Annotated in this window: 44 protein-coding genes, 5 tRNA genes and 1 other RNA gene (1 of these 50 only partly in view); 15 read left to right on the plus strand and 35 right to left on the minus strand. The window is 35.2% G+C overall.

Annotated features, from left to right (window positions below):
• The 9 genes from epmA to ACKJXD_RS01520 form a co-directional block, all read left to right on the plus strand.
• Positions 1-798 carry the 3' portion of an elongation factor P--(R)-beta-lysine ligase gene (gene epmA / locus ACKJXD_RS01480; protein ID WP_430875322.1) on the plus strand. It extends 177 nt beyond the left edge of the window, so 798 of the gene's 975 nt are visible here — the last part of the coding sequence; its start codon lies beyond the left edge, outside the window; its stop codon occupies positions 796-798.
• Between the two features lie 2 nt (positions 799-800).
• Entirely contained in the window at positions 801-2159 is a 1359-nt protein-coding gene (gene rmuC, locus ACKJXD_RS01485) for a DNA recombination protein RmuC (protein WP_430875323.1), read from the plus strand.
• Positions 2160-2287: 128 nt separating this feature from the next.
• Entirely contained in the window at positions 2288-2533 is a 246-nt protein-coding gene (xseB, locus tag ACKJXD_RS01490) for an exodeoxyribonuclease VII small subunit (protein WP_220215460.1), read from the plus strand.
• Entirely contained in the window at positions 2523-3395 is an 873-nt protein-coding gene (gene ispA, locus ACKJXD_RS01495) for a (2E,6E)-farnesyl diphosphate synthase (RefSeq protein ID WP_430875394.1), read from the plus strand. The genes xseB and ispA overlap by 11 nt, the downstream gene beginning before the upstream one ends.
• A gap of 15 nt (positions 3396-3410) precedes the next feature.
• The gene (gene dxs / locus ACKJXD_RS01500) at positions 3411-5270 is read left to right on the plus strand and encodes a 1-deoxy-D-xylulose-5-phosphate synthase (protein WP_370632174.1); all 1860 of its coding nucleotides are present in this window, start codon (positions 3411-3413) and stop codon (positions 5268-5270) included.
• Positions 5271-5280: 10 nt separating this feature from the next.
• The gene (gene zapA, locus ACKJXD_RS01505) at positions 5281-5574 is read left to right on the plus strand and encodes a cell division protein ZapA (RefSeq protein ID WP_430875324.1); all 294 of its coding nucleotides are present in this window, start codon (positions 5281-5283) and stop codon (positions 5572-5574) included.
• Positions 5575-5630: 56 nt separating this feature from the next.
• Positions 5631-5811, plus strand: a non-coding RNA gene (ssrS, locus tag ACKJXD_RS01510) — 6S RNA.
• A 25-nt stretch (positions 5812-5836) separates the two neighbouring features.
• On the plus strand, positions 5837-6382 hold the full coding sequence (locus tag ACKJXD_RS01515; protein WP_220215464.1) for a 5-formyltetrahydrofolate cyclo-ligase: 546 nt from the start codon (positions 5837-5839) through the stop codon (positions 6380-6382).
• Between the two features lie 293 nt (positions 6383-6675).
• The gene (locus ACKJXD_RS01520) at positions 6676-8136 is read left to right on the plus strand and encodes a catalase (RefSeq protein ID WP_430875325.1); all 1461 of its coding nucleotides are present in this window, start codon (positions 6676-6678) and stop codon (positions 8134-8136) included.
• A gap of 278 nt (positions 8137-8414) precedes the next feature.
• Here ACKJXD_RS01520 and rlmB read toward each other — a convergent pair whose 3' ends face one another.
• The 12 genes from rlmB to ACKJXD_RS01580 all read right to left on the minus strand — a co-directional run bounded on the left by rlmB (position 8415) and on the right by ACKJXD_RS01580 (position 24541).
• On the minus strand, positions 8415-9167 hold the full coding sequence (rlmB, locus tag ACKJXD_RS01525; RefSeq protein ID WP_430875326.1) for a 23S rRNA (guanosine(2251)-2'-O)-methyltransferase RlmB: 753 nt from the start codon (positions 9165-9167) through the stop codon (positions 8415-8417).
• On the minus strand, positions 9168-11597 hold the full coding sequence (gene rnr, locus ACKJXD_RS01530) for a ribonuclease R (RefSeq protein ID WP_430875327.1): 2430 nt from the start codon (positions 11595-11597) through the stop codon (positions 9168-9170).
• A gap of 199 nt (positions 11598-11796) precedes the next feature.
• Positions 11797-13089: a phosphoribosylamine--glycine ligase gene (purD, locus tag ACKJXD_RS01535; protein WP_430875328.1), complete on the minus strand. Its 1293-nt coding sequence runs from the start codon at positions 13087-13089 to the stop codon at positions 11797-11799.
• 46 nt (positions 13090-13135) lie between these two features.
• Positions 13136-14728 (minus strand): bifunctional phosphoribosylaminoimidazolecarboxamide formyltransferase/IMP cyclohydrolase, encoded by a 1593-nt coding sequence (gene purH, locus ACKJXD_RS01540; RefSeq protein WP_430875329.1) that lies wholly within the window; start codon positions 14726-14728, stop codon positions 13136-13138.
• A gap of 372 nt (positions 14729-15100) precedes the next feature.
• Complete coding sequence (era, locus tag ACKJXD_RS01545; protein ID WP_220215470.1) at positions 15101-16006, minus strand: GTPase Era; 906 nt, start codon at positions 16004-16006, stop codon at positions 15101-15103.
• Positions 16003-16683: a ribonuclease III gene (gene rnc, locus ACKJXD_RS01550; RefSeq protein ID WP_220215471.1), complete on the minus strand. Its 681-nt coding sequence runs from the start codon at positions 16681-16683 to the stop codon at positions 16003-16005. Before rnc ends, era begins: the two co-directional genes overlap by 4 nt.
• A gap of 5 nt (positions 16684-16688) precedes the next feature.
• Positions 16689-17690: a signal peptidase I gene (lepB, locus tag ACKJXD_RS01555; protein ID WP_294825872.1), complete on the minus strand. Its 1002-nt coding sequence runs from the start codon at positions 17688-17690 to the stop codon at positions 16689-16691.
• A 20-nt stretch (positions 17691-17710) separates the two neighbouring features.
• Positions 17711-19507 carry a translation elongation factor 4 gene (lepA, locus tag ACKJXD_RS01560; protein ID WP_220215473.1) on the minus strand — a complete coding sequence of 599 codons (1797 nt, stop codon included), beginning with the start codon at positions 19505-19507 and terminating at the stop codon, positions 17711-17713.
• A gap of 135 nt (positions 19508-19642) precedes the next feature.
• Complete coding sequence (locus ACKJXD_RS01565; RefSeq protein ID WP_220215474.1) at positions 19643-20647, minus strand: MucB/RseB C-terminal domain-containing protein; 1005 nt, start codon at positions 20645-20647, stop codon at positions 19643-19645.
• Positions 20648-20653: 6 nt separating this feature from the next.
• Positions 20654-21214 (minus strand): RseA family anti-sigma factor, encoded by a 561-nt coding sequence (locus ACKJXD_RS01570; protein ID WP_220215475.1) that lies wholly within the window; start codon positions 21212-21214, stop codon positions 20654-20656.
• A gap of 51 nt (positions 21215-21265) precedes the next feature.
• Positions 21266-21838 (minus strand): RNA polymerase sigma factor RpoE, encoded by a 573-nt coding sequence (gene rpoE / locus ACKJXD_RS01575; protein WP_220215476.1) that lies wholly within the window; start codon positions 21836-21838, stop codon positions 21266-21268.
• 210 nt (positions 21839-22048) lie between these two features.
• Positions 22049-24541, minus strand: coding sequence for a class I adenylate cyclase (locus tag ACKJXD_RS01580; RefSeq protein WP_430875330.1), 2493 nt, complete (start codon positions 24539-24541; stop codon positions 22049-22051).
• An 88-nt stretch (positions 24542-24629) separates the two neighbouring features.
• Between ACKJXD_RS01580 and ACKJXD_RS01585 the strand changes: the two genes are divergently transcribed.
• From ACKJXD_RS01585 to ACKJXD_RS01595, 3 genes are all read left to right on the plus strand, one after another.
• Complete coding sequence (locus ACKJXD_RS01585) at positions 24630-25238, plus strand: NUDIX hydrolase (protein WP_430875331.1); 609 nt, start codon at positions 24630-24632, stop codon at positions 25236-25238.
• 322 nt (positions 25239-25560) lie between these two features.
• Positions 25561-26361, plus strand: a complete 801-nt coding sequence (locus tag ACKJXD_RS01590; protein WP_220215479.1) for a YdgH/BhsA/McbA-like domain containing protein — start codon at positions 25561-25563, stop codon at positions 26359-26361.
• A 307-nt stretch (positions 26362-26668) separates the two neighbouring features.
• Positions 26669-28084: a hypothetical protein gene (locus ACKJXD_RS01595; RefSeq protein WP_294825881.1), complete on the plus strand. Its 1416-nt coding sequence runs from the start codon at positions 26669-26671 to the stop codon at positions 28082-28084.
• Between the two features lie 203 nt (positions 28085-28287).
• Here the strand turns inward: ACKJXD_RS01595 and ACKJXD_RS01600 are convergent.
• The 7 genes from ACKJXD_RS01600 to ACKJXD_RS01630 all read right to left on the minus strand — a co-directional run bounded on the left by ACKJXD_RS01600 (position 28288) and on the right by ACKJXD_RS01630 (position 30679).
• Positions 28288-28362 (minus strand) — tRNA-Gln (locus ACKJXD_RS01600).
• 26 nt (positions 28363-28388) lie between these two features.
• A tRNA-Leu gene (locus ACKJXD_RS01605) sits at positions 28389-28474 on the minus strand.
• Between the two features lie 75 nt (positions 28475-28549).
• Positions 28550-28624, minus strand: a tRNA-Gln gene (locus ACKJXD_RS01610).
• Between the two features lie 25 nt (positions 28625-28649).
• A tRNA-Leu gene (locus tag ACKJXD_RS01615) sits at positions 28650-28734 on the minus strand.
• A 37-nt stretch (positions 28735-28771) separates the two neighbouring features.
• Positions 28772-28848 (minus strand) — tRNA-Met (locus ACKJXD_RS01620).
• Between the two features lie 117 nt (positions 28849-28965).
• The gene (locus ACKJXD_RS01625; RefSeq protein WP_430875332.1) at positions 28966-30063 is read right to left on the minus strand and encodes a multifunctional CCA tRNA nucleotidyl transferase/2'3'-cyclic phosphodiesterase/2'nucleotidase/phosphatase; all 1098 of its coding nucleotides are present in this window, start codon (positions 30061-30063) and stop codon (positions 28966-28968) included.
• 1 nt (position 30064) lies between these two features.
• Positions 30065-30679, minus strand: coding sequence for a TIGR04211 family SH3 domain-containing protein (locus tag ACKJXD_RS01630; protein ID WP_220215482.1), 615 nt, complete (start codon positions 30677-30679; stop codon positions 30065-30067).
• A gap of 229 nt (positions 30680-30908) precedes the next feature.
• Between ACKJXD_RS01630 and ACKJXD_RS01635 the strand changes: the two genes are divergently transcribed.
• Positions 30909-33026, plus strand: a complete 2118-nt coding sequence (locus tag ACKJXD_RS01635) for an alpha-galactosidase (RefSeq protein WP_430875333.1) — start codon at positions 30909-30911, stop codon at positions 33024-33026.
• A gap of 390 nt (positions 33027-33416) precedes the next feature.
• Positions 33417-34421 carry a substrate-binding domain-containing protein gene (locus tag ACKJXD_RS01640; protein WP_294829365.1) on the plus strand — a complete coding sequence of 335 codons (1005 nt, stop codon included), beginning with the start codon at positions 33417-33419 and terminating at the stop codon, positions 34419-34421.
• 277 nt (positions 34422-34698) lie between these two features.
• Here ACKJXD_RS01640 and ACKJXD_RS01645 read toward each other — a convergent pair whose 3' ends face one another.
• Entirely contained in the window at positions 34699-36411 is a 1713-nt protein-coding gene (locus tag ACKJXD_RS01645) for a carbohydrate porin (RefSeq protein ID WP_220215485.1), read from the minus strand.
• Between the two features lie 432 nt (positions 36412-36843).
• On the opposite strand from ACKJXD_RS01645, the gene ACKJXD_RS01650 reads away from it, so the two are divergent.
• Complete coding sequence (locus ACKJXD_RS01650) at positions 36844-39933, plus strand: beta-galactosidase (protein ID WP_430875334.1); 3090 nt, start codon at positions 36844-36846, stop codon at positions 39931-39933.
• A 140-nt stretch (positions 39934-40073) separates the two neighbouring features.
• Here ACKJXD_RS01650 and recB read toward each other — a convergent pair whose 3' ends face one another.
• From recB to ACKJXD_RS01725, 15 genes are all read right to left on the minus strand, one after another.
• On the minus strand, positions 40074-43535 hold the full coding sequence (gene recB, locus ACKJXD_RS01655) for an exodeoxyribonuclease V subunit beta (protein WP_430875335.1): 3462 nt from the start codon (positions 43533-43535) through the stop codon (positions 40074-40076).
• Positions 43514-43969, minus strand: coding sequence for a phosphohistidine phosphatase SixA (gene sixA, locus ACKJXD_RS01660; protein WP_430875336.1), 456 nt, complete (start codon positions 43967-43969; stop codon positions 43514-43516). The genes recB and sixA overlap by 22 nt, the downstream gene beginning before the upstream one ends.
• Before the next feature lie 10 nt (positions 43970-43979).
• On the minus strand, positions 43980-44276 hold the full coding sequence (locus ACKJXD_RS01665) for a YfcZ/YiiS family protein (RefSeq protein WP_220215489.1): 297 nt from the start codon (positions 44274-44276) through the stop codon (positions 43980-43982).
• Between the two features lie 450 nt (positions 44277-44726).
• The gene (locus ACKJXD_RS01670; RefSeq protein ID WP_430875337.1) at positions 44727-46493 is read right to left on the minus strand and encodes a DEAD/DEAH family ATP-dependent RNA helicase; all 1767 of its coding nucleotides are present in this window, start codon (positions 46491-46493) and stop codon (positions 44727-44729) included.
• A gap of 379 nt (positions 46494-46872) precedes the next feature.
• Positions 46873-47691 (minus strand): lipoprotein NlpI, encoded by an 819-nt coding sequence (gene nlpI, locus ACKJXD_RS01675; RefSeq protein WP_430875338.1) that lies wholly within the window; start codon positions 47689-47691, stop codon positions 46873-46875.
• A gap of 58 nt (positions 47692-47749) precedes the next feature.
• On the minus strand, positions 47750-49864 hold the full coding sequence (pnp, locus tag ACKJXD_RS01680) for a polyribonucleotide nucleotidyltransferase (protein WP_430875339.1): 2115 nt from the start codon (positions 49862-49864) through the stop codon (positions 47750-47752).
• Between the two features lie 309 nt (positions 49865-50173).
• The gene (gene rpsO, locus ACKJXD_RS01685; RefSeq protein ID WP_065559597.1) at positions 50174-50443 is read right to left on the minus strand and encodes a 30S ribosomal protein S15; all 270 of its coding nucleotides are present in this window, start codon (positions 50441-50443) and stop codon (positions 50174-50176) included.
• A 135-nt stretch (positions 50444-50578) separates the two neighbouring features.
• Positions 50579-51508 (minus strand): LysR family transcriptional regulator, encoded by a 930-nt coding sequence (locus tag ACKJXD_RS01690; protein WP_430875340.1) that lies wholly within the window; start codon positions 51506-51508, stop codon positions 50579-50581.
• 406 nt (positions 51509-51914) lie between these two features.
• On the minus strand, positions 51915-52670 hold the full coding sequence (locus ACKJXD_RS01695) for a TSUP family transporter (RefSeq protein WP_430875341.1): 756 nt from the start codon (positions 52668-52670) through the stop codon (positions 51915-51917).
• Positions 52671-52683: 13 nt separating this feature from the next.
• Positions 52684-53754, minus strand: a complete 1071-nt coding sequence (aroC, locus tag ACKJXD_RS01700) for a chorismate synthase (protein ID WP_430875342.1) — start codon at positions 53752-53754, stop codon at positions 52684-52686.
• A 29-nt stretch (positions 53755-53783) separates the two neighbouring features.
• The gene (prmB, locus tag ACKJXD_RS01705; protein WP_220215495.1) at positions 53784-54677 is read right to left on the minus strand and encodes a 50S ribosomal protein L3 N(5)-glutamine methyltransferase; all 894 of its coding nucleotides are present in this window, start codon (positions 54675-54677) and stop codon (positions 53784-53786) included.
• A gap of 726 nt (positions 54678-55403) precedes the next feature.
• Positions 55404-55880 (minus strand): lysis system i-spanin subunit Rz, encoded by a 477-nt coding sequence (locus ACKJXD_RS01710; protein WP_430875343.1) that lies wholly within the window; start codon positions 55878-55880, stop codon positions 55404-55406.
• Positions 55880-56320, minus strand: a complete 441-nt coding sequence (locus ACKJXD_RS01715) for a D-Ala-D-Ala carboxypeptidase family metallohydrolase (protein ID WP_430875344.1) — start codon at positions 56318-56320, stop codon at positions 55880-55882. Before ACKJXD_RS01715 ends, ACKJXD_RS01710 begins: the two co-directional genes overlap by 1 nt.
• A 16-nt stretch (positions 56321-56336) precedes the next feature.
• Positions 56337-56663, minus strand: coding sequence for a phage holin family protein (locus tag ACKJXD_RS01720; RefSeq protein ID WP_294829008.1), 327 nt, complete (start codon positions 56661-56663; stop codon positions 56337-56339).
• A 346-nt stretch (positions 56664-57009) separates the two neighbouring features.
• The gene (locus tag ACKJXD_RS01725) at positions 57010-57546 is read right to left on the minus strand and encodes an antiterminator Q family protein (protein ID WP_220215512.1); all 537 of its coding nucleotides are present in this window, start codon (positions 57544-57546) and stop codon (positions 57010-57012) included.
• Between the last annotated feature and the right edge of the window lie 125 nt (positions 57547-57671).

Raw genomic sequence — 57671 nt, forward strand, 5'->3', positions numbered from 1 at the left:
GGAGAATTTGAGCCATCTGAAGGGCAAAAAATGACCCTGATCACCAGTCCCGAATACCATATGAAACGCTTACTTGCGGCGGGCAGTGGTCCAATCTATCAAATCTGTAAATCCTTTCGTAATCATGAAGAAGTGAGCCGAATTCACAACCCGGAATTTACCATGCTTGAATGGTATCGAATACAATTTGATATGATGCAAATGATTAACGAAGTCGATGATCTTTTACAATTTATCTTAGATTGTGAACCCGCAGAAAGGATCTCATACCAAAAAGCCTTTCAACGACATTTGAATATTGATCCTCTTGAGGCAGATCACCAAACTTTAATTAATGCAGCAAACCAGCTGGATATGGGTATTAAGACCGATGATTATGATCGAGATTCATTATTACAGTGCTTGTTTACTTTAGGTGTTGAACCTCATATTGGGCAAGATAAACCTATTGCTGTATTTAATTTCCCCGCTTCACAAGCTGCCCTAGCCGTTATTAGCCAAGAAGATCATCGTGTTGCTAGTCGCTTTGAGTTTTATTATAAAGGCGTTGAGCTAGCGAATGGATTTAAAGAACTGACAAATGCGCAAGAACAAAAGCTACGATTTGAACAAAATAATCAAGACCGTATTAAACTGAACTTACCACAACAAAACATTGATATTGAATTATTAGCGGCGATGGAGGCTGGTTTACCTGATTGTGCCGGAGTCGCTATAGGGTTAGATCGTTTAATTATGCTAGCGCTTGATGCTCAGAGCCTAGCGGATGTTGTATCATTTACTTTTGATAGGGCTTAATTATGTTGAATGCATTAAGCCTAACTGATTGGATAGCAATTTTATTTAGCTTGGTATCATTGATTTTATTGATTATCCTTTTTAAATGCCAATTAACAAATACCAATTTGAAACAACTATTTGAAATTCAATTGTCTCAAAAAAAAGAGGAATTACAAACTTTAGCCAAGCAAGTGATGCAATTAGAAAACGAGTTGAATCAATATCGCCAACAACATGTTGCCCAAAATATGAAAATTAGCGAGCTGAAAACTCGCTTAGAAGAAACACTTAATTCAGCGCATGAACGACAAACGATACTTGAGCAAAGCGAGCAACGTCTCACTACGCAATTTGAAAACCTTGCTAACCGTATTTTTGAGCACAGTGGCAAAAAAATTGAACAACAAAATAAACAAAGTTTAGATTTTTTATTGTCACCACTTAAAGACCAGCTAGAAAGCTTTAAAAAACAAGTCCAAGATAGTTTTGGTCAAGAAGCGAAAGAGCGTCATACACTGACACACGAAATTCGTAATTTGCAGCAACTCAATGAGCTTATGACTAAAGAAGCGATTAATCTTACCAATGCCTTAAAAGGAAATAATAAAACTCAAGGAAATTGGGGTGAATTTATCCTCAGCCAAATTTTGGATAATTCTGGATTACGTTTAGGTTATGAATATGAAACACAAGTAAATCTAACCAATGACGATAATCAACGATTACAGCCTGATGTCATTGTACATTTACCTCAAGGTGGTGATGTTGTGATTGATTCAAAAGTCACCCTTGTTGCTTATGAACGCTATTTTAATAGTGAAGATGACGTCATCAAAGCTAAAGCTATGTCAGACCACTTGATAGCTGTCCGTAATCATCTTAAACAACTTAGCCAAAAAGACTACCATAAACTGATTGGGATTAATTCTTTAGACTATATTTTAATGTTTATTCCAGTCGAACCTGCTTTTTTATGTGCTATAGATCAGGATCCGTCATTAATCAATGACGCACTAAAAAATAATATTATGATAGTCAGTCCAACCACACTTTTAGTGGCATTGCGAACTATTCATAATTTATGGCGATTTGAGTATCAAAACCGCAACGCTGAGTTGATCGCCGATAGAGCAAGTAAACTCTATGATAAAGTCCGTGGTTTTGTTGAAGATATGGAAAATCTAGGCAACTGTATAGACAAAGCTCAACAAACCTTTCAAAGTTCAATGAATAAACTGTCTAAAGGTCGGGGTAATGTAATTGGACAAATCGAAAAATTCCGTGAACTTGGAGTTGAAGTAAAAAAACCGATCAATCCAGACCTAGCACTGCTCTCAATGGATGAGTTAGAGCGTACAGATGATAAAATTTCAAATTAGTCATCCTAAATCAAGGATTAACAATGCTATAAGTTAAAAATTGCTAAATACCAGAATATACAGAAAAAGTGTCATTCACCATTAATAAAATAACGTGTATACTCACTGAGTAAAAAGAGGAATACCTGATGCCTAAAAAAACGATTAAAGAACCCAGTTTTGAAGAAACGCTTAAACAACTTGAGACCATCGTTACACAATTAGAAAATGGCGATTTACCCTTAGATGAAGCATTGAATGAGTTTGAGAAAGGAGTAAAACTTGCCAGAGCAGGTCAAAAACAGTTAAAACAAGCAGAACAACGAATACAAATTTTACTATCTGAAAATAGTGATGCTGAACTTTCAGATTTTTTAGTTGAGAATAATGAATAGTTTAAAATCTTTACAAGATCGGATCGATGCTTTTTTAGTATCATATTTATCTAAACAACCTGTATCCAAATTACAACAGGCTATGAACTATAGTTTGCTTGCTGGAGGTAAACGAATTCGCCCTATTTTAGTTTATTTAACAGGTCAAATGTTTGGATGCCCTCTTGCTAATCTTGATGAACCAGCAGCGGCTATTGAATCAATACATACTTATTCGCTTATTCATGATGACTTACCTGCTATGGATAATGATGATTTACGCAGAGGTAAACCAACTTGTCATATCAAATTTGATGAAGCTCAAGCAATCTTAGCGGGTGATGCATTACAAGCACTAGCATTTACACTATTAGCTGAAAGTCAATTGATTGATGCACAATCTAAAATTAATATGATTGCAGAACTTGCTCAAGCAAGTGGTTTAAATGGTATGTGTTTAGGACAATCCCTTGACTTACAAGCCGAACACCAATCGGTCACATTAGAACATTTACAAAAAATTCATTGTTATAAAACTGGCGCATTAATTAAATGCGCAATTCGCCTAGGAGCTTATGCTAGTGGTAACGGTGCTAAACCTTATTATGAACATTTAGATCATTATGCCGAAGCGATTGGACTTGCTTTTCAGATTCAAGATGACATTTTAGATATCATCGGCGAACAAGCGATCATGGGTAAGCCACAAGGTTCGGATGTTGCTCATGAAAAAAGCACTTTTCCAGCATTAATTGGCTTACAAAAGGCTCAACAAATGACTCAACAACTTTATCAACAAGCTATCGATAGTATTAAGCAAATACCTTATAATAGTAAGCCATTACAAGATCTTGCTAGCTTTATTATTAATCGTAATAGTTAATATACTAACTAAATGATAAAAATGAATTTAGATAATTATCCTCTTTTAAGACAGATTAATTCACCAGTCGATCTTAGACGTTATCCGCTTTCGCAATTGCCAGCAATTTGCCAAGAGCTTAGGCAATTTTTATTAACTTGTGTTAGCCAATCTAGTGGCCATTTAGCATCAGGGCTTGGCGTAGTTGAATTAACTACTGCTTTACATTATGTCTATCAAACCCCATTTGATAAAATTATTTGGGATGTCGGACACCAAGCTTATCCACATAAAATCTTAACGGGTCGTCGTGATCAGATGCTCTCTATTCGCCAAAAAGACGGTATACATTCTTTTCCATATCGAGAAGAAAGCGAATACGATGTATTAACAACTGGACATTCCTCAACATCAATCAGTGCAGCTCTGGGTATTGCTATTAGTGAACAAGCAAAACAATCAGGTCAAAAAGTTGCTGCCATTATTGGAGATGGTGCATTAACAGCAGGTATGGCATTTGAAGCAATGAATCATGCTGGTCATATCAAACCCGATATGTTAGTGATTGTAAATGATAATGATATGTCCATTTCTGAAAATACCGGAGCATTAAATCAGCATTTGACACAAATTTTATCAAGTAAAGCTTACGCATCTTTTCGAGAAAGTGGTAAACGAGTGCTTTCCAATATTCCGCCTTTAAAGGAACTATTCAAAAAAACTGAAGAACATTTAAAAGGTTTAGTCACCCCTGCCATTTTATTTGAAGAACTAGGTTTTAATTACATTGGTCCCATTGACGGACATGATGTCGAAAATTTAGTCGCAACGTTACAAAGAGTTAGGCAATTAAAAGGACCGCAATTATTGCATGTCATTACACAAAAAGGTAAAGGCTATGAGCCTGCTGAAAAGAATCCTACACTCTGGCATGGTGTACCAAAGTTTGATCCCATTGATGGAACATTTCCTTTAGATAAAAAAATAGCCCCCACCTATTCACAAGTTTTTGGTGAATGGCTGTGTGAAATGGCGGAAAAAGACAAACGATTGATAGCTATTACACCGGCAATGAGTGAAGGTTCTGGCATGACAGAATTTGCTAAACGCTATCCGAATCAATTTTATGATGTAGCTATTGCAGAACAACATGCGGTAACGTTAGCGGCAGGTTTTGCTATTAGTGACTTTAAACCGATTGTGGCAATCTATTCTACTTTTTTACAACGTGCTTATGATCAGGTTATTCATGATATTGCAATACAAAATCTACCAGTTCTATTGGCTATTGATCGGGCCGGCATCGTTGGTGCAGATGGCGAAACCCATCAAGGAGCCTTTGATTTAAGCTTTTTAAGATGTGTACCCAATTTTGTTATTATGACGCCGAGTGATGAGAATGAATGCCGACAAATGCTCTATACGGGTTACCTTCATCATGGACCAGTAGCTGTACGATATCCTAGAGGTGAAGGAACGGGTGTGAATTTAGAACCATTAAAAACAATACCGCTTGGACAATCTAAGCTATGTCGAGAAGGTGAAAAGATAGCTTTACTTAATTTTGGCACATTACTCCCCGAAGTTTTACAAGCAGCAGATCAAATTAATGCTACAGTTATAGATATGCGTTTTGTAAAACCATTAGATGAGAAAGTACTTTTGCAGATCAGCCAAACACATAATATACTAGTGACTATAGAAGAAAATAGTATCAAAGGCGGTGCGGGAAGTGGCGTCGGTGAATTTTTGTTATCGAAAAAAATAAAATGTGATATTTTAAATATTGGATTACCTGACAGATTTATTCCGCAAGGATCACAAAGTGAAATTCGTGCTGAAATGGGATTAAACTGTGAACATATTATCGATAAAATCAATAAATTTATAAATTAATAGGTAAAATATGGAAACTCAAGCTGTCACTATTCAAATTTTTGGACGAACATTAAAATTTAATTGTCCAATTGATGAAGTTGACGCACTAAATAATGCCGCAAAAGATCTTGAATCACGTTTAACAAAATTACGTGAAAAATCACCTCAAGTTGGTAGTGATCAATTGATCATGACTGCGGCACTAAATATTTCTTATGAACTCACAAAAGAAAAAGAAAAAAGTGATCAATTTAGTGGTCGATTAAAATTATTACAACAATTGCTTGATTCAGCTTTAACAACGAACAGTGAATCATTTTAATTGTAAATTTAATAAAAATACAGTTGTGTGATTTTTTAAATTTTGTATTATGTTATTCATCTCTGGGATGTTCGCGATTAAGGGTTAGTCCCCTGAGCCGATATTCTTTATTTTAGAATGACGTGACTTTTAATTGGTGTGTATGCCTTTATATAAGGAAACCTAAAAATTAAAACGCGTTGTTCACCTTGAGCCTTGGGTTCAAGGGTTACGACCCTAACGACATCTTGGAGTGTTATTCTTTCTTATAAGTGATAACGTCATGAATATCCGTCAGATTATTCGTCAAAAGAGGCGCCAATTATCTCATCATGAACGTGCAATGGCACAGCAATTAGTCTATCAAAAAATAGCTAATCATTCTGCGATTCATCAAGCAAGTAATATAGCCATATTTTTATCTTTTGATGGCGAAATCGAAACAAAACCTATTATTGAATACTTGTGGCAACAAAATAAATCTGTCTATTTACCGATTATCCATCCTTTTGTGTCCACTCATTTACTTTTTATTCAATACACTCCTAACAGTCAATTAATCAAAAATAAGTACGGTATACTTGAACCTGTTTTAAATGTATTAGATGTCATTCCCTATCAAAAATTGGATATTGTTTTCACCCCTTTAGTTGCATTCGATAATCGAGGTTATCGTCTGGGAATGGGGGGAGGATTTTATGATCGCTTGCTAGCTAATTATAAAGCAGACCAAATTTTACCTATTGGTTTAGGTTTTGCCTGCCAAAAAGTTCAGCGGCTTCAAAATCAGCCATGGGATATACAATTACCCGAAATTATTTATGCCTAAATCGCATTTACAATTTAATTTGGAAAAATGGTTAAAATTTGTATCATTTAATATTAATAAGCGGTATACTTGTCCTTGCTTCATTTCTTAACATTGTTTTTCAAACAATGGCAATTCAAAAGTAATATTTGTAAATTACAATCTTTTTTTACAGTATGTTATTCATCCTTTTAGTTCTTTTTTTGTTATGTATTATTGTTTCATATTTAAGTCTTAAAGAATAAACATTCTAACTCATGGTGGAATTTTATTCCTTTAAGACTTTTTTTTATATAATAAAAAGGAGTGCTGCAATGTCAGAAAAAAAAGCCTTAACCACCAACAATGGAGCACCAATAGCCGATAATCAAAATTCCCGTACCGCTGGTCCTCGTGGCCCTGTGTTAATTGATGACTATCAGCTTATTGAGAAACTTGCACAATTTAATCGTGAAAACATTCCTGAAAGACGTGTACATGCCAAGGGTTCAGGTGCGCACGGTACGTTTACCGTGACTAATGATATAACTCAATATACATATGCCAGTATTTTTGCCAAAGTGGGGAAACAAACTCCCGTATTTGCCCGATTTTCTACTGTTGGTGGGGAACGTGGTTCATCCGATACTGCTCGTGATCCAAGAGGATTTTCCGTAAAATTTTATACCGATCAAGGTAACTGGGATATTGTAGGTAATAATACACCAGTATTTTTTATACGTGATGCCCTCAAATTTCCAGATTTTATTCATACCCAAAAACGTGATCCCAAAACCAACTTAAAAGATCCACAAATGATGTGGGATTTTTGGTCTTTATCACCAGAATCACTCCACCAAGTCACCATCCTCTTCTCTGACCGTGGTATTCCTGACGGTTTCAGGCATATGCATGGTTTTGGTAGTCATACTTACAGTATTATTAATAAAGATAATGTTCGGACGTGGGTTAAATGGCATTTTAGAACTGAACAAGGCATTAAAAATATCCATCCTAAAAAAGCAGCCGAATTAGATGGGAGTAATCCAGATTCAGCCCAAGAAGACTTATTTAATGCGATTGAACGCGGTGACTATCCTAAATGGCGCCTTTACATGCAAGTAATGACTGAAGAACAAGCCAATCATCATCCCGAAAACCCTTTTGATGTCACAAAAGTGTGGTCACAAAAACAGTATCCATTAATTGAAGTGGGCGTAATGGAACTTAATCGTAATCCAGAAAACTATTTTGCTGAAGTTGAACAAGCCGCATTTGAACCAAGTAATGTCGTGCCTGGAACGGGGTTATCGCCAGATAAGATGTTACAAGGGCGAATTTTTGCGTATGCCGATGCACATCGTTATCGTATAGGCACAAACTACCAACAATTACCGATCAATGCACCGAAATGTACGGTACACAATTATCAACGTGACGGAGCAATGCGCTTTTATACACCAGATAATGCGCCTAATTACGAGCCAAATAGTGTTGACAGCGCACCAAAACAACAACCACAATATGCTGAGCCACCGATGCATGTGCCTGCGGGTACAATGGATAGGCATGATCATCGTGTTGACGATGATTATTATTCACAACCACGCGCATTATTCAATTTGATGAATCCCGATCAAAAACAGCTACTGATTGATAATATTGTCGGTTCAATGAAAAATGTTGATCGTGATATCCAAATTAGGCAGCTTAAGCATTTTTATAAAGTCCACCCTGATTATGGTTCAGGGGTTGCCAATGGGTTAGGAATTGAAATCGATCTTATTAAAAGTTAGTCCACCTCATAACCAATGTGCCGACTTTGCTTAATCGGCACGATTTAATTAATGGTTGTAATAGATCTGGCGTCAAGTTAAATAGACATGCTATTTATATGCATTTATTCTTATTTTGGCTGGCGAACAGGACTTAACTCTATTGTTGAATTTTTAAAGATAAATTTAACACGGTTTTGATGGCTATTTGGAAGAATTGCTTGAGAAAAGAATAGAATATTGTTTAATTTACAGCTTGGTTATTGCTTTAACTAAACCAAGCTTTTTATCCTACTTAATTATTTATTTTTTTGTCTGACTATCTCAAATAAGCAAACGCCCGTTGCTACCGAGACATTAAGCGAAGACACAATTCCCGCCATTGGAATACTGACCAATTCATCACAATGTTCTTTGGTTAATCGTCGCATTCCTTCCCCTTCTGCGCCCATAACCAAAGCCAATGGAATACTCGTTGATGATTTGTAAAAGTCAGTTTGATAAAGTGTACGTTCTGCTTCTCCAGCCGTGCCCACAATCCACACGTGATACTCATCTTGTAACATTCGCATGGTACGCGCTAAATTGGTAACCCGAACAACAGGGATACTTTCAGCGGCTCCACAAGCTACTTTTTGTGCCGTCGAATTAAGCGGAGCCGAACGATCTTTCGGGACTATAATAAAATTAACCCCTGCTGCGTCTGCTGTTCTGATGCAGGCACCAAGATTATGCGGATCTGTCACGCCATCTAAAATCAAAATAACGGGATTGGGTTGCTGTTCCATCAATAATGGAATATCATTTTCCTGATAACCACGACAAGGTTTTACTATAGCTAAAATACCTTGATGTACACCATTTTTAGATTTGTCATCTAACCACTGGCGGTGGGTTATTTTAACGATTAAACCAAGTTGCTCTATTTCATGCACAAGACTATTAAGACGTTTATCTTCTCGCCCTTTAGCAATGTAAACCTCAATAATTCTTTCAGGAGCACGTGTTAATAGTGCTTCGATAGCATGAATACCGTAAACTGTTTCACTCATCTATTTTTTACTCTTTACTTTCTTACTTTTAGCCGTTTTACTTGTTGATGTCGAGGCGATTTTAGTCGCATTTTTATCTACCTTCTTACGCTTTCCTTTATTTTTATTTGTCGCTTTGACCTTTTTTTTAACGCTGCCACTCACTACCGATTTTTTATTTTTACGCTTTTTAGTCGGCGTAACATCCTTATCATTTTTATCATTTAGCTGTTTAGCCTTAGTTTTTGCGGTTTTGCCTTGCCGTTTAGGCTTATTATTACTACTGACCAAGGCAAAATCAATTTTTCTTTCTTCAGGATTAACATTTTCTACTTTAACGCTAACTTTATCACCTAAACGGTAACTGTAATGGGTATTTTCACCAATTAAACGATTTCGTGAAGCGTCATAAATATAATAATCATTTTCAAGCGATGAAACATGTACCAGACCGTCTATAAACAGATCATCTAATCTGACAAAAAACCCGAAGTTCACAACACTTGATATGGTACCATTAAAGACTTCACCCACATGATCTTGCATATAATCACACTTGAGCCAATCAACCACATCACGCACAGCCTCATCGGCTCGACGCTCAGTCAGTGAACAATGTTCGCCAAAATAGAGCATTTCGTTAACGGTATAACGATGCCCTCCTGTCTTACTGGTTTTATGCTGTTCATTGGCTAATATCCACTTAATGGTTCGATGTAACAGTAAATCCGGATAACGTCGAATTGGCGAGGTAAAATGACCATACTCTTCAAGTGCAAGCCCAAAATGACCCCGATTTTCTGGATCATAAATCGCTTGTTTCATCGATCGTAAAATAACTGTCTGTAACATATCACTATCAATACGATCTTCAATCGCAAGCATCAATTCGGCAATATCTTTTGATTTTGGGTTAACACCGCCACCTAACGATAATCCTAGTTCTTGTAAGATGCTACGTAAGTTATTCATTCGCTCTTCATCTGGACGATCATGAACACGAAACAAAGCAGGTACATCGGCCTCAATCACCAATTTTGCCGCTGCAACATTAGCTAAAATCATACACTCTTCAATAATCTTATGTGCATCATTACGTTGCGCTAACTCAATACTTTCGATCCGTTTATCAGCATTAAAAATAAATTTCGGTTCTTCCGATTCAAAACCAATCGCTCCACGAGCAATTCTCGACTTATCCAATACTTTGTATAAACCATATAAGTTTTCTAAATGTGGCACTAAATCATGGTAATGTTGACGGAGTTCTTCATCACCATCTAAAATTTTTGCAACTTTGGTGTAAGTCAATCTTGCATGTGAGTTCATCACAGCGTCGTAAAATTGATAACCGGTCAAACGACCTTTGTTTGATATGGTCATCTCACAAACTAAACATAGTCTATCTACCTGTGGATTAAGCGAACAAAGACCATTTGATAACGCTTCTGGCAACATCGGCACGACACGAGAAGGAAAATAGACTGATGTACCACGTAAGCAAGCTTCTTTATCAAGTGCTTTATCGGGTCTGACGTAATAGCTAACATCAGCTATTGCCACCCATAATCTATAACCTCCACCACGATTTTTTTGGCAATACACGGCATCATCAAAATCACGTGCATCTTCACCATCAATGGTGACTAAAGGTAGATCCCGTAGATCTTTACGTCCTTTTTTAGCTTTTTCAGGCACTTCATCACCGAATTTACTCACCTCTTTTTCAACAGCTTTAGGAAATTCATATGGGATTTCATGATTACGAAGTGCAATATCAATGGCTAAGTTTGTGCCCATGATTTCGCCAAGGACTTCTTTAATGATACCGACCGCTTTTTGGCGACGTTCAGGGCGTTGTTGTAACTCAACAACGACGACCGCTCCCATGCGTACAGTACGTTTCGGTTTACCAGTGATTAAAATATCGAAATTTAAGCGACTATCATCAGGCACCACAAATCCAACGCCTTGTTCAATAAAGTAGCGACCAACAATTAAATTACTGCGAGGCTCTAAAATACGCACAACACGTGCTTCTGTTTTTCCGCGATATTGGTTACTCAGTGGTTGGGCTAAAATCACATCACCTTGTAAGACTTTTTTCATCTGTTCTGGCGATAAAAAATAATCTTCAGGTTTTCCTTCAACACGTAAAAAGCCAAAACCATCACGATGTGCAATCACCTTCCCCTTAACCATATCTAACTTTTCAGGAAGTGCATAACATTTACGGCGTGTGAACACAACTTGACCATCGCGTTCCATTGCACGCAAGCGACGATGTAATGCTTCTTTTTGTTCTTCATTTTTGATAGAAACGGCTTGAGCAATTTTTTCTAAGCTAGCAGGTTTCGCCTCTTTGGTAAGGTAATCTAAAATTAACTCACGACTGGCTATCGGAGAATCATATTTCTGCGCTTCTCGTTCATAAAATGGATCGTTTATCATAAGGAATATCCAGAGATCATATTTAATCGGTAGCATAACATAGAGTTATGTAACTTAAAATAAACATTCCTTTTTACTACTAATCTTTATCGATATAATTTACATAGCTAAACAAAACTAAATTATTAAAATTAAAACCGAATATCATTCGGCTCTTTTAAGTCTATAACTGACATAAATTCAATCATGTTTTAGTTATCTATTGAGTGTTTTTTTCACGTTCAATGGCGCGATAACCGATATCATGACGATAAAAACAGCCATGCCAATGGATTTTATCAACGTGCTGATAAGCACGTTGCTGAGCTTCCAGTACTGTATTTCCTAAAGCGGTAACACAAAGCACGCGTCCACCATTAGTATAAACCCGACCTTTTTCCAAACACGTGCCTGCATGAAAAATTTTACAATCATCAGTTGATTCAACTGGTAAGCCTGTTATAACGTCTTGAGTATTATAATCAGCAGGATATCCGCCTGCAGCCATCACCACGCCAAGGGCAGGTCTTGGATCCCATTTAGATTTCAGCGTATCTAATTTGCCATTTACAGCAGCTAGACACAATTCAACTAAATCTGATTGCATACGCATCATAATCGGCTGTGTTTCAGGATCGCCAAAGCGACAATTAAATTCAATTACTTTGGGGTTACCCTGTTTATCAATCATTAATCCTGCATACAAAAAGCCAACATAAACATTGCCTTCTTGTGCCATGCCATTTACAGTTGGATAGATGATTTGTTCCATGACTTTGGTAAAGACTTCGTCTGTCACAACAGGGGCTGGAGAGTAAGCGCCCATTCCCCCCGTATTGAGACCCGTATCACCGTCTCCGACTCGCTTATGATCTTGACTTGTTGCCATTGGCTCGACATGCTTACCGTCAACCATAACAATAAAACTGGCTTCTTCTCCCGCTAAAAACTCTTCAATAACCACACGATGACCAGCATCACCAAATGCATTACCGGCTAGCATGTCACGAACGGCATCTTCTGCTTCTTTTTGGGTCATGGCAACAATCACCCCTTTACCGGCTGCAAGTCCATCAGCTTTAACGACAATTGGAGCGCCTTTTTTTCTGAGATAAGCAAGTGCAGGCTCAATATCAGTAAAATTTTGATATTCAGCAGTAGGAATATGATGTCGTGCTAAAAAGTCTTTAGTAAATGCTTTTGAACCCTCGAGTTGCGCTGCTGATTTAGTAGGACCAAAGATTTTTAATCCTGCCTTTTGAAAGCTATCAACCACGCCTAAAACTAACGGATTTTCGGGACCAACAACGGTTAAGTCTATTTGCTGGAGCTGAGCAAAATTGAGTAAACCATCAAGATCATTCGCTTTGATATCAATGTTTTCTATATTAGGTTCCAGTGCAGTACCTGCATTACCTGGTGCAACAAACACTTTTGTAACGAGTGGTGATTGTGCCACTTTCCAAGCTAAAGCATGTTCACGTCCACCACTACCGATAATTAATACTTTCATCCCCATTCCTTTAACCTGTTATTGAATCACTTTTAATTTGTTAGAATTAATGTCTAAAATGACGCATATTAGTAAAAATCATTGCAATATTATGTTCATTAGCTGCTTGAATAACTTCATCATCACGAATAGAGCCGCCGGGTTGAATCACGCAAGTTACCCCTACTTTAGCCGCCGCATCAATGCCGTCTCTAAATGGAAAAAATGCATCAGATGCGACCACACAGCCTGCTACTTCTAAATTTTCATCTTGCGCTTTAATACCGGCTATTTTAGCCGAATAAACACGACTCATTTGTCCTGCTCCAATTCCAATGGTCATGTTGTCTTTGGCATAAACAATGGCATTGGATTTAACAAACTTTGCCACTTTCCAGCAAAACAGTGCATCGGATAGTTCTTTGTCAGTGGGTTGTCGTTTGGTCACCACCGTTAATTGATTTTCGATGACCATATCCACATCATGTTCCTGAACTAACAGTCCACCATTTACTCGTTTGAAATCTAAACGGCAATTGGGTGTTTGCGACCATTGACCACACGCTAAGATGCGTACATTTTGTTTAGTTTGAGTAATGGCAAGCGCATCTTGATTGATTGACGGAGCTATAATCACTTCGACAAATTGGTTTTCTACAATCATGGTTGCCGTTTTTGCATCTAATGGACGATTAAAGGCAATAATCCCACCAAAGGCAGACGTTGGATCGGTTTTAAATGCATTTAAGTAAGCATTAAAAATGGTATCACTCACAGCTACTCCACAAGGATTAGCGTGTTTAACAATCACACACGCAGGTTCATCAAACGATTTAACGCATTCAAGTGCGGCATCTGCATCAGCAATATTGTTATAAGAGAGCGCTTTACCTTGTAGCTGTTTAGCGGTCGCAATCGATACTTCTTTTATATCTTCATCAATATAAAAAGCCGCTTTTTGGTGCGCATTTTCACCATAGCGCATATCCTGTTTTTTGATAAATTGAAGATTTAATGTTCGTGGAAATTGCCCAGATGGTTTATCTGTTTCGCCATAATAGGATGGCACTAATTGCCCAAAATAATTGGCAATCATTCCATCATATTTAGCTGTGTGTTCAAAAGCTTTAATTGCTAAATTAAAACGATATGGGTAGCTAAGGGAATTGTGTTGTTGATCCATCAATTCAATGATGGGCTCATAGTCATTGTAATCAACAACAATAGCAACATCTTGATGATTTTTAGCCGCTGCACGCACCATGGTAGGTCCACCGATATCAATATTTTCAACGGCATCTTCTAAACGGCAATCTGATTTAGCGACTGTGTCAGCAAAGGGATACAAGTTAACCACGACCATATCAATAGGTGCAATTTGATGTTGATGCATCACATCATCATCTAAACCTCGCCGCCCTAAAATTCCGCCATGAATTTTAGGATGAAGCGTTTTGACTCTTCCCTCCATCATCTCAGGAAATCCGGTATAGTCTGAAACCTCAATGACGGGAATATTGTGTTTCATAAGCAATTTAGCGGTACCACCCGTTGAAAGAAGTTCAACGTTTCGTTGATGAAGAGCTTGGGCAAATTCGATAATACCGGTTTTGTCAGAGACGCTTAGTAAAGCACGATGAATAGGACGAAACTGCTGCATGATGGGGCTCCGAAGTTAAGACTTTAAATCCAAATCAATTGAATCGGTATTATATAGAAAACCATCATCGATGTTTAGTGATTAGTTTATATTCTGATAAATTTAATTATCTCGAGCAAGGTTAATATATTATCTCAAACGTATATTTAAAAATTTTTGTTGAAAAGATATAAAAAGCTTTTTAATTTTTAGGAAATCTTTTTTCAAAGTGAAAAATGAAGAGTATTGTTTTATTGATAAAAAAGGATAAATTGATAATTATAGTAATGAATTCGTATCATAATAAAATTTCAGTTGAAACAAAATTAGTTATCAATAAGCGAGATAATCAAAACTTAATTGATAACTAATCCAATATCTAAGTAATGAGATTTAATCGTCACTATAGCCAAGACTGCGTAATGCTCGCTCGTCATCAGCCCAACCAGCTTTGACTTTTACCCACAACTCTAAGTGAACTTTGGTATCAAAAAAAGATTGCATATCTTTTCGAGCTTCAATACCTATTTTTTTGATCTTTTCACCTTTATTACCAATAACCATTTTCTTTTGACCATCACGTTCGACTAATATCAAACCATTGATACGATACATGCCCGTACGTTCATCAACTTTAAATTGTTCAATTTCAACGGTTACCGAATAAGGCAACTCATCCCCTAAAAAACGCATTAATTTTTCACGAATGATTTCGGATGCCATGAAACGTTGCGATCGGTCAGTAATATAATCTTCTGGAAAATGGTGTTCCCCAACCGGTAAATGTTTTTTCACAATATCTTTGATGATATCAATGCCCTCACCCTTTTCAGCGCTAATTGGTACGACATCAAGAAAATTGATTTTTTGGCTGATTTCTTGAATATGAGGTAACAATTGGGTTTTATCAGTAACATTATCAATTTTATTGATCACTAATAAGACTGGCGACTTACAATCTTTCAATTTGTTAGCAACCATTTCGTCATCATCTGTCCAGTGTGTCCCCTCAACGACAAAAATCACCAATTCTACATCACCAATAGAACTACTCGCCGCTCGATTCATAAGGCGATTAATGGCTCTTTTTTCTTCGATGTGAAGACCCGGTGTGTCAATATAAATTATTTGGTCATTATCTTGAGTATCAATTCCAACAATACGATGGCGTGTTGTTTGTGCTTTACGCGAGGTAATTGAAACTTTTTGACCTAATAATTGATTTAATAATGTTGATTTGCCGACATTTGGTCGACCTACAATGGCAACGAATCCACAATGTTGTGTTGTTTCTGTCATTTTATACCTAATTGATTGAGTGCTTGTTGAGCAGCAGCTTGTTCGGCTTTACGGCGACTGAGTCCTCGCCCTAAATATTGATGGTCATCATTTTCAAGTTTGCATTGAATCAAAAATTCTTGCTCATGTTTATCACCAGTGACTTCAAGGATCAGATAACATGGTCGTTCTTGATGTATACCTTGTAAGTATTCTTGAAGTCTTGTTTTTGAATCTTTTTGTTTCACGCCCGGTTTAATTTCAACTAACCGGCTCTCATACCAAGACAGTATTAATCGCCTTACATTTTCAATATCGCTATCTAAATAGATGGCACCAATAATGGCTTCAACCGCATCAGCAATAATTGATTCCCGACGAAAACCACCGCTTTTTAATTCACCTTGTCCTAAAATCAGATAGTTACCTAAATTAAATGCTTTGCCTATTTCAGCCAATGTTGTACCGCAAACTAAACTTGCTCGCATCTGACTTAAATCACCTTCATCTTGCTGTCTAAATCGATGAAAAAGATCATCTGCAATTACAAAGCTCAAAATAGAATCGCCTAGAAACTCTAGGCGTTCATTGTGTCGTTTATTCGCACTTCGATGAGTCAGCGCTAATTCAAGTAAAGAAAGTTTTTGAAATTGATAGCCTATCGACTGTTGCAATGATTTTAAATTTTTAATACTCATAGCGACTAGTGGATGCCTCCAATACGACTAAAGCGAATACCTGTTGGCCATTCATTTGGTTGTTTTTCAAAGCTAATCCATATTGCTGTCGCTTTACCAACGAAGTTTGATTCAGGCACAAATCCAAAATAACGGCTGTCGCCACTATTATCACGATTATCACCCATCATGAAATAATTGCCTTCTGGTACAACCCAAGTCGCAATCGGTTGCCCTTTTTGGTGAAAGAAATATTCTGGTTTTTCCATGATTCCTTTTGTTGTTAAGATATCGTGAGTATTATCACCAATAGTTTCTTGCTGTACTTGCATATCAAAAGATCTCAAAGAATTGGAATCGACAATTCCCCTTTCTTTATAATCTTCTAAAGTATAAAAATCGGGATTTGATTTACTTTGTCGATTAACTTGTTTCCAATCGCTTAATTTCGGTTCGCTATAGTTCATATTTAATGGTTTTGACTCTTGTCCTATACAATTTTTATCAGTGCTCTTACAAGCTGGATAGATAAAAATTTTCTTTTGTTCCACAGAGTAAACAATCTTGTCGCCAGGTAATCCAATAACCCTTTTAATCAAATCTAATTTTGAACCATCAGGATGTTTAAAAACAGCGATATCACCTCGTTTAGGATGTCCAGTTGATATAATGACGGTATTGGTGATGGGATCTCGTAATCCATAAGAATATTTCTGAACAGCAATAAAATCACCCACTAATAGTGTTTTCATCATTGATCCTGAAGGAATCTGAAATGGTTCATATAAAAACGATCGAATAACGAGCACGACAAAAAGGACAGGGAAAAAAGATGCTAAACTTTCGACCCAACCTTTTGGCTTACCAACTTCTGCTAGCACTTTACCATCGATGTCACCGTTACACTGTTTACGGACTTCTTCAACTTTACGTTGCCTTGCAGGCTTCCAACGGTATTTTTCTAAAAACCAAAAGATTCCTGTTATCAATGTTGCTATTGTTAATATGATGGCGAATGTATTAGCCATTTTTTTCCCTCTTTTGCTGGTTAATCTTTACCGACATGTAAAATAGCTAAAAACGCTTCTTGTGGTAATTCAACATTACCGACTTGTTTCATGCGTTTTTTACCTTCTTTTTGTTTCTGTAAAAGTTTTTTCTTACGACTAACGTCACCACCATAACATTTAGCTAAAACGTTTTTACGTAGTTGCTTAACGGTTGAACGAGCAATAACATGATTGCCAATTGCAGCCTGAATAGCGATGTCAAATTGTTGTCTTGGTATGAGATCTTTCATTTTTTCGACTAATTCACGACCACGATAAGGTGCATTATCCTTGTGGGTAATTAATGCCAAAGCATCAACACGCTCTCCATTAATAAGAACATCTAACCTGACCATATCTGCAACTTGGAAACGTTTAAAACTATAATCCAAAGACGCATAACCTCGAGAAGTTGATTTTAGTTTATCAAAAAAGTCTAAAACAACTTCGGTCATAGGTATTTCATAAGTTAGAGCGACTTGATTGCCATGATATACCATATTTGTTTGTACACCGCGCTTTTCGACACATAAGGTTATCACATTACCTAAATAAGTTTGTGGAACTAAAATGTTACATTCAGCAATCGGTTCACGTAATTCATTTATGTTATTCACTGCTGGTAATTTTGCTGGACTATCGACGTAAATAATTTCATTAGATGTGGTTAATACTTCATACACAACTGTCGGTGCTGTTGTAATCAAATCTAAATTGTATTCACGTTCTAACCGCTCTTGAATGATTTCCATATGTAATAAACCAAGGAAACCACAACGGAAACCAAAACCTAAAGCACCAGAATTTTCAGGCTCATAAAATAAAGAAGCATCATTCAAACTTAATTTACCTAATGCATCTCGGAAAGCTTCATAATCATCAGAACTCGTTGGAAATAACCCAGCGTATACTTGTGGTTTTACTTTTTTGAAACCAGGTAAAGGTTTATCTGCTGGTGATTTAGCAGATGTTAACGTATCACCAACCGGAGCACCTAAAATATCTTTGATTGCACAAACAACCCAACCCACTTCACCACAATGAAGACAAGTTTTATCAACTTGTTTAGGCGTGAATATTCCAAGACGATCAACATTGTAAGTCATGCCTGTACTCATGACTTTTATTTTGTCACCTTTATTTAATTCACCATTTTTAATACGAATTAACGATACCACACCTAAATAGTTATCAAACCATGAATCAATAATCAAAGCTTGCAAAGGTGCGTTTGGATCGCCTTCTGGTGCGGGAATATCGTTAACAAGTTGTTCCAAAACATCAATAACGCCAACCCCAGTTTTAGCTGAACATCGAACCGCATTGGATGCATCAATACCAACAATGTCTTCTATCTCTTCTGCAACGCGTTCAGGCTCAGCTGCGGGCAAATCAATTTTGTTCAAAACAGGAACAACTTCTAGATCCATATCTAAAGCAGTATAACAGTTAGCAAGTGTCTGTGCTTCAACACCTTGTCCTGCATCAACGACTAACAATGCGCCTTCACATGCAGCAAGTGAACGTGAAACCTCATAAGAAAAATCAACATGTCCTGGTGTATCGATGAAATTAAGTTGATAGGTTTCGCCATTTTTTGCATGGTAATCTAGGGTAACACTCTGTGCTTTAATAGTTATACCACGTTCACGTTCAAGATCCATTGAATCTAACACCTGTGCTTCCATTTCACGATCTGAAAGTCCACCACAAATTTGTATAATGCGGTCGGAAAGTGTGGATTTACCATGGTCAATATGAGCAATAATTGAAAAATTGCGGATATTTTTATTCATATCAATAAATTATAATTTGTATTTAGTTATAAACTATTAATTATTTAAATACTTCTTAATAATAAGCGGTATTAATAATAATTATTCAGCAAGAAAGATTAGCATTTTACACATTTATCACTACTAAGCATAGTGTTATCGAGAGGTTTGCGGTGATTTCTCGACAATATTTTGTGCAATGCGCTCTATAGTGGTACGAGGTAAATTACCTATGATAATAATATTTTTATGAGCAATATTCGTTGAAAAAATAGTACGACCACCTTGTTGTATTAATTGATTAGATAAATTAGCTTGCTCTGATGATACATTAACAGTGAATGAAAATACACCATCTGAATAGAGTTTTGTTGCTATATCAGAGTTATAAAAATTTACGTTATAAGCAGCAATTTCTTTAAACCCTTTGGGAAGCCATGCTAAACGCCAAGCTTCTAATACGTTTTCTTGTTTTTCAATTGATAATAAAATAGGATAAGTTCGAGTATCAAGGTACTCTTTAACTTTTTGTTTATCGAAATTTTCATCAAGATCAATGACTTTAAATTGACTAATGACTTCACTATGTTGATCTAATAAATCGATACGAATAGGTAAATGAATCTCTTCATCAATCCATATCACATAACTGTAGCGATCTCTATCTTTTGCAATCATTTTTACTAGTTGAACACTTCGGTTTGCAGTTCTTGTTTTTCCTAATAAAGTAAAATCATAGATATCTGCCAGTTCACTAAAATTATTATAAATCACATCAGGAAAAGCTTCGACAATGCGAGGGCTAGTGATCGAGAAGGACTCACTATCTGGTTGAAAATAGCTAGTAACTCCATCATGTAAAATAATTTCTTTCGCCGCTCCCTCTAAAAATAGTAATAGAGCTTTGGTATCCTTTTTTTCTTTTGCACCTAAATGCGTATATTCATAGGTAGTAACATATTGGTTTTTATCCTGAGAAAGAAAGTGTATTTGGTAATCAAGATTTTGAACCGCATTACGCATTTTATTGAGTAATGAAATAGGGGCATCGTTATCTAGAGCACAGGCAGGTAAAGAAAGAAAAACGAAAGAAAGAGCAGCAATAAATTGGCTACTCTTCTTTTTAATGATATCAATACTAAAATTAAATAAAGATTTCATTGTAGGTTAATGAGCATTTAATCTTTTTTGTAATTCGTAGTCTTGTACAAGTAATCTGATTTTATCATACTGCCTTTTATCAAGCAGTTGCTGATCATTTTGCTGTTGAAAGCCTCCAACAGGCGCAACATTAACACCAACAGGCACAGTATTGAACATCGGAGCACCATCTTTATTTTCAGTTTGGCTTTGTTGATACTGAACACCGGCAATAATAGCTAAAGTAACACACGCAGCAAGCCCAACCTGACTCACTTTTGCAAGCGCATCTTTAAAACGAATCCAAATTAGATTTTCTTTTTTAGGAATAGCGACGTTATGGATATTTGGTTGCTCAGTCAATTCATTATAAAGATTATCACTAGCAATGACTTGTGCAACTTGTTTAGAAATATCCATAGTTAATGAACAACTATGCAATTCACTTCGCATGGCTTCTCTTACAAGATGGTAGCGATGCCAACAAGATTGCAAACATTCATCTTTTGAAACTTCATCAATAAAACGATTATCTATAGACTCGCCATCCATGAGTAATGAAAGTTGCTCTTTTTGTTCTATTTGCATAGTAGATACCTTAAATTTATGACTATTCATTATCAATTTAACTATTGTTTTCTAACCAATTAATGGTTTTATTTTTTCATCAATCGCATCTCTTGCTCTAAAAATGCGTGATCTAACTGTTCCAACTGGCGTGTCCATAATTTCTGCAATCTCCTCATAACTTAAACCTTCAATTTCACGCAATGTTATTGCGATTCGTAAATCATCAGGTAGTGAATCAATTGCTTCAAAAACCGCCTTTTTAACTTCTTCTGAAAGTGCTAAATTTTCAGGATTTTCTAAATCCCTGAGCGATTCAGCACCTTCGTAAGTCTCCGCCTCACTTGCATCAATATCAGATGAAGGCGGTCTACGTCCTTGAGATGTTAAATAATTTTTTGCTGTGTTAACAGCTATCCTATATAACCAAGTGTAAAAAACACTTTCACCTTTAAACAAGCTTAAAGATCGATAAGCTTTAATAAAGGTTTCTTGTACAACATCTGGGACTTCCGATGCTAATACATAACGAGAAACCAAATGAGCTAACTTATTTTGATAACGAATCACAAGTAAATTGAACGCATTTTTATCGCCGTTTAATACACGATCAACTAAAACTTGGTCTGTTACTTGCTCCCCCATTAAAGGCCATTCCTCATTATGTTAATAACTGTTAATCGGCCCACATTAGTCCACTTAAACAGTTAGAGTCTAAAATTTCAAAAAAGTTCCATTATTTTAATAGAAATATTATTTTTTTTCCAATTGATAAGCTTTGCAAATTGGTTACTATATAATAATTATAGATTTTTTATTAATTTCGCTATTGAGATTTATTGCAAAAAATTTGATCTAATTTAATAAAAAGATCTCACGCTTACCTTTATCATTATAAGTGATTTGATAAAATTGAGGGAGATTAAAATTTACCGAACTACTCGTTTTAAAGGTAAAACGATCATCAGATAATACATAAAAATCATTAATATCTTTGACCATATTTTCTTTCGTTCCATTGCAATTACGATAAATTTCTACTTGGTTGTTTTCGTTTAGAATATAAAGATCAAAACCAGAATCAGTATCTTCAAAGAAAAATTGAATGATCCCTTCATAAGCAACACTATCAATTTCTTTAGGTAATTCATTGGTCTGATCTAACATATTTAAAGGTCGACCTTGTACTTTATTATTCGATACGGCACCATAAAAATCGATCGCATTTTCGAATTGATGAACTGATACGCCCAGTCGTTCGAAAAACAGATACCAAGAAGATCCATCGATCCGCAATGGTTTAACTTGCGTCGAATTATTCTGGGTTGTGGTTAAACGTAATTCAATACATTCATCCATTAATTTCTTCATTTGTTGTTTTATTTCATTACCGAGGTATTTACTGTAGCAAAAGATCTCCATTAAATCTGGTAGATCTGCATCTTTATGCATTCGATTAAGGAGCGTTTTGATGGCTTCTAATACACATAGCGAACCACTAAAATGCAATACCCGAATCTCATTCCAGGAATTTCGGTATAGTAAATCAACTGACCCCACTAAACTAAGTTCTTTTTTACCATAGTTCAAAACATTCTTACTTATCTCAAATTCAATATCTAAATTTGTACTAGGATCATCTTCAAGATTTAAAATAATAGCTAAATGGCGAATTTCGCATGGACCATAAAGTTGTTCTTCAGTTGCAGCAGGGACTTCAATAGGAAAATATTCTTTCAAGTTTTCAATAAATTTATTAATTTTTGTATTACCTTGCTCATCACCATCTCGATAATGAAATTCGGTTGTGTCCGCTATCAAACCATTGAAATAACACCATCCAACTAATTTAACAAGATATTTACTGTACTCAAGATATTGATGACCTGAAATAGATTCTAATTCAGGTTTTTGGTTATAAACATACCAACCCGCTCGATTTATTCGATCTTCTTTTACGTGAATAAACGTTAACGCTTCTTCTTGCAAATTATTAGAAATATTAAGTTTTAAGGTAGTTATTTTACCCGGCAATACTTCGTAGGATGCATAAAGTTTACGGGTTAAAACAGCCATATCTTGCGGGCTTATAATAGAATCTAAATTATTGCGACGACCAAAATTTAATAAATTACGATATCCCGTCATCATCGTTTGTAATAGTATTTCATGCATTTCACGAACTTGTTCAATTTTCCACGTATGGCTTGAATCAAGTTTTGCTATACGTTCGAAGCTCCACCCCCACTCTTTAACGATATTTTCTAATACTTCACGTCGCCATGAAGATATGTATTGAGTTTGAGATAATTTTTCATTCACTTTAAGATAGAAACACATTCTTATCAGCTCGAGCCGTTCGAAATCCTTAATTTCGACAAGATAAGCGGTTATTCTTTCTAAAAGCATATAATAAGAATCTAGGTTGATTCCTTTCTGAGAGTTAAATTCTTGAATAGATTTCCTCATTTCGTAGGCAATAGGTCTATTTTCGGGGTATATCCAAGAATAAGCTTCTAGCAATAATGTTTTTAACACAGCTTTAAATGGTGAATCAATACTTTTATAAAGTTGCCATAAACTGGCTCCAAAATACTCTTCTGCTGATAACCCTGTTAATGGTCCGAAATCTAACCATTCATCTCTGTTTATCAAATCCAACTCAATTAAAGCTTTCACGCATTGTTTATAGGTAGGATATTTTATATTGTTAATCGTAAAATTATGTGGAACAACAAACCACAATAGATATTTTCCAGCTAATAGTGTTGCAGTTCGATAAAACTCTTCAAGTAATAAAATATGTTGTGCCGAACCACAGTTTTCACCCATCAAACATTCATGATGATTATTAATAAAACGATCAACATCTACCACAAATAGTGTTAACTTAACATTTTGTTGCTTTGCCCATTGTTCAACCTGTCGACATTTTTCATTTAAAGCTTGCTTTCTTGTTTCAGATAAATTACTTTCTACACAGACCCAAATATCAAGATCTGACTCTATTGATTGACCGATAGAACATGTACTTCCCATCGAATATAATGCAGATATTGATGGAATGGAATTTTCTTCAGTACAAACAAAATCAAAATCATTTTTAAGCTGAGCACAAATTGAATCTGGTATTTGATAAAAAGCAATACCGCATGGAGTATCTAATTGGTGAAAGCCAGGTAATTTTGGATCATTAAAATGAAAAATAGCAGGTAGCAACGAAAATACACGTTTAAATTCAACTGACATTCCAGCCAAAGCACGTTCATGTTTAAGATGAACAAGATGTTTAAGTTCTTTTTTTACGTTACTAATATTATATTGCATAGCATTATCTAGATTAGACACATGAACTCCTTACGGACTTTCTAAATCTAACATTTTATGAGTAGAAGGTAAATAGAATAAAAATTTTAAACACAACAATGAAACGGCCATGATTACCCTAGAAAACATTACCCAACGAATAAAAAAGCGAAATAACAGCAAATATACGAAAGATAAAGCTGCTGTTTTACTTCCCATTGTCAATATTGAAGGAAAATTAGCGCTATTATTTCAAGTTAGGTCAAAAAAGCTAAGATGGCAGCCGGGTGATATTTGTTTTCCAGGCGGACGCATGGATGACTCAGATTTAACTCCAGAACAGACTGCCAAACGAGAAACTTGCGAAGAATTAGGTATCCCATTGAGTGAAATATTTATTTTAGGTGAATTACCTAAATTTATTGCTTCATTCGGATTGATGATTTACCCATTTGTAGGTCAAATAACCACATTAGCCAACCTTAAACTGAATACCAATGAAGTTGAAGAGGTTTTTACCGTGCCGATAGAATGGTTTATAAATAATTCACCTCAACATTCCATAATAAATCTGGGTCATAAAGGTGCGGATAACTTTCCTTTTCACCTATTACCTAATATCACCTCAGAATGGCAAAAAAGATCTGATCATAACATCTTGTATTATGCCTACAATAACCATATTATTTGGGGATTAACAGCTCAAGTTTTATATGATTTTATTAACACAATTCGTTGATAAAAATAATAAATAAACATCGTGTTATTTGTCAGAATAAAAAAACTATTACTGATTGCAATTTTAGCAAATAATGCTAAACAACATATCAATATAACAAAAATCCTTGAGAATCACTCCGTAAATATTTTTAATAGATAACGTTGTTCAATTATCTCTCGTTAGCAACTTTAAGTCTGAATACTTTTAAAAGTAAAAAAAGACAATATCTGAGAGCAACTTAAGATTTCAACACTCTCTTTTATAGATTTCATCTCTACCCAATGAATAACGGTTAAACATTGATTATCAATTTCAATCATTTAAAAATAAGGGTATTATCATGAAACGTTTCAATAAATCATCAATTGCATTTGCTGTATTATTATCTTTACCTTTTGTAAATGTTTATGCTGCATTACCATTAACTGACGAAGAAAGTAGTCATTTAATTCCGATGAAAGAAATTTCGGTAACGGGTAATTATTTGCAGGCCCAAAATGCAGCAGATGATATTTCAAAAGCTGCCGATGAAGCTGGAGCTAAGTATTATCATATTACTGCACTTGAAGCAGCAGAAACATCAAATTCAGCTGATTCTGCTATTGTTTATGCTGATATTTATCAATCAAATGCACCGATAACATTAAATGAAGAAGAAACGACATACAACGGTATTGTCGCTTATGAACGTAACAAAGCGCTTTATTATTTACCATTTGAAATTGTTAAATTTAAAGGAAGTTTTAACAATACTTCCGAAATAACTACTGAAGCTAGCAAAATAGCAGCAGAAAAAGATGCTTATGCATTTTACATCAGCTCAATCGAGCCTTCTAATTTAAAAAATCAATCACAAGATATTGAAGTTGCTTTATACAAAAAAGATGCACCTGTAAGAGATTATATTGTCACAAAAGCAATTGCAGGTGAAAATGCTTATGAAATCAGTAGTGATGCATTTAAAACAATGAAACCTTATGCAACAATTGTTTTCCATGGTGTATTTAACAATACAACAGAAGTAAGTGCCGCCGCACAAAAACATGCAATTGCTAACGGTGCTCAATTTTATTATGTTAAAGAGGTTTCAACCAATCCAGCCAATACTGCACAAACAATCTATGTTAATTTATACAAATAAAATATTTTAATTGCATTTTCCACGTGTTAGAGGATTACTTTAACCCGTGGAAAACATAAAATCTTAATATATTCAACTAATGAATAATATTGATTTAAAAGCCAACCTTTAGCTGTTTAATAATTTATTTGTTAATACAATATATTTCTAAATTTATTAAAAAATATAATTCAAAAAAGATTCGTTATTTCTAATTTTCAATCATTGCATTAAAACGGTTGGGAAACGTATGTTATTAAAAAATGTTAGGATTAAACGATATTTCCATATTACGAAAAAAATATTAAATCACTATTGTTTTATCATTATGTTAATTAGCTCAACAACCTATGCTTTAGATGCTAAAACAGCTCAAGTTATTCAAGGTACTGCGCCTTATTTTACTCAACCTGACTTAGTGGGTTATGAAGGTGCTCGTGAATACGATAAAGCAAATTTTATTTATTTTGGCGTAAAATTTAATGGTACGACCTATTCGGGAATGAATGATTTAAACATAGCAATAAAACAATCTGGATTTCCTGCTGTCGACCCAAACAAAACGACACCAAATCAACTGTTAGCGCTGCTAAAATCCAATTATGGATTAGCAGGGACATTATTACCTTTTAACCCTATGTTAGTTGACAGTGATAGAAAGAATGTTGCTGATGATGAAGGTGATCTACCAATTAAAATAAATCCACCAGAGGCAGGATTAAATATCGAATGGTTTTACCGCTCCATCAATCAATCTTTTTTATTACTTGAACCTGATAGAAATAGAACCTTTTGTGAACTAGCACGATTAGGTTGGAATCCTTATATCCGAATATCAGGACCTGTTGTGCTAGTTACTGAATTTGGTGTGCCCAACTTTAGAGTTTATGCAAATCCTAAACACGACTTCTTTATTTATAATGCGATAAAACCCACAGTGTGCGCTGCTAAACCGTCTATAGCTTACTCATTTGTTTTCGAAGGTCGAGATTATACGGGAGACTGGGCTAAACTGACTTGGGGTGAAGATAACGAATACACCTATGATTCAGGTCTCGTGAATAAGGTACGATCAGGCGGTTTTCCAACAACTGGATTTGATCATGCCCAATTCACCATGTCTTTTGCAGGTGTTCCATTTGATTTATCAACCATTTCAACATCAACAAACTCTAATGGTGTAAATCTGACAACAAATCTTCTTAAAGATAATGATATTGATGACTACTTAGTTAATACAGCGCTTCAATTTCATTTAACTGGTAAAGCGACTAACAAACCGACTTTTTCAATTAAGTCCAATGATAATGAAATATACTCTTTTACAATTAATAAATGGTTTGTCACATCTAATTTGAGTGCAACAACTTATGACCAAAGTTCACAGGCTTGCCAAGGTAATTATGTTGTTCCAACAATTGAAGACTTTACCAATAGTGATCAAACACTCATCACTTCAGGAGCGTGTAAATCAGATAACAATTCTAATAATTGTTTGGCAGTCAACAGTAATCATTATTATCGAAAAGTTGGAAATAGTCTTTTTGCTGAATGGGGTGATATCACCAATGAACAAAATCAATATTATCATGCTTATCCGGGTAATAACTTTCCTAAAAATATTTTATATTGGACATCTGAACAAAGGGATATGAATAATCAATATGCCGTAGGACCATCTATAGGTGCGATTGAATGGATAGCAAAAGATGAACCAATTAATTTTGTTTGTGTGTTGAAATAAGTAATTCTACGTCTAATATTTATTGTTAAAACACATTTTTTATATGTGGAAAAAACAAAAAAGCTAAATGTTTTTCAAGAAATAGAAGGATTAAAGATTATTGAATGAAAGTCAATTTTAGACACCATTTGTTAAGACTTAGGTTTAATCTTATGAGAAATATAGGAATTATTAATTGTTTATGTTTAGAAAAGCAGAATAAATGGCTGGGGTACCAGGATTCGAACCTGGGCATGGCGGGATCAAAACCCGCTGCCTTACCGCTTGGCTATACCCCAATATTATTCAGGAAAAAGATATCTAGTGGTACGGGTAGTGAGATTTGAACTCGCACACCTTTTCGGAACTAGAACCTGAATCTAGCGCGTCTACCAATTCCGCCATACCCGTATTGGAATACTCAAGAAAGTAACAAACAGAGATAAAACAGATTAACTAATAGATACCAAAAAACGCAGATTGGAATGGCTGGGGTACCAGGATTCGAACCTGGGCGTGGCGGGATCAAAACCCGCTGCCTTACCGCTTGGCTATACCCCAATAAAGGATAACATTAAGATTAAAATGGTGCGGGTGAAGGGACTTGAACCCCCACGCCTCGCGGCGCCAGAACCTAAATCTGGTGCGTCTACCAATTTCGCCACACCCGCATGATATACTTCCGGTAAAAGTATAACTTAATCTTAATGGTGGCTACGACGGGATTCGAACCTGTGACCCCATCATTATGAGTGATGTGCTCTAACCAGCTGAGCTACGTAGCCATTTCATTCGCAACGTCATAACCAACACTGCGAGGCGCATTATGCTTGTGTTACGGCAAATCGTCAACCCTTTTTTTAAGATATTTTAAAAAAAAGTGATGAGTGATTAAGTTACAATCAGATCCAGTTTAATAACGCTTCATTTCGTTTTTTTTGTAACTCAATACCAATTGATTTACCCGTATATCCTTCGGCAATAATATTCTTTACATCGACATCATTAGCGATGTGATAAGCTTTTTCAAGATATTCGGCTTGCGGAAAGGTATTCTGTTTACTCAACGCTTCACTCGCTATAACTAACTGTCTAAGGTGTTGGGGATTACGCCAGACATCAATACCATTAAACAAATTCAATATTTCTTCAGTCGTAAGTTTCTCAGCATTAGCAACTTTCTTCCAATATTGTTGAACCATGAGCGCCATTTTAGAATAATGGTTAGGGACCTTAATTTGATTACATAATAGTTCAACCGATTTTTTATCAGCTAAATTGCCACATAAAACACTAAAACGAATAGTAAGCTCTTTGGTTAGTTGTACCGATTTTTTTAAAGCATCGATTAAATCATCAGATAAATTTAATGTTGGAAATAAAATTGAAAGCGCACCACACTGCTCTAGAACTTGAAAATAAATTTGAGGATCTTCCGTCGATAGAGCTTTTTCAGTTTCTTTCCAAACGCGTTCAGCAGTAAGAAAGCTAACTTCGCCTATTGAAACCATCTCTTTCATTAAATCCATGGTCTGATGCGCAATGACAAAACCTAATTTATGGTAGCGAGCAGCAAATCGCGCGACTCGCAAAATACGTAAAGGATCTTCTCTAAACGCAACAGACACATGTCGTAATAATTTATGATTAAGGTCATCAACACCATGATAAGGATCCACAATATTGCCCTTATCATCCATAGCAATGGCATTGATAGTTAAATCTCGACGGATTAAATCTTGTTCTAAGGTGATATCTTTACCGAAATCACAAATGAATCCATTATATCCTTTACCAGATTTACGCTCTGTACGAGCCAAAGCGTATTCTTCTTTAGTTATAGGATGTAAAAAAACGGGAAAATCTCTACCAACTTGTTCAAATCCTAATGATATAAGTTCATCAGGGGTCGCCCCTACCACTACCCAATCATTATCGATTACAGGTAATCCAAGAAGTTTATCTCGAACGGAGCCACCAACAAGGTAGATTTCACTCATTTTAACGCATCCAACGGTCTTTTTTACGGCGACGAGGAAGAATGATCGGTAAAATGAGACCCAACAAGAATCCGCCACCAGCAACAAGCCCACCATATGTAAACCAAGTAATGATAAGGTCACGGCGTTTATCATCAACTTGATTTAGCATTGATTCCAATTGCGCTCCCTGTGTTTTTACTTGCGATTCTAATTCACTATTTTTACGTTTTAATGTTTGAACCAATTCTTCAGATGTGCGTAATTTCTGAACATAATCACTGACCATTTTTTGTTGATACTGCTCGGCATTATCAACTTTATCTTTATATTCAGCTATTTTTGCTTCTAAATCAGGAATACGTGTTTTTAGACTAGGCTGATCGCTCAGCTTGGCTGTTTCAATCCAAGCAGCATTACCATTTTTAAGCTGGATTCTTGTGTATTTACCGTCTGCGCTTCTTTCAAACGCATTGACTTTAGAACCACTTTTAATGGTACCAGAAAAAGCATGTTGCTGACTTGGACCACGTCGTAAATAAACTTCAACTTCATCGACAACATATTTTTCAACAGCACTAGCATTGAAAGCTAATGCAATAAAAGAAATAAGAGTAATAATATTCTGTTTTTTCATAAAAATTCAACTAATCATCCATAAATATTTACATAATAACATAAAAAATTATCTTTTCGCATAATCATTTTACTATTTATGCTTTTAAATTAATCATTACGAATTCATTCCGATGAATGGAAACGATTACATTTTTATGCGATCTGAATCACACATTAAAAAAAATGTTATTCCCCTATTAAAAAATAATCGATATCTTATTTCAAAAGACATAAACTTTGGAGTATTTATGAACTATCGCCTTAATAACAACCGTATAGATATCCTTTTACGCACTACCCCCTATGCTGAACTTTGCTACTTTGGAAAACGATTACATCACTTTCAACCAGAAAATGTTGAAATGTGTATGTCTGCTGTTCCCAATTCACGTATTGATGTCAATGTACCATTTACGCTTTGCCCTGAAGAAGGATTAGGTAATTTTAGTACACCAGGTCTTGAAGGGCATAGAAATGGTAAAGATTGGTCTCCCGTTTTTAAAACAAAAGAAGTTATTGAAAATGATAATAATATTACTATTATCAGTGAAGATGAAATAGTCAATTTACGTTTAACCTGTCAGTTTATTCTTGATAATAGTGGTGTTTTACAATGTAAAAATAGTTTAACAAATTTAGGTGAGCAACCTTATCAAGTAAACCGACTTTCAATCACCATCCCCATTCCCGAAAGAGCACAAGAATTAATGGCTTTCCACGGTCGTTGGATAAAAGAATTTTACCCACATAGAACAAAAATAGAACACTGCGGATATTTACAAGAAAATCGCCGAGGAAGAACTTCACATGAATACTTTCCAGGAATGATTGTTGGTACAAATGGATTTAAAGAACAAACTGGCGAAGTTTGGGGATTTCATTTAGGTTGGAGCGGTAATCATCGTATTCAAGTTGCGGTAAAAAGCAATGGTAAACGTTTTATTCAGGCAGAAGCGCTATATCTTGCAGGTGAAATATCGTTAGCCAAAGGTGAAACACTTGATACACCTTGGCTATATAGTACATATAGTGATGAAGGTTTAAATAAAATGAGCCATCATTTCCATCAATATTTACGCAACAATATAATTAATTTTCCACAAAATAAAGCTCGTCCGGTACATTTAAATACTTGGGAAGGCATCTTTTTTGACCATAACCCCGATTACATCATGAAGATGGCAACAAAAGCGGCACAAATTGGTGTTGAACGTTTTATTATTGATGATGGCTGGTTCGGAAAACGAGACGATGACTATCAAGGTTTAGGAGACTGGTATCTTGATGAACGAAAATATCCTAATGGTCTTGAGCCGGTGATAAAACATGTGAAAGATCTCGGTATGGAATTTGGTATATGGGTTGAACCTGAGATGATCAATAAAAATTCAGATCTTTATCGTGCTCATCCTGATTGGTTACTTGAATTATCGGGGTATCAACAGCCAGAAGGTCGTCATCAATATTTACTTGATTTGCAAAATCCTGATGTGTTTGATTATTTACTTGAAAGATTAACTTGGTTGTTGGGTAGTTATGATATAGATTATATCAAATGGGATATGAATCGAGAAATTGTTCAACCTGGTCACAATGGCAATCCAGCTATCGTTGGACAAACAAAAGCATTGTATCGTTTACTCGATATTTTACGTAAAAAATTTCCTAATGTTGAAATTGAATCATGTTCATCTGGTGGTGGTCGAATAGACTATGAAATTTTGAAAAGGACTCAACGTTTTTGGGCTTCAGATTCTAATGATGCATTAGATAGACAAACGATTCAACGAGGCATGAGTTACTTCTTTCCTCCTGAAGTGATGGGCGCGCACATTGGTGGTGCTTTGTGTCACACCACGTTTCGTGAACTCGATATGAATCTTCGGGGACTAACAGCTTTATTTGGTCATATGGGCGTTGAACTTGATCCGGTTAAAGAGTCAGAAAAAGAACAACAAGCTTTTTCCCACTATATAAATTTACATAAAAAATTACGTCATTTATTGCATAATGGTAAAAGTTATCGCTTAGATGTCGATGATAGCCTTGCAATGCAAAGTTATGGGGTTGTAAGTGAAGATCAAACAGAAGCAGCGTTTATTATTGCACAGTTGATTTTACCCACTTATGCTTTAAGTGGAAACTTACGCTTAACAGGTTTACTTGCAGATAAATTTTACAGGATTGAAATTCTTGATATGCCAGACAATATTGATCCTAAAATTAATGGGCATGTAATGAAAGCACTACCTCGCTGGATGACTGTTCAAACAACATTATCAGGAGAATGGTTAATGAATATTGGCTTACCTTTACCTGTTTTAGACCCAGCGACAGCAATGTTAATTAGTCTTAGAAAAGAATAACTTTAAAGACATTACAAATAATTTACAATTTTAAAAAATTTGAAACAGAACCTAATTTTTAATTCAATTTGTTAACAAATTTTAAGGTGAACCGATTCAGGTGTAAATCGAGTTATTGGCAAATAGACTTTTTTACTTTATTATAATTAATTAGGAATAATAACAAGTTAAGTCAAATTTCTAGAGTATTATAAACTGAATCAACTTAAAGATGTAAGTAAAAGATATTTTAAATGAAGGTTCCCTCCCGCTTTACAAGCCTTTTCGTTTTTATCGTTGATATTCGACAATGCTCTATGTTGACAAACTTTAATTATAAAAATTACAGAACACAGGTATAGTTTCAGTAATCATTTTTAGTTGAAGTAATTTATGAAAAAGGTTTTTTTTATGGCGACAATAAAAGATGTTGCATATTTAGCAAAAGTTTCAGTTGCAACAGTATCTCGCGTTATTAATAACGCAAATAATGTTAGTGATAATACGCGAGAAATCGTAAAAAAAGCCATGGAAACTTTAAATTACTATCCAGATGCTAATGCACGAGCGTTATCACAACAAAATTCTAATACTATCGGTATTGTCGTTGCGGATGTTTCCGATCCATTTTTCGGTTATATGGTCACAACCGTTGAAAAAGTCGCATCTCGAACTGGACATTTTTTGTTGATCGGTAATGGTTATCATAATGAAAAACAGGAATATAATGCCATTACTCAACTTATCGAGCATCGTTGTTCATCATTAGTTGTTCATGCGAAAATGTTGACAGATGAAACCCTCATCAAATTAATGCAACAAGTTCCTGGAATGGTTTTGATAAACCGAATTATTAAAGGATATGAAAAACGTTGTATCGCTTTAGATGATCGTTATGGATCATATTTAGGTGTAAAACATTTGATTCAAAATGGTCACAAAAAAATTGGGTATTTATGTTCTGATCATGAAATTACAGATTCTTCAGATCGTTTAAATGGCTACAAGGATGCATTAACAGAACACAATATAGAAATCGATCACAATCTTATCGCCTTTTCATCACCAAATGAATTAGGCGGAGAACAAGCCATGAAATCATTGTTAGAACGAAACCGCAAAATAACTGCCGTTGCTTGTTATAACGACTCTATGGCTGCCGGAGCGATGTCCATCTTATATGATAACGATTTAAAAATTCCCACCGATGTATCAATAATTGGCTTCGATGACATTTTAATTGCTAATTATCTGCATCCCAAATTAACAACCGTGAGATATCCATTACATGCAATGGCTGAACAAGCTGCTGAACTAGCATTAATTCTAGCCAAAGGTGAAGAGCCATCAAGCAATTTAGTAAACGTGTTTTCACCTACGTTAACCAAACGCTATTCCGTCAGTTCTATAGGTTAAATTATCTATATATATGCTATAAACTCATCTTAACGTTGTTAAGATGAAACACTTTTAGTATGTAAATTTAGTATTTTGTTTTTATTTTATCAAAAAGCTAAAGCTTTAAATCAAATTAAAACTTTATTCATTGAAACCCATTCCTGCTATCGTAATAGTTTCCGATTCAAAAAAAGTATAGAGACTCATATCTGCTCATGTAAACTTTATAAATAAAATCAGACTTGATTAAACAGTTTAATATTGACAGATTAAGTCTCTATGACATTATAAAAAATTAAAACCACACTTCAGTCTGTACACCAAAACTAATTTGGCGTTTTTTGCCATTAAATTCAAATTTACTAATATCATTATTTAATGACTCAATATAAGAAAGATAAAAACGAATGTCAGGTCGTGAAGATAAAATACTTTCCCCTACTTTAAACGAATGATACAACGTTGTTTTATACCCCTCTTCTTTATAAGTTTTTCCATTAACTTTATTTTTTTGGTTAAAGTAACCAAATTCAACACCACTTTGATTATATTGATCCCAAATATAAGCTGGTCTTACTGCTGACTTAAAACTGGTAAAATCGGTATGAGGTAAATTTAAATCATAAGAATAAACATCTTTACCAGTTGTTAAAGCTAACGCATGCGCCATGATAACATTATCAGATAAATACGCCTCGCCTTCTGAAACTAATCGATAAGCTTTACCACCAGTATGTTTACCTATATAGTCGTTATTCGCATTAGCAGCAAATTCAGGATTATTGGTGTTGATATTGGCTAAATGAGATGCAACGGAATTGGTTGCTGTCTGTAATGTTAACTGATTAAACCCACCCAGGAAATTATTTTGGCGTAAAACAACGCTTCCTACCCAAGCATTTTTAATAGTGACATCATCTTGAAGTTTCGATTTGTTTGGCGCTGAATATCGAGCATTAACCGCAAAAAAAGCATCTTTCCATAAAGGAATATCTCGGTAACGCACTTCAATTTCATTGACATCAACATCTTCATGTTTGACTTTTATTTCATCTGTTCCGGCTATTTTTTTATTAACTTTCACGTTCACATCAGCACGCAATAGCGCTAAATCAAGTTTACCAACACCTATTTCCAGATTTTCAACACCAACACCGCCACCAGCTGGAGATTTTTGTGTTTTCCAATCCAGCATTTGAATTTCATTATACGGTAAAGAGTGCTTACCTACCCACAAAGTCGCTTCAGGAAAGTGAGGAACAAATCCTTTAGTTGCTAAGTAGATATCAGAAAACTGCATAATATTGTCGTCTTGTGTATTGAATAAACCTGCTGCTTTATCGGTTGCCACATTACCATCAATCATGACAATTGCATCAACCCGATGACCATCTTGATCATAAACTTTTTGTTTAAAGACGAGATCATACCAACCTCCATATTCATTCCCAAAGCGGCCTAAAGCACCTTCAGCATAATTTTTTGGTTTACCATTGGTGGATGTTGACCAACCACCACGGAAATATCCATTAAAGGAGAAACCAATTTCTTCTTTAATATAATCTTTGAATTCTGTTAAAGTGAATGACTTTTTATACTCAACAGTTTCATTATCTATGACATCGACAGGATTATGATTAACTAACACAATTTGTCTATCATTATTAGGATGCGTAATACCGACTGGTTGTAAATCAACTGATTTTTGTTGTTTAATTGCAGCGGTATGAATTTTAATTTCTTTTTGTTGATTATTAATAACCAACTGTTGTTTCTGTAAGTTTTGATTTAACTGTGCTATTTGCTTATTTGATTCAATTATCTGTTTTTTCAAATCAATTGACTCTTTTGTCAGACTAATTAACCTTTGCTCTAATGAATTAATTCTAGCTTCTAATTCATCTTGAGAAGCTGCCATCGCATTTGGCAAATAAAACAAACTAAGCAGAGTAATTAATACAATTCGTTTTGGTTTTACTTTATATCCAGATTTTGATAAGTATTTCATTTTTTCCCACTCATTATTGATTAATTCATTAATACATCTCATAAATTTGAGACAAAAAAAAACCTAAAGAATAGGTAATCACTATTCTTTAGGTTTTGCCCGCTTTATATCGGTAGCAATCCAACAGCTAATAATAAGCACTTTCAATATAACAAAGAAAAAAAATGATTCAAAAATTAAATCCTATTGTTGTGACTTAAATCACATTAATACTGAAAATATTATCTTATACATAATTTGTTACCGTATACAAAAAAAACTATTAAAAATAATCAAAAAACATTAAATTTTATATATGTATCCGATTACACAAATGATATATTGATCACTGTTTTATTATTTAATTTATTTATAATGAATACGCATTCAAAAATTAGTTAGATTAACGTAAATCATTTGGTACTAAATTGTTAAGATTAAAATGGTGAAAAAATGAATCTCTCTTTAGATGCAATCATAAACAGAAATGATTGGAATAATTTATCTGTTCTAAGTATTAATAGGCTTCAGACGCATCCTAAATTCCACAGTTGGCGTGATAAATTACAAGCTAAAAATAATATTGATTCTGAATCAATATTATCTTTAAATGGCGATTGGTTTTTTAGCTATTTTGATAATCCCAAACAAGTGCCAGAATCATGGTTAGAGAAAGAAATAGACACTAAAACTATTCCTGTTCCATCCAATTGGCAATTACATGGCTATGATGTGCCAGTCTACACCAATATACGTTATCCATTCCCCTATAACCCTCCATTTGTTCCAGATGATAATCCTACCGGTTGTTATTCTCGTTATATCAATATTACCCAAGCATGGCTTGAAAAAGGTGAAACAAGAATTATTTTTGACGGTGTCGGATCTGCTTTTCATCTTTGGTGTAATGGTCAATGGGTTGGTTATTCACAAGATAGTCGGATAGCAGCAGAATTCGATTTAACACCTTATTTAAAAATTGGACAAAATAGAATAGCAGTATTAGTTTTAAAATGGTGTGACGGAAGCTATCTAGAAGATCAAGATATGTGGCGCTTAAGTGGTATCTTTCGAAACGTATCGCTGTTGAATAAACCTAAATCACACCTTAAAAATATACAAATTGAAACAGCTCTTGATGCATGTTATCAAAATGCTACATTAAATGTTCAAGTTGACGTTAAACACAATGAAAACATGGATCAACTTAATATTGGGATTGAATTATGGGAAAAAGATGAATTAATTTCGGGACAATTTCAACTAATTGGTACCGAAATTATTGATGAAAAAGGAAATTATCATGATCGCCTGTTTTGTCATATTCCGGTTACCTCACCGAAATTATGGAGTGCTGAAACACCAAATCTTTATCGTATCGTAATCAGTTTATATCATAAAAAGGTCGGACTAATTGAATCCGAAGCTTACAATGTTGGTTTTCGAGTTGTGGAGATCAAACATGGTCAACTTTGTATAAACGGTAAACCTTTACTCATTAAAGGAACCAATCGCCATGAATTTTATCCTGCGTTAGGTTATGCCATAACAGAAGACGCAATGCTGCATGATATAAAATTAATTAAGCAGCATAACTTTAATGCCGTACGTTGCAGCCATTATCCGAATGATCCTCGCTGGTACGAACTTTGTGACCAGTACGGTCTTTATTTGGTTGATGAAGCCAATATAGAATCTCATGGTATGTTCCCTATGTCCCGTTTATCAGATGATCCTTATTGGCTAGCGGCTTATAGTGAACGAGTTACACGCATGGTGCAACGGGATCGCAATCACCCATCTATTATTATCTGGTCACTGGGTAATGAATCCGGACATGGTTCATCACATGATGCACTATATGCTTGGATCAAAAGTAATGATCCTACACGACCTGTTCAATATGAAGGTGGTGGGGCAAATACGGCTGCTACCGATATTATTTGCCCTATGTACGCTCGAGTAGACCAAGATCAAGTTCATCCCAAAGTACCTAAATGGGCAATTAAAAAATGGATTTCACTACCCGATGAACATCGCCCATTAATTTTATGTGAGTATGCACATGCTATGGGTAACAGTCTCGGCGCGTTTTATAAATACTGGCAAGCTTTTAGACAGTACCCACGATTACAAGGAGGTTTTATATGGGAATGGGCAGATCATGGCATTGGTTGCCGTACCTCATCGGGGGAAAATTATTGGGCTTACGGTGGAGATTTTGGCGAGGCCTATCACGATAGACAATTTTGTTTAGATGGTTTAGTCTTTCCTGATCGAAAACCACATCCAAGCTTAATCGAAGCCAAAAAAGTTCAACAACCTTTTCAATTCAAACTCATTAGTCAAAAACCGTTAATTGTTGAAATTACGAATGAATATTTATTTCGTCAAACTGATAATGAATTGTTGCAATGGGAGATCTTGATCGACGGCAAAAAACAAAAAAACGGTCAAATTACATTAAATATGCAACCAGATAGTACGCTAAGAATAAAATTACTAGAAAGTTTGCCTAATTATATCAATTGTGAAGATGTCCATCTTTCTGTCATTATCATTCAAAAAGAAGAGACACCTTGGTCACCGGTGGGGCACCTTGTCGCATGGGAACAGTGGCGACTTGAAAACGTATTCATTCCACCTCTTAAGTTAAGCAAATTGAGAACATCAATGACATTAGAGGAAAATAAAAACAATTATTTGATTTCTCATCAAAGTCAAAATTGGTTATTTGATAAAACTACAGGTTATCTTAGTCAATGGACTAAAAATGATAAACCCTTATTGGCTTCACCATTTTGTGACCAATTTATCCGAGCAGCGATTGACAACGATATTGGTATCAGTGGCGACTTTGATAGCAATAATAATCCATTTGCATGGGTTGAACAGTGGAAAGCTGCTGGTTATTTTGATCTAAGCCATAAATGTCTTGGTATGCAAGCTTCACAATCATCTAGCAATATTATTATCGAAGTGTTACACGGCTATTTTGTCGAAAGCCAGAGAGTTATTCAAAGCAAATGGATTTATCAATTTGATCAGCATGGTTGTTTAACATTATCTGTTGAAGTAGATATTGCCAATAATATGCCTGCTCCTGCTCGTATTGGTTTAACCTATCAACTTACTGAAATCCCAGAAAAAGTTGAATGGTTAGGATTAGGTCCCCATGAAAATTATCCCGACCGCAAAGACTCAGCTATTTTTTGTAGATGGTCATTACCATTTTCTGAACTTTATACACCTTATATCTATCCTTGTGAAAATGGTCTACGCTGTGATGTAAAAAAATTACAACTTAACGAAATGACAATTACAGGTCAGCAATTTCAATTTAACATCAACCAATATGGTACAAAACAATTGATGGCTGTTACCCATCGCCATCTTTTGGTTCCGGAACCTTATGCTTATGTCAGTATTGATGCCTTTCATATGGGCGTTGGTGGCGATGACTCATGGACACCAAACGTTCATCCAGAATTTTTATTGACCAATAAACATTATCGTTATCAATTAACCTTTGAGGTTAACTAAGAAGATTGCTAATGCAATAAGGTAATAACTATAAGACATAATATTTTATGCCTTATAGTTATGTACTTTATATGAAAATCAATTACAAATAATTAAATATCCGAATTTTGGAGCAAAGATTTAAACAATTTGAAACTGTTTTAATTAACACCATCAAATAATTTGTCTAACTCTTCAATAAAAGCTTGTTCAGGAAGATGATAAAAAATACCGTGCTCAGGCATACCTCGTAAAAATAGATAATAAATTCCGCCAAAATGAGTTTGATATTGATAATTAGGCAATCGTTTTTTTAAAAAACGATGCAACGCAAGGCTATAAAGTTGATATTGCAATTCATAGCGATGTTCACACATCACTCTTTCTAATGCTTTTGGCCCATAATCCTCCGCAGAATAACCTAGCCAATTTGATTTATAATCAACAATATAATATTTACCTTGATATTCAAACACTAAATCAATAAATCCTTTTAGCATACCTTGTACTGTTTCAAAATTGAGCATAGGACATTGAGAAGATAAGTTATCATAGGTTTTACAAATACTATCAAGTTGTTCACAACTTATTGCTTGACGTATAGGAAAATAAAATTGTAATTCATTAATACATTTTCCTGTTAATACATTTGATAGAACTAAACCGTGTTGATTGAGATTTGTGGATAATATTTGGTGTAACCATTCTAATAAAATCGGTTGCCAAGATTTATCTAAATTAAGTTTTACAATCGTATCGCTACATAATGCTTCGATATTCTTCTCTGAGAGATTTTCCATTATATGATGCAGTAATGTACCAACATAAGCCCCTTTGGGAAAATGATGAATATCATATTTTAACGCTGTCTCTAAAGCAGTTTGAGATTCTATCGGCTCTTCATCCCAATCGTCTGTTATTTCTGGATTGACCATCACAATAGGATGCTGTTTTTGCAGTTCGGTATAACTTGTTACACGCCAATGATTATCAAGTTTTCGTTTAAATACATTAGCCGTTAAAGATTGGTTTGGTTGATGACTAGTTGTGTATTTATCACTGATCAGCGGTAATTCCACTTGAATTAAATCACCCATTTCAGCAATATTTTTCAACTCATCCTTTAAAAGATAATGAATCGCTGATTGATTCTTCTTCATTGAAGCAAGACCAATACTACAATGATAAACTGATCGCGTCATTGCCACATAGAGTAATCGTAAGTCTTCAGCTATGCGTTCATCTTCTATCTGTTGCTTTATTTCATCTGTTAATAACCAAGCATAAGTTTGCTGAAAATCGTTATTTTTGTCATGATAAAATTGCGTATCTGCAACACGATATTGGCAGATAAAAGGTAACCAGACTAGAGGAAACTCTAAACCTTTTGATTTATGAATAGTGATAATCTTGATAAGATTTTCATCACTTTCAAGGCGCTGTTCGTGATTTTCGATATTAAAATCAGGATTAACAATCTGTTTTGTTAACCAGCGTACTAAGGCGTGTGGGCTATCTAAATCATCCGCTGCTTCTTGTAACAACTCACCTAAATGCATAAAGTTAGTTAAGATTCGCTCACCATCTTGCCGAGCCAGAATATTTTCCGCTAAATGACGTTTTTTCATCATTCGACGCAACATCACTAATACACCATAATACTGCCAGGTAACCTGATACTGCTTAAATTCTTCTACTAAACTTTCCCATTTATCTTGATCCTCGGTGATTTGTTCAAGCTCAGACATCGTCTGTCCTAATAACACTGTCATCATAGCCAAACGTAAAGCGGCTTCATTTTCTGGCATCAATACTGCTTGTAAAAGGCAAAGTACATCCTTTGCTTCATCAGATTCAAACACACTATTACGATTGGATAAATAGACACTTTTGAGACCACAGACGGCTAATTTTTGCTGAATAATCTCAGCCTCTCTACCCGTTCGTACTAAAATCGCTATATCCGAAGTCGATATTGGACGATAAGCCTTACTATCACCAATCAAAATTGAAGTGTCAGATAACCAATGAACTATTTGCTTAGCACAACAATTTGCCATCTGTTCTTGATAATCCGCTTTGGTTGTCACCTCTTCAGGCAATAAATAAGCGGTTAAAGCATTTGCTTCTTGTTCCCTAATTAGTAATGATTTTTGCTTATTTTTTTCTGCACAATTCATTGGTAAAAAAGGAATATCATTAAAAACAAACGGATTTTCATGGTAAGCAAATAATTGATTCACTGCTTTTACCATAGCTGATGAGGAACGATGATTCACATCCATCGTAAAATAGTTATCACCAGTTGAACGTTTTGCCTTAAGATAAGTAAAAATATCCGCACCACGAAAACTATAAATAGCTTGTTTAGGATCGCCTATAAATAGCAACCCCGTGTCAACACGTTTATTATCATAAATACGATCGAAGATTTGGTATTGAATCGGATCAGTATCTTGAAATTCATCAATTAACGCAACCCGATATTTACTTGAAATACTTTGTGCTAATCGTTTCCCTGTTCGTGTTACTAACGCCCGATTAAGCTGCCAAAGCAAGTCATTAAAACTTATCTCAGTGCGTTTAATTTTCTCATCATAAATGCCCTTTTGGATTATGGCTACAATATCCATTAGAATATGGCTTCGCAAATCCAGTTTACGCTTATGTAACATCTCAATTTCAGTAAAAACAAAATGATTTGGAACGGTTTTTCCTTCTTTTGTTTTACTCGTCAGAACGGATTGACAAAATTTCTCTAGCTCATTAGGTAACACAAAAGTGTGGGTTGTACTGTTTGCCCATTCTGAGACTTTTGCAAGCCAAATAGGCAAATATCGGCTACTATAGGATTGTTTACTAACTCCTGATTGATTAATGATATCCGCTAATTGATCAACATGCTTTAACCACGCTTTTTTTACCGTTTCAATCATTTTAAAATTTTGCTGATAAAATTCAGCTATAGCTTCGGCAACATTGAGGTTTAACTCAGTTTTCTCGTTATAGGTTTTCGATAAATAAGGCGTAATATCGGCTAATAATTCCGTCGGGTCTTTCCAACAGTCTCGAACTAAATAAACATATGATTTTTCAAGTGGTGTAAAATAGTAACGCCAGAAATCTTGCACGACTTGTAATTGCAATTGATACTCATCAGTAACTAATTTTTGTTCAAACAGCACTCCTGATTCGAACGCATGGCTAGTCAGTATTCTTTGACAGAAACTATGAATCGTGTAAATTGCTGCGTCATCCATTGATTGTAGAGCATCAGTTAGCCGTTGAATCGCTTGTTGACGATCAATAATTAATGCTATTAGTTGCTGATAAATAGGATCATCATGTTCACCATTTAATAATGCAAGCCTTAATTCTTGTATGTTTTGTCTTATACGTGAACGTAACTCTTGAGTGGCTGCTTTAGTAAACGTCACCACTAAAATTTGGCTAACATCAAGTGGTGTTGGATAGCTATTTTCGCCAATGCCAAGCAATAACCTTAAATATATAAAGGCAAGCGAATAAGTTTTACCAGTACCTGCCGATGCTTCGATTAATGTTCGACCTGTTAACGGTAAATCAAAGAGATTGAGTTTTCTTACTCCGCCTGATGAAACCATTCAAGCTTTCCAATATTTGTTGTTAACTCAATGCAGGCAATTGATGCCGTAGGAAACATTGGTGGAGCGACATCAGGACAAAGTTCATTAACCAAATATCCAACTAATGGAAGATGTGAAACAATAATCACTTGCTCGACACCTTGAGAAGGAAATGTCGATAATAAATTGGCGATATAGGTAGGATTACCACCTGGAACTAAAAGTTTTTCAGTTTCGACTTTTAAAACAGAGACTTGTGTCGATAATTCTGCCAGTGTTTGCTGGGCACGTAAATAAGGGCTAACTAAACCAAGATCAAATTGGAAACGTTGCTGTTTAAGCCACAGCCCTGCATGGTTTGCTTGACGAATTCCATAAGGAGTAAGGGAACGGCTTGAATCAGATGAAGCAGAATAACCTGCTTCACCATGCCGCATTATACAAACTTTCATTTATATCCAATTAGCGTAATTTTAATTGAAAAATCAGACATTCAGCACCACAACAAAAAGTAAATTTTGCCGTTAATTTAAAACCACCGTCAACTTTGTCAATACTACTGTTAATTTCGCAAGGCTCAGTTGCAACATCTTTTGCAGCTTGAGTTAAAGATGCTAATTTAGCTTGAGCTTCAGGCTCTGTCGCAAATACATGCTCGTACTCAGCGGTGCAATCTTCATTATCTATGATTGTGCCAACATCTACGCAACAACAAGCTGGAGTATCATTTGCTTTACATTTATTTAGAGAATCTGTCATGCCTTACCTCTGTTTTACCGATTAAATTGACAGTAGTATACTCTCAATCATATCTAAGGGCAAAATTCTCATCATGATTTATTTAGAATAGCTTTACTTTGATAACATTTTTTAAAAGATAAAACAGCCTTGTTATTGACTAAACGGAATCAAGAATCCAAGTGGTGATTTGAATTTTTTCAAATCAAAAAAATTAAAATAAACCTTGTCTATATGTCAGTAACGTTCATCAGCAAATAAACGATCAGTTGATAGTTAACTTTGCCTTATTTTCAGTTCTGTTAAAGTATTCTTTTGTTATGAATCCAAATCCGTTTAACCATGAAGGCGTACAACTTAGATTATTGCGATTGAATTTGATTGAGATAGTTAATGTTTCGGTAATTTTAAAAAGATTTAGAGCATGCACAAAATAAAAAAACCTCTACCAGATGGTAGAGGTTATGATGATTAAAATTTAGGTGCAGATAAACGACCGCGTTTTTTTGCAAAACTTTTATCGTTCGATTCTGCTCGGTTACTTTTACGTCCCCGTTTGGCATCAGACTGAGCACCGCTTACTAAACTCATTTTCATTGGTTGATTAAGTACACGGACTTTTTCCAAATGTTTAAGGATGTCTTTTGGCATTCCTTTTGGTAACTCAACCGTTGAATGGGTTTCATAAAGTTTAATGTTACCAATATAACGGCTACTAATATCCGCTTCATTAGCAATAGCGCCAACAATGTGACGAACTTCAATACCGTTCTCTTTACCAATTTCAATACGATACATATCCATGTCACCCACATCACGTCGTTCCCGGCGTTTTGGTGATTCTCGATTATCACCTCGTAGTCGACGCTCGCCACCACGATTATCTCGATCACGATTTTCACGAGATGGTTTAAATACCGGATCAGGTGGTAAAATTAATGGACGCTCACCTTGGGCAAGCTTCAATAATGCAGTTGCAATCGTTTCAAGATCAGCACCACTTTCAGTTTGGATTTGACTTAATATTGCTTGATATTGTTCTAAATCGTTACTTTCAAGCTGTTGCTGTACTTGCTGATTAAACTTAACTAAACGACGTTTTTCTAATAATTCTTTAGAAGGTAACCCCACTTCTGGGATTGGTTTTTTAATAGTTTGCTCGATATTTTTTAGTAAACGACGTTCACGGCTATCAACAAATAAAATTGCACGACCTGCACGACCTGCACGCCCTGTTCGCCCAATGCGGTGAACATAAGATTCTGAGTCTAAAGTAATATCATAGTTAATAACTAAACTAATCCGTTCAACATCTAATCCGCGCGCTGCCACATCCGTTGCGATTAAAATGTCTAAGCGACCATTACGTAATCGATCGAGTGTTTGCTCTCTTAATTGTTGAGTCATATCACCATTTAATGCAGCACAACTATACCCATGTTTCTCAAGCACTTCAGCAACATCAAGGGTCGCTGTTTTTGTCCGCACAAAAATAATTGCCGCATCGAAATCTTCAGCTTCTAAAAAACGAATAATTGCTTCATTTTTTCGCATTCCTCGTACTAACCAATAACTTTGTTCTATATCAGGAGCAGTTTGATTGGTACCTTTAATTTGCACTTCTTTTGGGTTATGCATAAATCGTTTAGTAATACGACGAATAGGCGCAGGCATAGTTGCAGAAAATAATGCCGTCTGATGATCTTCAGGAATAGCAGCCATGATACTTTCTACATCATCAATAAAGCCCATTCTAAGCATCTCATCAGCTTCATCAAGCACTAAACCTTTAAGATTTGAAAGATCTAATGTTTTACGATTCAAATGATCCAATAATCGACCAGGGGTACCGACTACAATTTGTGGCCCTTGTTTCAAAGCACGTAATTGCACATCATAACGTTGACCACCATATAATGGTAATACTTTGATTCCTTTCATGTATTTAGAATATTCAGCACATGCATCAGCGACTTGTATCGCAAGCTCACGTGTTGGTGCTAACACTAAAAGCTGCGGCGCTTTTAAATTGGCATCAATATTCATTAAAAACGGAATTGAAAAAGCTGCGGTTTTTCCACTACCGGTTTGTGCCATTCCAAGAACATCATTACCATTTAATAATAGTGGTATACATTCGGCTTGAATTGGAGATGGTTTGCTAAAACCAAGATCATTTAACGCATTAAGGATGTCCTCAGATAAACCAAGGTCAATAAAAGAAACTTCTTTTGTCATGTAAACTCGCTTATAAATTTATGATATATATAAACTTTCTAATTAAATTATTTTCGATCGATATTACTAAATCGATATAGTTATCTAACAAAGCTAAATAACCTATTTAATTTCTGCTTTTCCATCAAATGAAAGTATATATAAATTTATGCCAGCTCACTAAATTGAAAATTTACGATTCACAACAAAAAATCAATCTCCATAATGGTTAATCAATTTAAGTCGTGAATGTTATATGGACAAAGTTAATTTTTGTACCATACTCTGATCCGATAAAGGATAAACCAATTAGTATTATCAGATATATTAGAATAACTATTGGCAAAATCAGAACTAAACTATAACAATATTTTCACTTTTAAAACTGGCATGACCCATGTTACTTTTCCTCAAGTAACTTAATTTCATAGAGTGCCTGTTGATGTTCAACAAAGTTATAAATATTATTAGCTAAAGCATATTTAAATAACATTTTGGCACGCTCATTATTACCTTTATTTTGGTAGTATTTTCCTAAATAAAAGTAGATTTCACAAAGACGCTCAGCTAATTGCCGATTATTTTCAACGTCCTCCTGAACAATTTGCATTAACTTAGATTCATTAATTTTACCTAAATAAAATGCAATGATATTGCTACCATAAATCGTTTTATCATTTAGCTGATCATAACGATTTTGTAACATATTTAATGCTGATTTTTCATCAATTTCTTTTTCAATAAGATAAAGCCAAATAATTCTAATTGGCTCGTTGGTATCATATTGATAAAATCTAACTGCATCCCTTACAGCTGATTGATAATGACCTGTACGATACAACGTAATAGCACGATTCAAATAAGCATATGCATAAGTAGAATCCAACTCTAATGTCGTGTTGAAAGACACTAAAGCAACATCAAAATCACCTTCTCTAAGCGCATAAGTACCTAAAAAGTTATAAACGTCCGGTATTTCAGGATTGTAACTTAATAGTGTCGAAAAATCTATTTGCGCAAAGGCCTTAAAACCTAATGAATCATACACAATACCCCGCTCAAAAATGAGTTGCATTCGGGTAACAGTATCAATATCTTTCCGGGATAATTGTTGGCTGATCTGAGCAATTTTCAATTCATCATCATATGAAACTTGCTCAGGAACAGCGAGCACTAAATGAGATTTTGAACAACCTGACATAAGAATAACAGCTAACATAAAGCATAAAATCCTCAGGTTGAACAGTTTCATTTTAAAACCCCTAGTGAGTAATTTTTTATTCAGCAGTTGGTATATCTTCTATTGCTGGTTCTATAGCATCCTTCATACTTAAACGAATTCTACCTTGACGGTCGATCTCAAGAACTTTCACATTCACTTCCTGACCAACCTTCAAATAATCTGCCACTTTTTCAACACGATGATCGGCTATTTGAGAAACATGAACTAATCCCTCTTTACCACCGATAATAGATACAAAAGCACCAAAATCAACAATTCGTGTTACTTTACCTGTATAAATCTTACCAATTTCAACATCAGCAACCAAATTATTGATACGCTCCATAGCATCTTTAGCTTTGTTCGCATCGGATGCTGCAATCTTAACCGTACCATCATCAGAGATTTCAATGGTTGTGCCTGTTTCTTCGGTTAATGCACGAATCGTTGCGCCACCTTTACCGATAATATCACGGATTTTATCCGGATTAATATTCATAGTGTAAATGCGTGGAGCAAATTCTGATATTTCTTGACGCGGTTTATTAATCGCTTGATCCATTACCGTTAAAATATGCAATCTTGCACCTTTCGCTTGATTAAGAGCAACTTGCATGATTTCTTTGGTGATACCTTCAATTTTGATATCCATTTGTAAGGCACTAACACCTTCACGTGTTCCGGCAACTTTAAAGTCCATATCGCCAAGATGATCTTCATCACCTAAAATATCTGATAATACGACAAATTTATCGCCTTCTTTAACTAATCCCATTGCAATACCTGCAACTGATGATTTAATTGGCACACCTGCAACCATTAGAGCAAGCGAAGCACCACAAACAGAAGCCATTGACGATGAACCATTTGATTCAGTAATTTCAGATACTACACGCACCGTATAAGGAAATTCTTCTTGGCTAGGCATAACCGCAGCTACACCTCGTTTAGCTAAACGCCCATGACCAATTTCGCGACGTTTAGGTGATCCAACCATACCTGTTTCACCGACAGAATATGGCGGGAAGTTATAATGCAATAAGAAACGTTCGGTGTATTCGCCTGTTAATTCATCAATAATCTGCGCATCACGTTCAGTACCTAATGTTGCCGTTACTAATGCTTGAGTTTCACCACGCGTGAATAAGGCGCTACCATGTGCTCTTGGCAATAAATTAGTACGGATATCCAGTGCCCGAACCATATCTTTCTCACGACCATCAATACGAGGCTCACCGGCAATAACACGCTGACGAACAATTTGACTTTCTAAATCAATAATGATGTTCATCACTTCGTTTTCATCAAGTTCTTCATCTTGTGCTTTTAAAGTGGTTAGTACATCTTCTTTGATCAGATCGATTTGCGCATAACGAGCTTGTTTTTCTGTGATGCGGTAAGCTTCACCAAGACGATCTTTCGCTAGTTCAGAAACAGCATTGTATAATGCTTCATTTTTAACTGGTGGAACCCAATCCCATTTTTCACGATTCGCTTTCGCCACAAATTCATTAATGTTATCAATGACAACTTGTTGTTGCTCATGACCTAACACAACAGCAGCTAACATTTGCTCTTCGCTTAATAAATCTGCTTCAGATTCAACCATTAATACTGCGCTTTTCGTACCAGCGACAACTAAATCTAAACGGCTATCTTGAAGTTCTTTTACTGATGGGTTTAATACAAATTCATCGTTGATTAAACCTACTCGAGCGGCACCAATAGGGCCATGGAAAGGCACACCTGACAAGCAAAGTGCAGCTGAAGCACCTATCATTGCAACTAAATCAGGACTGACATCCGGATTGACTGACACAACTGTTGCAATAATTTGAATTTCATTAACAAATCCCTCAGGAAATAATGGACGTAATGGACGGTCAATTAAACGTGCAATTAATGTTTCGCCTTCACTTGGACGTCCTTCACGTTTAAAAAATCCCCCGGGAATACGACCGGCAGCATAGGTACGTTCTTGGTAATTAACGGTTAAAGGAAAAAAGTCTTGCCCTTCTTTGACTTTTTTATTAGCAACTACCGTAACAAATACAGCGGTATCGTCCATATTAACCATGACCGCAGCCGATGCTTGACGTGCTAAAATACCTGTTTCTAAAGTAACAGTGTGACGTCCATATTGAAATTTTTGATATGTTGGATTAAACAAAATAATATCCTCTTGTTAATAAAGCTGTTGAAATGAAAATCTCGACAGGCAGTAGTATTAAGTACAACTTATTGATTTTTTTATTTCAACTATGTAGGGTCATCAACAAAAGATTATTTCACTGTCACGACTAATGACAGATCTATAAATTATAGAGCTCTCATTAGTCGCGCGAAACATGAGATACAATCTTTTAATATGTTGATTTACAATAAACAATTTAATTTTACTTTTGAGCTGAGCATTATATCAAAGCTCAAATTTTTAACAACGAAAAAGAGGCCTAAGCCTCTTTCAAGTAGATTTTGATTAGCGACGTAAGCCTAATTTTTGAATCAATTGGTTATAACGTTCGATATCTTTACGACGTAAATAATCTAATAATTTACGACGGCTAGATACCATGCGTAATAAACCACGACGGCTGTGGTGATCTTTTTTGTGCTCGGAAAAATGACCTTGTAAATCATTAATACGTGCAGTTAAAAGAGCAACTTGAACTTCAGTTGAACCAGTATCGTTAGTTCCACGACCATATTCAGCTACGATTTTCGCTTTAGCTTCTACAGTTAGAGACATAATAAACCTCATAAAATTAATATAAAACATGGCATGTCCGATCTCTAATTCAGACACACCTCGGCATTCATATAAATATGAATTGTGCGCAATTATACTGGATTCTACCAAAATAGCAATTTGAATTGTATAGCATTAGCTTTGTTTAAGCTCAAAACCATACTCTTCTTGAATGAGTTTTTTTAACGCTTCAATATAATTTTGGGCTGACAGACTGAGTTGTACTTTTTGCGAAGTGATCCAACCAATCAAAATTTTTTCATCAACTTCAAGTGGTATGGATAAGATATCAGAACCATTTAAATCCGTACTTAACACACCTGTACTAATCGTATAACCATTTAACCCATGCAATAAATTAAACAAAGTGGCTCTATCACTCACATGAATGCTTTTTTTATGATAAACAGTACTTAAAATCTCTTCAGAAAAATAAAATGAATTATATTCCCCCTGTTCAAAAGACAAATAAGGGTAGTTTTCAAGGTCATTCAACGTTAACGATTTCATTGATGATAGTGGGTGATTGGTACTGATAAATACATGGGGTTGAGCTTCAAACAGTGGATGAAATGTTAGCCGATGTTCTTTCAGCAATCGCAGAATCACTTTTTGATTAAAATCAGTTAGATATAAAATCCCAACTTCGCTTCGTAAATTAGCCACATCAGTAATAATATCATATGTTCTGGTTTCTCTAAGGGTAAACTCATATTCATCAGTGTGATTTTTTTTGATAAGATTCACAAATGCATTAACAGCAAATGCATAGTGTTGAGTGGAAATACTGCAAAGTTGTTTTGAAGGGACTTTTTTTGAATAGTGTTGTTCTAATAATTCAGCTTGATCTAGGACTTGTTTTGCATACCCCAAAAATTCAACACCATCAGTGGATAATGAAACGCCTTTAGACGTTCGCACAAAAATTTCAATACCAAATTCCGCCTCTAATTCTTTAACTGCTGTGGAAAGACTCGGTTGGGTAATATATAAATTTTTTGCTGCTTCATTGATTGAACCTGAACGAGCAATTTCTAAAATATAACGTAATTGTTGAAGTTTCATATCATCACTTATTAAGTCTTATACGCTCATTATTAAATAATATTACGTTTACTATATACCAAAAACTTGCGTATGTGCAGTAACCTGTTGTTTTAAATTGAATGTAAGTAGTAAAAGTAATAAGATTCAATTTGTTTAAATGTGATTGGGATATATGAATAAAGGGTGAGTTGTAAATCTAAAATAATATGTTCTATGAGGAATTGTTGATAGGAATTAATGGAAGGCTCAATTTTGCAAATTGATTAAGTGAGTTAACAGGTATATTTGATGAAATATACTACTTAACATTGTTTAAATGAACAGCAACAGAATCCTTTTAATTTAATACTAAATTATATGTACAATGATAATTTATTAATCGATTTAAAAAAGTTGCATTATCATTGGATGATTCTATTTGCCATTAAATAAAAAAGTTTTCATAGATTAATTTGATGCTCATAATAGTCGAAACAGTGATTAACATGGGTCTAATTAATCTGCGACCTTTAGTTACTACCATTTTTGCACCAAGCCTTGCTCCGATAAATTGACCGATTAACATAATCAGACCAATTGACCAGACGACTTCGCCACTTAAAATAAAAAAGATTAGCCCAGCTAAATTAGAAGTAAAATTTAAAACTTTGGTATGTGCGGTTGCTTTCGTTAAATTAAAACCTGCAAGGGTTATATAAGCCACAGCGTAAAATGAACCTGCACCGGGGCCAAAAAATCCGTCATAAAAACCTATTCCTAATGCTGGTATTAGTGCAAATTGAATGATAGAGAACCGACTTTTACGATCATCTTCACCTACTTTTGGCGAAAGTAAAAAATAAATGCCCACGCTAATAGTTAGTATGGGTAGTAAAAGTTTTAAAAATTCAGCTTGAATATGGATGACTGAAATCGTACCTATAGCAGAACCAATAAAGGCAAATGCAATCGCCCACTTTTGCTGTTTTAAATCAACCATGCGTTGACGAATAAAATAGAGACTTGCGGAAAAAGATCCACCACAACTTTGTAATTTATTTGTTGCTAAAGCACTAGCAGGAGGCAATCCAACAGCTAATAAAGCTGGCACAGTTAATAAGCCTCCACCACCAGCGATGGAATCAATAAAGCCGGCTAAAATGGCGATGGCAAATAATAAAACGAGTATTTCATAACTCATAAACGATTGCTCATCATAAATTGACATCGCTGCATTGTGCCCGATAACGGAGATAGTGATCCATAAGAACAATAGCCACCATTGCCTCTGCTATCGGAACCGCACGTATACCTACACATGGGTCATGTCGCCCATGAGTAGAAACGTCAACCGATTCACCAAATACATTTATCGAACGACCTGATATTTCGATACTTGGCGTGGGTTTCAGCGCAATATTGGCGATAATCGTTTGCCCGGAACTTATCCCGCCTAAGATACCACCAGCATGGTTAGATAAAAAACCATTTGGTGTGATTTCATCTCGATTTTCACTTCCTCGTTTAGTGACAACCGCAAATCCGTCGCCAATCTCTACCCCTTTTACTGCATTAATGCTCATTAAAGCATGGGCGAGTTCAGCATCTAATTTATCAAAAACAGGTTCCCCCAATCCTACTGGAACATTTTCAGCCACAATACACACTTTAGCACCAATCGAATCTCCTTCTTTTCGTAACGATCTAAGCAATTGATCGAGCGATTCAAGTTTCGATTCATCTGCACAAAAAAATGGATTTTGTTCAACTTGCTGCCAATCTTTTAATTCGCACACAATATCTCCCATTTGTGCCAAATATCCACGTATTTGAATACCGAATTTTTCATGTAGATATTTTTTGGCTATTGCTCCTGCAGCAACACGCATCGCTGTTTCACGGGCAGAGGAGCGCCCTCCTCCCCGATAATCTCTTATCCCATATTTGTTGTGATAAGTGTAATCTGCATGGCTAGGTCGAAAAATATCTTTTATTTGGCTATAGTCTTGCGAACGTTGATCGGTATTTTCAATCATTAAACCAATGCTGGTACCCGTTGTTAGACCTTCAAAAACACCTGATAATATTTTAACTTGATCAGGTTCTCTGCGTTGAGTTGTATAACGAGATGCGCCTGGACGACGGCGATCTAGATCTATTTGTAAATCTGATTCCGTTAATGTAAGGCCTGGTGGTACACCGTCGACAATACATCCTAATGCAACGCCATGTGATTCACCAAAGGTTGTGACTTTAAATAATTTTCCGATTGAGTTTCCAGACATAATAACCTTATTCCGATTAATGCATAAATTTATTTAAAATAGTGATGATATTTAATCAAGTCTTGTTGTGTTATGGAAAACACGCCGAAACCACCACGCTCAAAGTCTATCCAATTGAATGGAACATCTGGATATTGTTCTTGCAAACTAATCCAACTATTCCCTACTTCACAAATAAGAACGCCTTCAGGTGTTAAATAATTTGTTGCATCATGCAAAATTCGTTTTACTAAATCCAATCCATCAAATCCAGCTTCCAGCGCCAGTTTCGGTTCATATAAATATTCTTCAGGTAAATCATTCATATCCTCATCATCAACATAAGGTGGATTGGAGACAATGAGATCGTACTGTTTTACCGGTAAATCATCAAAAAGATCCGATAAGATAGGCGTAACTTGAAAGTTCATTTCGTGCAAATTGATATTGGTTTGAGCAACATCAATTGCCTCAAGCGAAATATCAGTAATATCAACATGCGCTTCTGGAAAAGCATAAGCACAAGCAATACCAATGCAACCACTCCCGGTACAAAGATCTAAAATATTTCGAGGCGGTGTGGTTAGTAGCGTTTTAAAATGATTATCAATTAATTCACCAATCGGTGAACGAGGTATTAAAACTCGTTCATCAACATAAAAGCTATGCCCACAAAACCACGCTTGATTCGTTAAATAAGGAGTTGGAACACGATCGTCAATTCGCTTTTGAATAATATCAAACAGAAACTGCCTTTCTTCTTCCGTCAGATTGGCTGCGTAAAATTCTGGAGGAATAGATAATGATAAGCCTAAACTGGCTAAAATAAGTTGTTTTGATTCATCGATAGGATTATCCGTTCCATGTCCTAAATAAATATCTGATTGACTGAGTTGTGAAGTTGTCCAGCGAATAAAGTCCTGAACGGTACTTAAGTTTTCCATAATGGCTCCAAAAGATCGAGGAGAGGGAGATATTAATTATTACTTCAGGGCTACTTTACTCAAACAAAAATTGCCAAGCAAACGTAATCATCACTTCTGAGATGGAGGCTAAACCTATTAGTTCTTACTTTTCAAAAAATACTACTCATGTCGAAAAGGAAGTTCTAGCAAATGATTGTTAATCAGACTACTAGTTATAGCTGTAGTTCCAGAAAATACCTGAAATAATCGAAAAATAAAATTTACTGTTTTAATTCTAGTAAATATTAACAAAATAATTCAATTTGTCCAATTTTGCTTTCACGCAGTTAGGATAAAAATTAGAAACTATTTGCTCTAGAAAAAGGTTTAAATAGTGTTCAGATTCAATATACGTATCGTAAATGAGTATTCTCCTTTTAATTTATTTAACGGGGGTTATCTTCATTAATATTAACAAAAATTATTTGTTAACATTGAGGATAATGGTTTTTAAAAATTTTATTTATAACGCGAACAACGCTAATTACATGTTTAGTCAATAAAACTGAAAAAAATTATTATTTAATCAGTTGATTAACATGTCATTATCAAAACATATGAAATATGCATCTATTTTATTGCACATTTATCCAATAATTTTATATTAACTCACAATTAAAATAATAATGTGCAATACGTGATCTTCATCACGTATTCAATAATGTTTAATTAATTTATGTTGCTAGAGTCTTTAAAAGGTATCAATTAGTGACTACACATAAATTGCGTATTGTTTTTGGGTGCAATCTCCTGACAATAATATTGCTGCCAACCTTCAATTATGGCTCGGTTATAGCCGATTGCGTTGGTGAGACGGTAATAATCTTGTTGAGAAGACTTTGCAAGTCGTAAGGCTTGCTCAGCAATATCGCCGGTGGCGGCACTATTTCGTTCAAGGGTGGCGACTTTGATGCGCAACTCGACAAGACCATTATCCACATCATCACGTAAACTGTCTGTTTTAACCTGTTCATCTTTTATTGTCTCAATGATAGTTGACTCAATTTGTTTAATGGCATTATTATTTTGTTGATATGCTTTAAATTGCGCTTCTAACGTAAGGGTTTTAGTGATAGCTATTTGTTCATCCTTCCAACAGCGATACGCAAAATAGAGCGCAAAAAAAGTGATAAAAATACAACAATACGGTAATATTTTAGGGAGTAACGTAAACTTGCTCATCACATCAAACCTTTTAAATACACTGTTTTACCGCCATTTTTAACTGCAGTGAGTACTATTTGACGGTTTTTGGTTGGACTAAATCCGATATGCACCCATTGATTATGCTCCTGAATAAGCTTGTCAAACACGACCCCTGCATCTATCAATCGTTGACAGATTTGTTTCGGTGTGCCGAATGGCGAACGGAAGTCAACCGCCAAACCTTGAGTATGTGCACTACTTGCCACCCCGCCTACCCGGGCATTTAATGCCGGACAACGGTAACCGGAAGTAATGATGATTGGGTGCTCAAGGGCTTTTCTGACCAGTTCAAGTTTTATTGCTGTTAATTGGATATTGGGCATCAGTGCTGCCGGTACTGAATTGTCTATTTTTAGTCGACTGGCGGTCAGTGAATAAGTAAACTCTTCCAGTTTGAAGTGTTCAGTCAATTTCATTTGTTTTAATTTCCTCTCAATTATCATGTCCACGTGTTTTTTTTAATAATTGTTCTTCAAGTGTTTTGATTAATGTGGCACCTGACCATCCCGCTAACCCAGCCACACCGCCAGCCAGTTCAAACTGCCAGTTAAAGTAACTTGCCGCTAGCAAAACCAAACCGCCAGCAAAAGTTGAAATAAAGATCTGAGCAATTAAAATCATCAGATTGAACTTATTACCATTGATAATTTGATAGCAATAACTTGCAAGTGAACCAAGTAAAGTGATAAAAAATAAATAAACGACAACATACCAATTGATATGGTCAGGCTCTTTGATTGGCATAGGTTTCATCTTCATCGTGAGCCTCCTGCTGAGGCAGTTAAAAATAAGAAAGGGTTACGCAGCACTTATGTATAAATTATTTTCTGAGATTGCTCTGCGAACCCGTTGAATTGTGATAACTGATAGTTAAATCGTAGACATAAAAAAACCGCAATGAAGCGGTTTAATAAAAAAGACTTATATTAAAGAAGTTTATTTAATTTATTTTGATTATTTTATATGAATAAACAGGATGTTAAATAACATATTGCAAATTAAAGGCAATAAAAAAGCCCGCTTAGCGGGCTTAAGTAACAATTCTTGATTTTGAGATAATTATACATACATTAGCGTACGTTGTCAAGATTAACTATCCCATTTTTTAAAACACTAAATGTTGCAATAACTCCAGTTCAGTGCCGGTTAACATCGTTTGCATCGATAATGCACCAATAATGTAACTTTCACCACTACTTTTTATTTTTCGGATATTACCTTCACTACAAGCTAAATCCTGAGCTATTTGACGTAAATTTTTAGGTTTAATGATTAATGTAGACGATTTTTGTGTTTTATTTCTTTCGATATAAATATGATCATCGACAATCATTTCATCACCATAATAGAATTTGATGAGAACTTTCGCTTCTTCTTTTATTTTCGCTATTTTGCTATTTTTCATTGTCGAGATAATTGCATCAATAATTAATCCATCTTTATCTAAACAGACTTGTTTATATTCCTTTTTCTGTGATTGATAAAGACTAAAACCTTTTCGTTGTATGTAAGCTTCTTTTCTAGCCCAATTACCCCATCTGGTTAATACTTGAGTAATATCATAATCAGCGTTCAAGCTTACTTTATTGAGCCATTGTTTCGGGGTAGGACATTCTTCAACATTGATCTGTTTTGCTAGCATTATTCACCTCAGGTATTATTTTATTTCTAATCAAAAATTTGTATTTATGCGTCAGTAATAGTTATTTAAATTATTAATCCGCTATTTATTTGCTTGCTGCTTTTATTAACTTTGTTATTAACATG

This window comes from Gilliamella sp. G0441 (assembly GCF_050589305.1).
In the GTDB taxonomy this organism is placed as follows: domain Bacteria; phylum Pseudomonadota; class Gammaproteobacteria; order Enterobacterales; family Orbaceae; genus Gilliamella.

Coding starts and splice junctions, on each gene's coding strand:
- rmuC (WP_430875323.1), top strand. CDS start 801: ATGTTGAATGCATTAAGCCTAACTGATTGGATAGCAATTTTATTTAGC.
- xseB (WP_220215460.1), top strand. CDS start 2,288: ATGCCTAAAAAAACGATTAAAGAACCCAGTTTTGAAGAAACGCTTAAA.
- zapA (WP_430875324.1), top strand. CDS start 5,281: ATGGAAACTCAAGCTGTCACTATTCAAATTTTTGGACGAACATTAAAA.
- ACKJXD_RS01515 (WP_220215464.1), top strand. CDS start 5,837: ATGAATATCCGTCAGATTATTCGTCAAAAGAGGCGCCAATTATCTCAT.
- ACKJXD_RS01520 (WP_430875325.1), top strand. CDS start 6,676: ATGTCAGAAAAAAAAGCCTTAACCACCAACAATGGAGCACCAATAGCC.
- rlmB (WP_430875326.1), bottom strand. CDS start 9,167: ATGAGTGAAACAGTTTACGGTATTCATGCTATCGAAGCACTATTAACA.
- rnr (WP_430875327.1), bottom strand. CDS start 11,597: ATGATAAACGATCCATTTTATGAACGAGAAGCGCAGAAATATGATTCT.
- purD (WP_430875328.1), bottom strand. CDS start 13,089: ATGAAAGTATTAATTATCGGTAGTGGTGGACGTGAACATGCTTTAGCT.
- purH (WP_430875329.1), bottom strand. CDS start 14,728: ATGCAGCAGTTTCGTCCTATTCATCGTGCTTTACTAAGCGTCTCTGAC.
- era (WP_220215470.1), bottom strand. CDS start 16,006: ATGACAGAAACAACACAACATTGTGGATTCGTTGCCATTGTAGGTCGA.
- rnc (WP_220215471.1), bottom strand. CDS start 16,683: ATGAGTATTAAAAATTTAAAATCATTGCAACAGTCGATAGGCTATCAA.
- lepB (WP_294825872.1), bottom strand. CDS start 17,690: ATGGCTAATACATTCGCCATCATATTAACAATAGCAACATTGATAACA.
- lepA (WP_220215473.1), bottom strand. CDS start 19,507: ATGAATAAAAATATCCGCAATTTTTCAATTATTGCTCATATTGACCAT.
- ACKJXD_RS01565 (WP_220215474.1), bottom strand. CDS start 20,647: ATGAAATCTTTATTTAATTTTAGTATTGATATCATTAAAAAGAAGAGT.
- ACKJXD_RS01570 (WP_220215475.1), bottom strand. CDS start 21,214: ATGCAAATAGAACAAAAAGAGCAACTTTCATTACTCATGGATGGCGAG.
- rpoE (WP_220215476.1), bottom strand. CDS start 21,838: ATGGGGGAGCAAGTAACAGACCAAGTTTTAGTTGATCGTGTATTAAAC.
- ACKJXD_RS01585 (WP_430875331.1), top strand. CDS start 24,630: ATGATTACCCTAGAAAACATTACCCAACGAATAAAAAAGCGAAATAAC.
- ACKJXD_RS01590 (WP_220215479.1), top strand. CDS start 25,561: ATGAAACGTTTCAATAAATCATCAATTGCATTTGCTGTATTATTATCT.
- ACKJXD_RS01595 (WP_294825881.1), top strand. CDS start 26,669: ATGTTAATTAGCTCAACAACCTATGCTTTAGATGCTAAAACAGCTCAA.
- ACKJXD_RS01625 (WP_430875332.1), bottom strand. CDS start 30,063: ATGAGTGAAATCTACCTTGTTGGTGGCTCCGTTCGAGATAAACTTCTT.
- ACKJXD_RS01630 (WP_220215482.1), bottom strand. CDS start 30,679: ATGAAAAAACAGAATATTATTACTCTTATTTCTTTTATTGCATTAGCT.
- ACKJXD_RS01635 (WP_430875333.1), top strand. CDS start 30,909: ATGAACTATCGCCTTAATAACAACCGTATAGATATCCTTTTACGCACT.
- ACKJXD_RS01640 (WP_294829365.1), top strand. CDS start 33,417: ATGGCGACAATAAAAGATGTTGCATATTTAGCAAAAGTTTCAGTTGCA.
- ACKJXD_RS01645 (WP_220215485.1), bottom strand. CDS start 36,411: ATGAAATACTTATCAAAATCTGGATATAAAGTAAAACCAAAACGAATT.
- ACKJXD_RS01650 (WP_430875334.1), top strand. CDS start 36,844: ATGAATCTCTCTTTAGATGCAATCATAAACAGAAATGATTGGAATAAT.
- recB (WP_430875335.1), bottom strand. CDS start 43,535: ATGGTTTCATCAGGCGGAGTAAGAAAACTCAATCTCTTTGATTTACCG.
- sixA (WP_430875336.1), bottom strand. CDS start 43,969: ATGAAAGTTTGTATAATGCGGCATGGTGAAGCAGGTTATTCTGCTTCA.
- ACKJXD_RS01665 (WP_220215489.1), bottom strand. CDS start 44,276: ATGACAGATTCTCTAAATAAATGTAAAGCAAATGATACTCCAGCTTGT.
- ACKJXD_RS01670 (WP_430875337.1), bottom strand. CDS start 46,493: ATGACAAAAGAAGTTTCTTTTATTGACCTTGGTTTATCTGAGGACATC.
- nlpI (WP_430875338.1), bottom strand. CDS start 47,691: ATGTTAGCTGTTATTCTTATGTCAGGTTGTTCAAAATCTCATTTAGTG.
- rpsO (WP_065559597.1), bottom strand. CDS start 50,443: ATGTCTCTAACTGTAGAAGCTAAAGCGAAAATCGTAGCTGAATATGGT.
- ACKJXD_RS01690 (WP_430875340.1), bottom strand. CDS start 51,508: ATGAAACTTCAACAATTACGTTATATTTTAGAAATTGCTCGTTCAGGT.
- ACKJXD_RS01695 (WP_430875341.1), bottom strand. CDS start 52,670: ATGAGTTATGAAATACTCGTTTTATTATTTGCCATCGCCATTTTAGCC.
- aroC (WP_430875342.1), bottom strand. CDS start 53,754: ATGTCTGGAAACTCAATCGGAAAATTATTTAAAGTCACAACCTTTGGT.
- prmB (WP_220215495.1), bottom strand. CDS start 54,677: ATGGAAAACTTAAGTACCGTTCAGGACTTTATTCGCTGGACAACTTCA.
- ACKJXD_RS01710 (WP_430875343.1), bottom strand. CDS start 55,880: ATGAGCAAGTTTACGTTACTCCCTAAAATATTACCGTATTGTTGTATT.
- ACKJXD_RS01715 (WP_430875344.1), bottom strand. CDS start 56,320: ATGAAATTGACTGAACACTTCAAACTGGAAGAGTTTACTTATTCACTG.
- ACKJXD_RS01720 (WP_294829008.1), bottom strand. CDS start 56,663: ATGAAGATGAAACCTATGCCAATCAAAGAGCCTGACCATATCAATTGG.
- ACKJXD_RS01725 (WP_220215512.1), bottom strand. CDS start 57,546: ATGCTAGCAAAACAGATCAATGTTGAAGAATGTCCTACCCCGAAACAA.